The organism is Snodgrassella sp. M0110, from assembly GCF_016101465.1.
GTDB classification, from domain to species: Bacteria; Pseudomonadota; Gammaproteobacteria; order Burkholderiales; family Neisseriaceae; genus Snodgrassella; species Snodgrassella alvi.
This window is the reverse complement of sequence record NZ_JACFQM010000003.1, coordinates 288,357-346,027: the sequence shown is the minus strand read 5'-3', so window position 1 is coordinate 346,027 and position 57,671 is coordinate 288,357. Positions and strand designations below refer to the sequence as shown.

Genomic DNA, 57,671 nt, shown 5'->3' with positions numbered 1-57,671 from the left:
AGTAATGTAAGTAATTTCAATCTTTTATATCTTATTTTGTTTTATATTGTAATATTTGTGTTAATATCTATAAAATAAAATTGTATTTATATCCGAAATAAATTTATCAGGTATGAATGCAGTTATTAACGGTCTGAAATGATGTATTTTGCATAAATTAAAACTGTATAAAGCAGGCTAATACTTATGGTTATAAAAACTGCAGTTACTGATTTATGAGATTAATGGTAAACGCTATTTTGCATTTGGAGGAAAGAAAAATATGCAGAACCGAGTCGTAAATATTCGCTTACTGATTCTGACCAGTGTCGGTATATTATTAAGCGGATGCAGTCTGTCCAACAAATATATTACTTATAATGGTGCTTATTACCTTGATGAGACTTTGCAGGATTCAGCTGGCAATGTTGCTATTGATAAAAATACCGGCAGACCTATTCCAAATCCTGAGTTCGCAATCGTTGCAATGACTGTAGGTAAACCTAAGCTGAATCAAGATGGACGGTATATTAATCCGTCATTACCAAAGGCTTATGTAATTGGCGCAGATGGAAATATTAATATGGTTGATCGCGATGGAAATATGACAACAATTGATCGGAAAACGAAAAAAATAATTAAAATCACGCAGATACCGATTCACGAAATCCATGGCAGACGCTATTTTGAATTTGAAGGAAAGAAATATTATGCAGATCCGAATAACTAAAATCCATTTCCTCATTGTTGTCGGTATCGGTGTATGTTTAAGTGGTTGCAGTTTACCTGATTGGTACAATGGTGAATATGCAGAAAGAGATGCAATAAAAAAATATTTAAAAGCTGACGATGATTACTATAATGCCGAGTCGCCGCCAATGAAGGAGTTGAGAAAACAAAATCAATCATATTGCGTTGATTTAGCATCAAAGCCGGAAAACCGGATTAAATTGAGAGGTTCTGATAAACTTTTTTTTAATGAGCCTATGTTTGTTCTGTGTATGAAAAATCGCGGAACACCTACATATGCAACTTACTCTTCAATGCAACAGGAACAATTGGGGTCTGAGTTCAAAACAAAAGGTAAAAATTAATAATGTAAGTATTGATAGTCTGATATATCGCCGTGTATTTAATTTGTTTAATAACATTTAATACACGGCTGTGTATATTTATGTCTGACATTAATCTGTTTCGAATATGAGTTAAATTAGTGACAGAAAGCTGATTATATTTATCACAAAATAGTGAACTGACTAAATTAATAAATAGATAAAAAGTATATATATCCATACTTATAACTGATTTTATTTGAAGTATTTTATAACTGATTTTATTTGAAGTATTTTAATTTAACTATCTATTTAGAGAATAGTTGAAATTTTATAATTAATTGATAGTTTTACAGAATAATATTTTGATCAGTATTAAAAATAGCTGAGAATAATAGTTGAATGATTAGAATAGGTTAAAAAAAATACTATTAAAATAAAAATTTTTTTCTTAAATATAAGATTGATATTATTATAGATAGGAATATTTTTAGATCATGGACAATAGAAAATAAGCTAAATTGACACAGTTTAATCTATATAAATATTTCGGTAAATTTTAAAAATAAATAAGTTATTCGGCAATTTTTTTTAGTAATTTATTCAATCGTCCTGTGGCATTTTTATAAGGGGAGGAGGTATTAAACTGAATCATGCGTCCGCGTGTGTATTTTTCATGCCAGGGCGAGCCATACAGCTCTTCATTACTAAAGCTATCAATAAGTGAAATCAGATTCTTTTTGTTGGTCTCCAGAAGAGAGAGTAGCTGTTTGAAGTCGGTGATGTACTGATAATCACGATAGAATTTCTGTGCCAGTAATCCCAGTTGATTCCATTTATATCCTGCTTCCGGAAAGGCAATTTTCTGCCCTGACTGTTCCTGTTTATGCCATGACAGCACCAGTTCTCCCCAGCCAATTAAATAAGACACAAGCTGTGCAGCACTCATCATTGTACCTTTAGCATGGCCTTCCATCAGAGGCAGATAGGCTTTCTGTTCAGGTACAGCAGCCAGCTTTTTGATCAGTAGTGTATAGTTTTTATTAATTGCTTCAATTAGTTCCTGTTTGGATTCTGGTATTGCCATTTGGTTCTCCCTACCTTCAGACATTAACTATATGAACTATGCGTTACAGCATAACATATTTTGTGGTAGATAAATGGAAGTGTTATGGTGATTCAGAAAATAAAACAACGGCAAAAGGTAGCTTATTTAGACAATCATTCTTATGTTTAATGTTATTTTTATTAAATTTTTTATTTGATTATGTATATGTTAGTTAAATAAATATTAAATATATTTTGATTTAATTTTTGCTTGTTTATTGTCAATAAATTCGATTGTATTAAATGTTTTAATCCTGCGTTTGTGCAGGTATTGATACCTGCTGATTGATGTTTTTATTTATGGGGTTGGTGAAAACAGATGAGTAGGAAAATACCTGAATTGGTGTGCCCGGCAGGTAATTTACCGGCGCTGAAAATGGCAGTAGACCATGGAGCGGATACGGTTTATATGGGGCTGAAGGATGCAACTAATGCACGTAATTTTGCCGGTCTGAATTTTGACTATAAGTCAGCCGCTGAGGGAATTGCTTATGCACATCAGTACGGGCGTAAGGTGCTGATGGCAATTAATACGTATGCACAGGCCGGCGATGTACTGAAATGGCAGCAGGCTGTGGATACAGCGGCTGAGCTGGGCGTGGATGCGGTTATTCTGGCTGATCTGGGGATGCTGGCTTATGCGCGAAAAACACATCCTCAGCTGGCATTGCATATGTCGGTACAGGGGTCGGCTACGAATTATGAGGCGATTAATCTGGCTCAGGAGCTGTTTGGTATTAAACGGGTGGTATTGCCGCGGGTGCTGACTTTACCTCAGGTGGAACAGGTAATTAAACATACTTCTGTGGAAATTGAGGTGTTCGGGTTTGGCAGTTTGTGTGTGATGGTAGAGGGACGCTGTCTGCTTTCAAGTTATGTAACGGGAGAGTCGCCTAATACCTTCGGTGTGTGTTCACCGGCAAAATATGTTCGCTGGGAGCAGCATAACAACGGGATGGATGCGCGGCTGAATAATATTCTGATTGACCGGTATGATGTGGATGAGCCGGCCGGTTATCCGACTTTGTGCAAAGGGCGGTTTCAGGTAAATCAGGAAACGTATTATGCACTGGAAGAACCAACCAGCCTGAATGTTATAGAAATTTTGCCGCAATTGCTGGAAATCGGTGTGGCGGCGATTAAGGTGGAAGGCAGGCAGCGCAGTCCGGCCTATACAGCTCAGGTCACTAAGGTATTACGGCAGGCTCTGGATATGGCAATACAAAATCCGGAACAGTTCAGTGTTAATCCGTTGTGGCAGCAAGCACTGGCCAAAGTCTCAGAAGGCCAGCAGGTAACGCTGGGTGCTTATAACCGGCCGTGGAAATGATAAGGGAATGTGAATGATGCAACAGGGTAAACTGGCTTTATCGTTAGGGCCGATTCTGTTTTTCTGGCATAAGCAGCAGATTGTGGATTTTTACCGGCAGATGGCTGAGCAGCCACTAAAAACGGTTTATATGGGTGAGACGGTATGTTCCCGCCGGCAGGAGCTGAAAGTAGCCGACTGGATTGATTTGGCTCATGATGTGGCTACCAGCGGGCATGAGGTGATTTTATCATCACAGGTGCTGCTGGAGAGTGAATCTGATTTAAAGCGGCTGCGTAAACTGACAGAACAAGCTGATTTTCAGGTAGAGGCTAATGATCTTGCTGCGGTGAGGTTGCTGCATGCAAAGGGAATTCCTTTTGTTGCGGGGCAGGCACTGAATATTTATAACGAGCAGACGCTGGCATTGATGCAGTCGCTGGGGGCTTATCGCTGGATTGCTCCGGTTGAGCTGGGCGCAGACCGGCTGGCCAAGATGATTGCGGCAGTGCCGGATATGACCTGTGAGGTATTTGGCTGGGGAAAATTGCCATTGGCTTATTCTTCACGCTGTTTTACCGCACGGCATTACAATCTGAAAAAAGACAGTTGCGAATTCAAATGTCTGGAACATGCTGATGGTCTGCTGCTGAATACACGCGAAAAGCAGGCTTTTCTGACTATTAACGGGATTCAGACAATGTCTGCCGGCTATCATTCTTTACTTGCCAGTTATCAGCAGCTGATGGCTATTGGTGTGAAATATTTAAGAATTTCTCCGCAAAAAGAGTATATGGCGGAAGTGATTGAATTGCATCAGCAGGTTTTGGACGGAGCAAAAAAGGCAACTTCTGCTTTATCTGAGCTTAAAATGCATGCAGGTGATGTACTGGTGGATGGTTACTGGCATGGTAAAGCCGGAATTAATCAATGCGAAGGGATGATACATGCAGGTGCCTGATAAAGTAATGCCGGTATTTTTGAAAAAGATAATTTCAGTACTGCCGGCAAAACCACCGGCATGGGTATTGGTTAATACCTTAAATCAGTTACTTAGAAGAGAGATATTACTGGCAGATATGTCTTTGCTGGCCGGACGTCATTTCCGGATTGTGGTATCAGATTTGGGGCTGGATTTATGTTTTAGTGCCAGTAACGAACGGTTTATGGTTGCTGATGCTGTTGGTGTGGTGGATTTGTGTCTGAGTGCCAATACCGCCGATTTTATGAAGATGCTGTTGCGGCAGGAAGATCCGGATACGCTGTTTTTCAATCGCCGGCTGAAAATCGAGGGTGATACAGAGCTGGGATTGGTGGTAAAAAATCTGCTCGACAGTATTGACTGGTCGACTGTTCCTGTTATGAAGTCACTGGTAGGGCAGTAGCTACAGGCGGTGATTCAGGAACAGTTACAGCAGCCGGTATCTGGTTATGATACCGGCTTTTTACATAGGCAGTTATTAATCTAAAGGACGGCGGCAGGCAATCATGTAATTGACATCCAGACTGTCGGTAAGGTGATAGCGTCTGGTCAACGGGTTGTAGGTAAAGCCACTGCTACCCAGCCATTCCAGACCAGCCTGACGACACAGGCGTGCCAGTTCTGCCGGCGTGATGAATTTGCGATGATCATGGGTGCCATGCGGCATCAGTTGCAAGATGTATTCTGCAGCAATGATGGCTTGCATGTATGATTTGATATTGCGGTTGATAGTGGAAAAACAAACTACGCCGCCAGGTTGGACTAATTGTGCACAGGCATGCACTACACTGCCCGGATCAGGTACATGTTCCAGCATCTCCATACAGGTAACTGCTCCGAAGCCGGCCGGCATTTCTGCGGCTAAATCTTCTACACTGACCATACGGTAGCTTACGTTGCCGACATGTTCCTGCATAGCGTGTAACTGGGCGATTTTCAGGGATTTTTTGGCTAAATCGATACCAGTAACGCTGCTGGCACCGGCTTTTGCCATGGCTTCGCTCAGAATTCCGCCGCCGCAGCCTACATCCAGTACATCTTTACTGGCCAGCCGGGCATAACTATCAATAAAACTGAGCCGCAAGGGATTAATGTCATGTAGAGGTTTAAACTCGCTCTCTTTATCCCACCACTTATGTGCCAGCTGGCTGAATTTGTCGATTTCGCCGGCATCGACGTTGGTGGGTGTGGCCGGCAGACTGGTTTGTTGCTCTACTGGAGTATTCATAATTGTTATTCCTTTGTTGCAGTGGATTTAACCCACAAGGCGATGATGTTGTTTTTTTCACGCGGACGGGCGCCAGACCAGATTTCATGCCATTCAGGCGGCGGAGTGGTTTTGGAGTCTCTGCTGATTAGACGATAGTTACAGTGCGGATTATCCGGCAGCAGAGGAATCCAGCTATATTGCTGCCATGCAATACGCATGCTAAAGCTATTCTGGTTAACGCTGATGCAGTCATGCATATTAATAAAAGCCTGTTGTTGTTCTTCGCTCAGACTGTTTTGCATTTGCTGGACAACTGGCCGGGCGGATTTGGCTGCATCCAGCCATGGTAAGAACAGAGTAAGCAGCAGTGACCACACCAGTAATACGCCGGCAGCCCAGTTAGTGACTGCCTGTCTGCCGCGGATATGCTGGCGGGTAATGGCCCATAGCCATAATGGTGTCAGTACGCAGGCAACAATTACCGGAAAGTAGTTTACATCGTAGCGGTAGTAAGGGCTGAAATAAACTGCCCGTTCGGCCAGTTTGGCCGGCCAGCCGTAATTCATGGCAATAAAGCCCAGCCAGAGAAATACAGCCAGAAAGCCGAAAGCCATAATGCCGAACCAGTTGAGAAATGCTATGGCGTTGCGACGCAGGGCATCCAGCTGTGCTGCTCCTAATACAGCCAGCGGTGGCAGGAGAAATACTAATAAATCCTGATATTGCTGTGGCAGCAGAGCAAATACAAGCAGAGACAGGCTCAGCCAGATAATACCGAGAATACCCCAACGCAGATTGTTCAGTTTGCAGCGTGTGGCTGTCCAGATGGCTAATGGCCATGCAGGAAAAGCAAACCAGATTAGATTTTTCAGGTAATACCCAAGTGAGAAATGTGCCTCAAAATGGCGGAAACCGCCGAATGGTGCGAGGGCATGGTATTGCCACCACAAATTGAATATATTGGCAGCAGTCTGATGTAAGGCCAGTGGCCAGATCAGCATCAGCGGTAAAGCACAGAGCAGGGAGATGAGTAATACCAGATGGTAGCGCCGGCTTTGCCATTTCGAATGCAGCAGCAGACTGAATGCGATCAAAATCAGCAATAGCGGCCAGAGTAAACTGCCGGTTAAAGACAGAACGGCCAGACCGCCGCCGAGCATCATGCTGGCCATCATAATACGCCGTTCCGCCAGCGCAAAACCATACCAGCACATGGATGCACCAAGACAGAGAATCATGCTGTCGTTAATAAAGTGTGCCGGTATCAGCAGACCGGTACATCCTAATAAAATCAGTACCGCAATCCGGCCGTAGCCTCGCCCGAGAAATTCGCGCGCAGAACCGCCAATACAGGAAAACGTGAGTACTATGAGGATAACATTGGTAAGACGGGTGGTTTCATAGACATCCATCCGTTTCGGGCTGAATAAATGCTGACATAAGGCAGCCAGCCATGTATATAAGGGAGAAGCTTCCCAGTTTATGTCACCAAAAATAGTCGGAACTGCCCAGTTTGAAGTTTGCCACTGACTGACGGTAGTAAACAGATAGGGTTCACCCGGTGTCCATAAATCATGATGCAGTACACCCGGCCACAGCCACACAAATACCAGTAACAGCAGCAGCCATGAACGTTTTTTGTTCATGTGAGGTGAACTGCCGGATTTTGCGGGGGTATAGGTAAGCATGAGATTCTGACTGCAATAAATGATAAATCAACGGGCTTAATGTTAGCTGAAAATGCAGCAGGCAGCCAGTTGTGGCTGCCTGTAGTCTGTATGATTAATGTAAATACCGGTTTTAATCGATATGTTTGCTGAGATTCACCTGGTCGAGGGGTACTTTACGAGTATGGTAGCGCAACTTGTGATACAGATAGAATGCTGCGAATACCGGCAGCCCCATATAGGTGATGGCAAAGCGCTGCCATTTAAAATCACCATGCAATAGTAACTGGCTGTCCTGTCCGATTATCACCAGAATACACAGTAAAAGCGCCAAAATGGGGCCGAACGGAAACCATTTGGCACGATAAACCAGAGAATTCACATCATTACCCTGCCGCACAAAAGCACGCCGGAAACGATAGTGGCTGATGGCAATACCCAGCCAGGCAATAAAACCGGTAAGACCGGATGCCGCAACAATGTATTCGTATGCACCTTCATCGACACTTTCCAGCAGGAAAATAGCCAGTACGACAATTGCTGTTGCCAGCAGTGCCAGTACAGGTACACCGCGACGGTTTACTTCAGCAAAAGTGCGGTGAGCCATGCCGTCTTTACCCATTGCATACAACATACGGGTAGATGCATAAAGACCAGAATTGCCGGCAGAAAGAATAGAAGTCAGAATCACAGTGTTCATTATGGCTGCGGCAAAAGCCAGACCGGCACGCTCAAATACCAGTGTAAAGGGCGATTTTGCAACCTGATCCACATCTGCACCAAGCAGAGCATCGCTGTTATAAGGAATAAGCAGACCAATTACCAGCATGGCCAGAATATAAAAAATCAGAATGCGCCAGAATACCTGTTTGATTGCTTTGGGAATACTTTCCTGCGGGTTTTCTGACTCACCGGCAGTAATACCGATAAGTTCTGTTCCCTGAAATGAGAAACCGGCAATCAGAAATACACCGAGTACGGTAAAAAATCCGCCCGACCAGCCATGTCCGAGAATCGGTGCATCGCCGATAGTGAAATTACTTAAGCCTATATACTGGCCGCCAAGAATACCAAAAATAGTCAGTACACCCACGCCCAGAAACACAATTACCGTAACTACTTTAATCAGAGCAAACCAGTATTCTGATTCGCCGTAGGCTCGTACAGATAAAATATTCAGCAGAAACACGAGAGCAAAAAACAGCAGGCTCCAGCTCCATGCCGGCATAAAGCGCAATGGTTCCCAGTAGGTAATGACCAGTGAAGCTATGGAAATATCGGCTGCAACGGTAATCACCCAGTTAAACCAGTAGTTCCAGCCCAGTGCAAATCCCAGTGACGGATCCACAAAACGGGCGGCATAGGTAGAGAATGAACCGGAGGTAGGCAGATAAGTTGCCATTTCCCCGAGCGAGGTCATCAGGAAATACACCATAATCCCGATAGCCATATACGCCAGCAGTGCTCCTCCCGGCCCGGCATCGTGAATGGCACTGCCGCTGGCCATGAATAATCCCGTACCAATACTGCCGCCAATGGCAATCATTGACAGATGGCGGGTTTTCAGATGGCGTTTAACTTGATTGGAAGAGGAGTTGGCGTCTGTCATTCTGGTATTGAGTAAATAATCTCTGGTATACATGAATGCATGGCAGTATCCGGCATACATTCATTACTCTGATACCGGCATAATGATGCAACGGCATCATCTGAAACAATGTCCAGTGTGCTATACCAAAGTGGATTGCAGATTAATGTATAAACAGCATTTGCCGGAGTTATTATCCTTTTTGCATATACTGTTTTGCTGTAAAAACGTTCATTATAACAAATGTATTGTTAACTGGCAGGATTATTCAGCGATTGCGTTCAGCAGGGCAGTATTTACCACTATTTAACATGATGAGATTTTCCGGCCAGCGCAATGCGGCCAGATGCATCCGGCTGTCTGCCGGTAAGATGGCATTTTTGCGCTCACGCCAGCGGGCACCTATGGAAAAATCCACACAGAATACCTGTTGCTGCTTACCCAGCCAGTGAGTTGGTGGTTCCGGAAACAGATCTTTGCGATGTTCGGCCACGCCTGCTGTGCCATACCAGCTGCGCCAGTAATGTCCGATAATTACCGCCACTGGATCAGTATATTGCTGCCACCACGGTTTTCTTACTGTAAATCGCCAGCGGCCGTTTATATAAAATGGTTGCTGAGTTAAAGCCTGAATACCGCTGGTCAGTGCACGTATGGGATTATGGCAGCTACGTAATAAATCATAATGAGCAACACCGGGCTGAAATGGCATGGTGTAGTTTTCATCTTCCAGTTCTGTTTTTAGCTGCTGTGTTTCTTGTATATAAGATTCGTACCATTCAGTCTGGCGGAAATCATCAAAAAAACGGTTCTCCCAGTAGTGATACTGTTTAATCAGAGATTTTTCGCCACAATGAATCAGTTTATCAATGCTTTCCGGCAGCCATGCGGCATGTACAATGCGTAAATCGTCGCGTTGTAGAATCAATGGCCATTGTGCCATGGTTTCCTGTAGTTGCCTGCGCTTGTCTTTCGGATAATGCTGCCATGGTGCAAAACGTGTTTCATCCTGCGGACGGTTGTCAAAATACCAGCCCGAACCGTCTTTAGGATCATCAATCAATAAATTCAGTTCATGATTGCCAATGATAGTAAATGCATTTTCAGCTGCGACTGCTTGAATTACCCAGTCGAGTACAGCCGGACTATCCGGTCCGCGATCACATAAATCGCCGACAAATACCAGTTTTCTGCCATGTTTATGCCGTCCGTTCTCATCATAACCGAGAAAGTGCAATAATTGCTGTAAAGCTTCCCACTCGCCATGCACATCACCAATAACATCCAGTGCAGTACTGGCAGGAAGAGGACGGATAAATGAACATGAATCAGAATACATATATGTGGCCTGTTAAACAGACCTGACAGCTGTCTGTAGGGATATTTCTTTGTTATAAAACAAAATTTAATGCACCAAAGTTATTAAACATAGCACAAAAATTTTACGTATGCCAAATTTACTGCAATTAATCTCTCATTTTGTGTGATTATTACCAGTATGAATAAAAATATGAATAAAATATTTAATTTCATATGGTTGCTTTTTAGAAATAGGCGGAGGATAATTTTTATGTTATATGGATATAAATTGCTTTTGCCAAACTGTCTGATTTGGGCTAAAATCTGCCACTCTTAATATTTATCAGCATCCATAGCTCAGTTGGAAGAGTGTCGGTTTCCGAAGCCGGAGGTCACAGGTTCGATCCCTGTTGGGTGCACCAGAATTTTTTAAGGGCTTTTAGTTTTGCTAAAAGCCCTTAAATTTTATACATATTTTAAATTATATATTCATGATATCTATTTAGGTAATATATCTGACATTAAATCTATTAGTTGTTGGTTTCGTCTGTTATTGAGTTCAGCTATACAGGCAAAAAGGCGCATTTCAAGTGCATTTTCGATTGCACCTCCTCCCAGAGAATAATTAAATTTACATTGGGCATCACGGTACTTAATAAATTCTTTGTTTGCTGTAGTCAAATTTGCTTTTGCTATATTAATATTGCTGGGATCTTCATCCCATTCAGAAAGTATTTTAATCATTTTTTTTTCAGTATTTTGTAATTCTTTCTGACTTTTTAATGCTTTAGCTTTAAGGCATCTTGTCATTTCTGCTTCGGATGGAGTACTGTTACTGCATTCCATACGTAAGTCCCACTCGCTTGCTATAGAACTTGTTTGAGCTGCTAATGCCGATAATGGTAAATAAGCTAATAAACATATTCCAAAATATTTAATAATATTCACTTTTATTTATCCTTTCGTAAAAGCTGCAATACATAATTAAGTCTTGCACAGTATGTGGGATCTCCGTTGCCATTATAGTTCTTGGCTATCGACATGGTAGATATGTCTTTCCAGCCTGTAATTACACGTTTTCTGGCTCCTTTTCTATATTTGAGTTTCATATTAGGTTTTAAATTCAGAGGATTAACCACTTCGGGATTCATGTTTTTTAATATTTCAATATCGGTATTGTTGGCTTTTGCGATTTTAGCAAGAGTATCACCCTGTTTTACTGTAATAAAATAAGTGGTTGGATCAGGATCATATATTAACTTAAAGTCGAAGTTCGCTAGTTTTTTGAATAGATAAGCAACACCCTGGTGGATATTATGAGCACCTGTATCTAGATTTGTTCTATACTTTTTTGGCACAATTAACTCATACTCTATTTTTTTTATTGGATCTGGTGAAAGCAATTCAACTTTTCCTTTATCTCCTCTATTACCAAATTGCATTGGCCTGCTATCCCACGCCTTATCTTTTGCACCAGATTCAGTCCATAGCATAGCTTTGATATATCGCCAGTCAAGACTTCTGAAGTTAGGTGTAGTAGCGGATAGATAATCGTTAAAAGCATTGACAGTTGTTCTTATTTCCTCATCCCATTTATTCCATGCGTCTACCTGACATCCTCCAGATTTGTTTTTAGCACATTTTTGAGCTGTGGCTTTAACACTCTCATAGGCTTTGTTAATCCCATCTTTCCATTGTTCATTAGGAGATAGATTACAATTAATGTTGGGACTTGGCATAATTACTCCTTCATTGATAATTGATTATTAAAAATAATATTTTGAATTATTTACTAAGATATAGTATATGAAATATACTTACAAAATCAACGAATAAACATGGTATTTTTTACTATTTGTTACATCATTTTATGTAAATAAATATTTCTTTGAATATTATTAAAAATAATAATTATTTTTTCTAATTTGTGCTTTCTTTACTCTTTCAGAAAATAAAAATTTAAATTGTATTCGATTTGTGTAAGTAATGAGGTTGGTCATGCTAGTGTCAAAAAAAGCCCAGGGACATTTGATTGCGTTGTTTACGATATTTATCTGGGGAACAACCTATATTTCCACCAAGGTTTTACTAGCAGAATTCAAACCTATAGAAATTCTATTTTTCCGATTTATGCTGGGTTACTTTACTCTGTGGATTCTTGCTCCTCATTTTTTGAGCTGGCAGGGCATCAGGAAAGAGCTTTTGTTTATGGCTGCCGGTTTTTGTGGAGTCACCTGCTATTTTTTGTGTGAGAATATTGCATTAACTTATACAACAGCTTCTAATGTGGGGGTAATCGCCAGTCTGGCTCCGGTATTTACCGCCATTTTAGCGATGTTCTTTTTAAAAGCAGAAACACCTTCTCTGCGTTTTTATATTGGCTGTCTGCTGGCAGTTTTTGGTGTGGTCTTAATTAGTTTTAATGGTAAGTTTGTTCTTTCTCTGAATCCGCTCGGTGATTTTCTGGCAGTTGTAGCCTGTCTGTTCTGGGCTGGCTATTCGATTTTAACCAAAAAAAGCAGCAGTTTTGATTGCAATATTATTTTACTTACCAGACGCTTCTTTTTTTATGGTTTGATTCTGATGTTGCCTGCATTGTATTTATTTAATTTTGAATGGGGACTGGTACGTTTTTATAAGCCGGTTAATATGCTTAATATCCTGTTTCTAGGAGTAGGTGCTTCTGCAATCTGCTTTGTTTCATGGAATTATGCAGTTAAGTTAGTCGGGGCTGTTAAAATCAGTATTTATATTTATTTGGTCCCTATTATTACAATAATCAGTGCGGTAATTATTTTGAAAGAACCATTTAACTTAATTGCTGCTGTGGGTACATTGCTGACACTAAGTGGTGTGGTATTGTCACAGGGTAAGAGAAGTAAAAAGCAGTAATACTATATATTCTGATAATAATTAGAATTTTACTGTGCCAAAAAAAGCTCCATGAATTAAGGAGCTTTTCAATTTAAATTGTCAATGCTGATAATTAATAGGTTGGTACACTTGCATCTACTTCATGTGACCATGCATTGATACCGCCGTTGAGATTATAGAGATTTTCAAAGCCGGCTTCCTGCAGATATAAAGCTACCTGCATGCTGCGCATACCAAGGTGGCAATATAAGACGATGGGTTTATCATCCGGTAATTCATTCTGGCGTAACGGAATCATATTCATCGGAATATGTATAGAGCTGGATATGGCTGCATACTGAACTTCATTATCTTCCCGAACGTCGAGTAAGACAAAATCCTGATTTTGCTGTTGCCATTGCTGTAATTGAATAGCGTTCAATGTTTGGATACTCATATTATAAACTGATGTATGTAATGTCATTTATGGTTTAAATTATAGAAACTGATTTATTTCTCAGATTCTATTCGTACGTATTCAACCATAAAATTGGATAAGTTATCTACCTTAATATATTCTCTTACTATAGTAAGAGTAATTTAAGCTTTTAGATTATTACGATTATATTGCTTAATCAAAAATCTTCCGTTTGTTTTTTGTCTTAAACTGAGTCAGCATTCATAATTTAAAGCTCTTGCTAAAATGGTGATAAAAATCTTCATTTGAAAGTTTCTGACAAACCATCTTGAAACTCTATCATGGTTTTATCTCTTTTCAGTTTATTCTGTCTGACTTTTTAGTATGTCTTATTTCTAATAAGAAATTCACTGTCTCAGTATGTGGTTTTAGAGGACAGTAATGCCTATACGGCGCTAATTACGACAATGTTTTGTTAAATGGCATATATATAATCACTATACTTTGTTCTAGTGATGGTTGATAGTAATCAATCAGACGATAACTGAAAGAGGATAAAACCAAAGCAGGTTTTGGTTTGATACATAAAATGTAATATTGATTAGTGCCCCATCTAGCAGGAAAAAGTCTGGCGGGCAGGATGGTAAAAGAAATGTGCTCTCATAATTATCATTTGAAATACACACTATGCTTTGGAAAAGAGGCTTACACCTGCATCCCCACAGTGTAATTAAAATAGAGTCAATAAATTGATTGCCTTAAATACAGTTTTGCGCTGCTTTTTTGTCGTTTATTCTTGCAGATTATTGCTGGTGGTATTAAGGCAATCTCAAAGATTATTTGGGCTGCCACTTGCCATCTTTACCTTTATGGTAAGTTTTTTCTACTGCTGCCCACGCAACTTTATATGCAATGGTTTCGGCATCGCTGTTATCGCGGCGTTTTTTCGGATCCTGATATTCCTGAATTGCGTGATTAAAAGCTTCTTTGAAAATATCCTGTGCATGTTCAGGTAATGCCTGTTTTACTGCTGCCGGTAAGTCAGCTCGGGTTTGATAAGGCATGATTCTGCTCCTGAAGATAAAATTATTTTAAATATTACCAGAGCAATGAGATAAGTATTCGAAATTTCGGAATATCTTTTTTATTTTACAGTTTTTAAAACAATGTGTTGCTGTTTTTCAATATACCGGCTTATGGTTGCTAAGATTGCTATTCAAAGTAGTATCAGACAAAAAAATAAAAAATAAATTTATCTGTTAAATACTGATATTAATTAAAGTTTGCGGATGGTTATTGAAAACTTGTCAGGTGTATATTGTCTTAAAAAAAAGAATTTTACTGATAGCAGCACAATTTTCAAAATGATAAATTGTGCTGCTTATTTTGAATTAAAGTTTGTTCAGAATTTAAACTGACTTGGTGCAGGTATTTCTAAGCTATGAAGAGCCGGTGCTACAGTTTCAAATAATACAGTTTCTCTAAGTTGATTATTCTGGCGTTCAAATAAAATAGCACGCATTACCGGCGCTTCACCGATAATAGCAACCATGCGACCATCCTCTGCCAGCTGATCCAGTAATAAATCAGGTAGTTTGGGTAATGAACCGCCAACATAAATGGCACTGAATGGTGCGCCGGGGAGTTTGTCTGCCAATCCATCACAGGTTTTATAGCTGATATTGGTATAGTCCATATCGCTAAGTATTAACTGGGCGCGCTGTTGTTGTTCAGCATCAATATCAACACTGATTACTTTACCGGCCATTTTTGCCAGTATGGCTGTAGCATAGCCGGAGCCTGTACCGATTTCTACTACGGTATCGGTCAGATTAAGTTTCAGTGCCTGAATCATTCTGGCTACGACTTTGGGTTCAAGCATTTTGCCACCGTTAGCCAGCCCGAGTGCCTGATCTGTGTAGGCTACTTCCTGTTGCTGAGGCAGGACAAAACGTTCACGCGGAATGTCGGACAGGACATCCAGTAAATCAAAATCTAATACGTCCCAAGGACGGATTTGCTGCTCAACCATGTTATAGCGGGCGGTATTGAAATCCATGTCTGCTCCGAAATGCTGATACCCGCCGGGCGGGTGGGTAGTAAGTGGGTTCAGAAAAGCAATATGCTCTGTTATTAGACTATTGTATACGAATATCGTTTAAGTTGATTATAAAACTATTTACGATGCGACAATAGAGTATTGTTAATCAATTCTGTTATTCAGATAATGAGTAATCAGACAGAATCGTGGCCAGTGCTTTTTCAGGCATGATAAAAAATAACATAACTTTATTTCACACATACACCCCCACAATTGTTCTACTCTAGTGCAGTTTATTATAGATAATCTCACACAAATATTTACCGGTGCCGCCGTCAGCCAAACAGGCAGGTAAATATAAAGATAGATGGCTCCTCTTTAGTTTATGGGTATGATTTGATTAAGTAAGGTAGTGGTAATTGGTTGAAAGCGGAGTATAAATAAAAATAAACTAAATATACTGATTGTAATGCTAACCAGATTTAAACTAAGTCTAATAGTGATAACACTGACACATAATAAGCAGATAATTATTTATATATTATTTTTGATGTGCCGGGGTGGTTTTCCTGTAATAAGATACTGATTGCAGCACTTCTGTCGGAGCAATTTAATAATCCTGATTTTATTGAGAAAAGATAGAATTTTGCTCCTTTTAAATAAAATGTTAAAAATATAGATAAACAATGAAATTGCATAACAGATTAAAAACAAATCTGGCTTTCAGAATGGCTGTTTTTAAACTCTGTGAGATTTTCTGGAAGATAAGCTAACTGATATAAACAGATTCGACTAAAAGTATCTTAAGCACAACGGATACAATTAACTTAAAAATGTTGGGGAAGAGGCTTTAAATTGCCTAATTAGCTTAAATACATATATGCATTGTGTGTATTACTCAGACTCGAACTTATAGTTTTCTTTGCCAGAATGTAATCAATCAGGAGTTTGCTATGAGTATGCTGAAAAAGAAAGCTATACTGATCCGGATCATCATTCGGGATTTTTTATTCAGGAGGGGAGTATGTCATTATCAAGACATTTTAAATGGTGCAGTACTGTCGCACTAATCGTTACTCTGCTGGGCGGATGTATTCCTTATCCACGGGAAAGACAAGGTTATATCGACCTTTGTCAAAGTGATTATACATTTAATGTCGACAGCCCAAGCGGAAAGCAAAAAATTGTTTTTAAAACTTATCTCTATGACCATGCGATTCCTGTTATTAATATGTCTAGAAAACGAAGCCCTCAATCTTATGAAACAGGACCTGAGGCGATATCGGAATTTTATGTTCAATTGATTGCTTATAATCAGGGGCGGCAGCGTCCTTCACGGCCCGGGAGCAAAGGGCTGCCACCTGTATCCATTATGCTTGATACTCGTAAAGCCTATATTGACCAGGGTGACGGCAAGCTCATTAGCGCACGCCCCGAAGTTTTTCTTGGGACAAAAACACGTCCTTACGATTTCCCCGGGCGTGATGGGGAACACCCTAGAAGAGCTTCACCTTATAACATCAATAGTGATGAAGTACACCGCAATGTGCCCAGGATTACCAATAATCATGACTATGGTTCAGTATATGAGGTCTTTAAAATTTCCGACAAATATGCAAATACTCAATGGACCATCTATCTTGGTGAGTTTGATATTGAAGGGCAGAAAGTCACTGTTCCGCCATTGAAGCTTTGCTATCATCCGAAAAAAAATGGATTGGTATTGAACCTCTGATGCGATGATAAGTATCAGCATCAATACGCAACCTGTTCTGTTCATGTTTTTATTTGTATAAACTAAGCTCTGTTAATTAATAATATTGATATTAATGACAATATACAGATAGCCGAAGTGTAAAACTATTTGTTTTGTAATATGAAATTCATTTCAAAGGAGATCTGAAACAAAAGCAACTCAGATTGATAAATAAATCTATGCATAATTTAAAATGGAGAGTGTCTGCTGACATATAAAAATATTCTTTAGGTATGTATGATTAATTCTGAGTAATCGTAGGGCAAAGATGGTGATTTTCCGTTACAATGCCGCCATTTTGAAGCTGAAGCTAATTTGTGGCGTAAAATAGTAGATTCTTGTCATAACTATATGGTTCAGTTTGGCAGGTTATTTGTCATAAGGGAAAATATATGTGGCAGCAAAAGTGGGTAATAGGCAATTGGAAAATGAACGGCAGTAATGCGGCTAACCGCACGTTGCTGCAAGGATTGCTTCAACCAGTAAACGCAGCTGCGGAACGGGTATATTGTGGTGTTGCCGCCCCGAATGTTTATCTTGCCGGTATCAAAGAATTTGCTGCCAATACAGCACTGGCAGTAGGGGCGGAAGATGTCAGCCAGTTTGCAGTCAATGGTGCTTTTACCGGTGAAGTAAGTGCACAGATGCTGGCTGATGTCGGAGCACAGTTTGTGCTGGTCGGACACTCGGAGCGCAGACAGTATTTTCAGGAAGATAATACTATTCTGCTGGAAAAGATGCAGAACAGTATTGCAGCAGGATTGCTGCCTATTTTGTGTGTCGGCGAAACACTTGCCGAACGGGAAGCCGGACAGGAAGAGCAGGTAGTAGCTGCACAGTTGTCATTGCTGGCAGAGGCAGGTCTGAGTGAAGTAGCGGTGGCATATGAGCCGGTATGGGCTATAGGGACGGGGAAAGTTCCGGTTACAGAACAGATTGCCGCCATGCATGAGTTAATTTACCGGCAAATCTTGTCTTTATGTGGTAAAGATGTTAAAATCCGCGTCCTTTATGGCGGTAGTGTCAATGCGGGCAACGCGGCTGAAATTCTGGCTGTGTCACATGTTGACGGTGCTCTGGTTGGCGGTGCCTCATTGCAGGCTGACAGTTTTGCCGCTGTTATTCAGGCTGCATATGCGCCTGCTTGATAAAAGTTGATATCATGGAAGCATTTAAAACCCTTATTTTAATCGTGAATATTTTCGCGGCGCTGAGTGTCATTGTGCTGGTGCTGATGCAGCAGGGCAAAGGTGCTGATGCGGGTGCCGCATTTGGTTCCGGTAGTGCTCAGGGTGTTTTTGGTGCAGCTGGCAATGCAAATTTTCTTAGCCGCAGCACCGCGATTGCAGCCACTGTATTTTTTGCTACCTGTCTGGCATTAGGTTATATTTCCACACACCGGCATAGCGGGCTGGATTTTAGTGATGTGAAGCCTCAGCAACAGGTAGTGGTTCCGTCTGCTACACCGGCCAGTACGCCGGTAGTACCAGCAAAACCGGCACAAAAACCGCTGATACCGGAATAAGCAGTTTTTACAAGTTAATTGCCGACATGGTGAAATTGGTAGACACGCCATCTTGAGGGGGTGGTGACCTCAGGTCGTACGAGTTCGATTCTCGTTGTCGGCACCATATGAAAAATTAACAATATGGCGGATCTATGCTATTAATAAATAGAAGCATAATGAAATTATATTGTTGATATTATTTGAATAATAGGGCAGCCTGTCTTGGCTGCCCTATTTATTTATATCTGTATCGTATCCGGCGCGTCTGGTTAGAAAATGCTGTATGAGACATTGTTAAAGAAATGTATGTAACCGACTCAATAATGGATGATATCGAATATTGGAAATAATGAAAATGATGGATGCTGATCCTTTTGTGCATTTTGAAGACCTTGCCAGTGAACAGACTCAGACTTTTATTCAGCAGGCAGATGCTACTACTCAGGCTGAGTTTGCTGCGGATGATGAATATACAGAAATGCATGATGATATTGTGAAATTGTTGCAGGATGAGCAGCAAATTCCTTTTTGTCAGGAACACCGTGCACGTATGTATCATTTTTATCAGTCAGCTGAATTTCCAAAGGGCGTGTACAGAGTGTGTTCTGCGGCCAGTTATCGTGCAGGCTTACCTGACTGGGAAATTTTGTTTTCAGTAGCTGATTTTGATTCTCTGCTGAATGATGATGTGTACCTGCAGGGCGTGGCTCATTATGTGCAGGCACCGGAGCATGTACTAATCAGTCTGAGTGCAGGCGGGTCTGATGCTGCTTATACAATTGAATTTAATCTGGCTGAGTGTAAAGTTGTCGAAGGCGGCTTTCATTTTCCGCTCAGTAAAAGCATTATTAGCTGGCGTGATACTGAAAGCGTATGGGTATGTCCGGCTTGGGATGAGCGGCAGTTGACGCAAGCAGGCTATCCGAGGCAGGTGTGGCTGATGCGCCGCGGACAATCTTTTGCAGAAGCACTGCCGATAATGGAAATGGCAGCAGAAGGCATGATGGTTAATGCCTGGCGTTATCTGGATAGCCAGGGTGCACCGATTGATTTGCTTGAAGCAGCAGAAGGGTTTTATCACAAACAGTATTATCAGGTACTGGCTGATTTTAGTGTTAAACCGCTGGGATTGCCGGATGATTGTGAATTAATGGGTTATCTATACGGGCAATTGCTGGTGCAGTTACGCAGTGACTGGCAGCGGGCAAATAAATCCTATCCGGCAGGCAGTCTGGTGGCAGTGAAGTTGCATAAAGGTGAGCTTGGTGCGGCTGAGCTGATTTTTTTACCAACTGAAACTCAGGCTATTGAAAATATTGAAACGACACGACGGTTTGTGCTGATATCCATACTGGATAATGTGCATAGCCGTTTGCTGGCGTGGCATTTCGCAGATAGCCACTGGCAGGAAGTTGCTTTGCCAAATTTGCCGGAGGGTGCACTGGAAATTACCGATCAGCCGTGGGGTGGTGATGTGGTATATCTGGCTATCAGCAGTTTTCTTGAGCCTCTGACTCTATATACGCTGGATATACATCTGAGTGAGTTGTGTGTTATGCGTCGCCAGCCACGGCAATTTAATCCGCAAGGAATGCAGGTGCAGCAGTTTAGTGCAGTTGCATCTGATGGTACATTTATTCCTTATTTCCATGTTGGCAGAAACATTAGTGAGGATACGCCAACGATTGTTTATGTATATGGTGGCTTTGCTATGCCGCAACTGCCGTATTATTTGGGCAGTATAGGGCGGTACTGGCTGGCCAGAGGCTATGCTTTCGTACTGGCAAATGTCCGTGGCGGAGGTGAATTCGGACCATTATGGCATCAGGCTGCCTGCGGAATTCACAAACATATCAGTGTTGATGATTTGCTGGCAGTGCTGCATGATTTATATACTCATCATCGTGCCAGTGCTGCACATACGGCAATACAGGGCGGTAGTAATGGCGGGCTGATAGTGGCATCCGCTTTCTGCCGGCAGCCGCAGAGTATGGGGGCAATGGTGTGCGAAGTGCCGTTAACCGATATGTTGCGATATCCTTATCTTTCGGCTGGTTCTTCCTGGATTGATGAATATGGCAACCCAGATGATTCTGAGGAAAAACAGGCATTAGAGCTGCTTTCTCCTTATCATAATTTGGGTGATTTGCAACACTATCCGCCGGTATTGATTACCACTAACCGGCACGATGATCGTGTGCATCCGGCACATGCGCTGAAATTCTATGCGCGTCTGCGGCAGCTGAAACAGCAGGTATGGCTGGCAGCCCCCGATACTGGCGGGCATACCGGTGGCGGAACACAGGAAAATACCGCAGCAGAGCTGGCTCTGATTATGAATTTTTTATATAAAACTATTGTTAATAATGATTCAATATAAATCATATTGCTTGTCGCAAAAAATCAGGCTGTGCTAATATGGCTGCCGCTTGCTGTTAAATTTGCATTGGGTGATAAGTAAAAATGCAGTGAAAATCACTGAAAACCATGGAAAAGACGGCAAAAAACAATTTGAATGGAAAACTCTATTTTTATTAGGTACAATAATATCAACAACTAAAAAAGTTGATTTATTCAATTAACCCTGTCCGCACTTACTGCCGGGCAAAGAAAAGAAAGATCAGTCAATGGATAACAATATCGAACAACGTGTGAAAAAGATTGTTGCAGAACAATTAGGCGTGAGTGAAGCTGAAGTAAAAAATGAATCTTCTTTCCAGGAAGATCTGGGTGCTGACTCACTGGACACCGTTGAATTGGTAATGGCCCTGGAAGAAGCTTTTGGTTGCGAAATTCCGGACGAAGAAGCTGAAAAAATTACTACCGTACAACAAGCTATCGACTTTGTTGGCGCTCACTTGAATTAATTCTGTGTAGTGTTGATTAAATTCAAATTCAAATTCCTCTGTCGAAATAGGGTGTATCCTTTCACCATATTCGGTAGAGGTTTTTTTCTTACGAGCAAAATATGAGTAAAAAAAGAGTAGTCATTACCGGCCTGGGTCAGGTATCTCCTGTGGGTAATGATGTAACCACAGCATGGCAAAATCTACTTGCAGGTAAAAGCGGCATTGGCACTATTACCCATTTTGATGCTTCGTCTTTAGTTTGCCAGATTGCCGGTGAAGTTAAGAATTTTGATGTGACTCAGTACATCAGTGCTAAAGAAGCGCGAAGAATGGATTCATTTATCCATTTTGGAGTAGCCGCAGCGATGCAGGCAATTGCAGATGCCGGACTGGATGATATAGCGGGGCTGGATAAAACCCGGGTAGGGGTAAATATAGGTGCCGGTATCGGAGGATTGCCATCGATTGAAGCAACAGCACAGACTGTAGCGGAACACGGGGCACGGAAAATTAATCCGTTTTTCATTCCCAGCTCCCTAATTAATCTGATTTCCGGTCATGTTACTATTCTTAAAGGCTATCAGGGACCGAGCTACGGCATGGTTTCAGCCTGTACTACCGGTGCACACAGTATTGGTGATTCTGCACGTCTGATTAAGTATGGTGATGCGGATATTATGATAGCCGGCGGTGCAGAAGCGGCTATTTGTGAGCTGGGTGTAGGTGGTTTTGCTGCAATGAAAGCATTATCAACCCGCAATGATGATCCGGCTACAGCATCCAGGCCATGGGACAAACAGCGTGACGGCTTCGTTATGGGTGAAGGTGCCGGGGTAATGGTGCTGGAGGAATATGAGCATGCACGTAAACGCGGCGCCAGAATCTATGCTGAACTGGTAGGTTTTGGTATGAGTTCGGATGCTTATCATATTACTGCCCCCAATACTGAAGGGCCGGCACTGGGTGTGACCCGTGCTCTGAAAGACGGTGGTTTAAACCCTGAAGATATTGATTATGTAAATGCTCATGGTACATCGACCCCGTTGGGTGATGTAAATGAAACCAATGCATTAAAACTGGCTTTGGGTGAGCATGCTAAAAAACTGGTTGTGAATTCAACTAAATCCATGACCGGCCATCTGCTGGGCGGTGCTGGTGGTGTGGAAGCGGTATATACAGTAATGGCTATTCATACCCAAAAATCTCCGCCAACAATCAATATCTTTGAACAGGATACTGAAGCGGGATGTGATCTGGATTATTGCGCCAATGAGGCGCGTGATTTGCCGATTCGTGCAGCTATTTCCAATTCGTTTGGTTTTGGTGGTACGAATGGTTCACTGGCGTTTAAACGCTTTGAGGATTAATCATTTTTAAATGTATTTTATGAGCACAGGTTGTCTGACGACAGGCAGCCTGTGTTTTTCTATTCATGCAGCTATGATTGAATTGAGCGGATTAATGCCCGGAGCGCTCTTTGCAGACTGGTGCATGATGTGACTCAGCTGTATTCTGCTAATTTGGTATGGTATTTCAGGCAGCCTGAGTCTGAGTTTTTGGATACAATATGTTTCGTTAAAGCTGTTTGTGCCGGTAATGAATGAAATGCCGTATTTGTAAGTTATCTGGCTTCTGAAAGTATTGAGAAACAGGGCAGTTATTTGCTGATAGTTTGTTAAAGGGAATATTTGACATGAATATTGGTGTGCTGGGTGCAGGAGCGTGGGGAACGGCTCTTGCCATTCACTTTTCTCTGCATGCACACAAGGTCTGGTTATGGACACACAATATCCGGCATGTGCAGCAATTACAGCAGGAGCGGGTAAACAAACGGTATCTGCCTGATTTTGTTCTGCCAGAAAACCTTTCTGCTGTTGATGCGTTTGCGCCGGCAGATTTAATCATTATTGCCACACCGGTATCTGCTTTGCGGGAAAGTGCCCGGAAGCTGGTTGAGGCCGGTATGGGTAAAGTACCTGTTATTGCAGCCTGTAAAGGATTTGAGCAGCAAACCGGCTTGTTACCGCAACAGGTACTGGCAGAGGTTATGCCGGAGAATAATAACTGCATCGGTGTGCTGTCCGGACCAAGTTTTGCACAGGAACTGGCTCAGCAGTTACCTTGTGCTGTTACGCTGGCATCGGAAAATTTTGCCTGGATTCAGTCTCTGGCGGCTACGCTGAATAATACTGTTCTGCGCTTATATGCGAATGCTGATGTGATTGGGGCGGCAGTAGGCGGGGCAGTAAAGAATGTCATGGCTATTGCAACGGGGATTGCTGACGGTCTGCACTACGGGATTAATGCCAGAGTGGCATTAATGACACGGGGTATGGCAGAAATATCGCGCCTGAATCATGCTCTGGGTGGTCAGGTTACAACGTTAATGGGTTTGTCCGGTATGGGGGATTTGATTCTTACCTGTACGGGATCACTGTCGCGTAATCGCCGGGTAGGTTTATTGCTGGCAGAGGGTAAATCACTGCCTGAAGCATTAACTGAACTTGGACATGTCGCCGAAGGTGTATATACTGTAGAAGAGGTTTGCAGGCAGGCGGATTCACTGGGGGTTGATATGCCGATTGCCAATATCCTGAAACAGCTGTTTCATGGTCGTACTGAGGTACAGGCAATGGCAGAAATTCTGATGGAAAGAGCGCCTAAAGCGGAATAATAATTATTTGTTATAACGAAAAAAACCGGATTAGCAGTACTGAGAAATCAGGTAATTCATGCTGCATTAATTAAGGACGGAAGCGGGTAGGGAATGGAAAATCAATTAGAACAACTGGAAGATAGTGTTAAGCGGCTGGTAATACAATTCAATTCTCTTTTGGCAGAAAAACATCAGCTGACTCAGCAGCTGGCAACTGCAAAAGAACAGTTACACAAACAAAATGAAGATTTTCAGTTAGAACGTGAACGGATACGTAGTCAGCATGAGAAGGAAAAATTTCATTTACAGGAAAGCATGCAAACTACTATTGACGGGCTGATTGCTGAAAAGAACCGCACTACTTCGGTAGTGAAAGCATCCAGTGATGAGCTGCTGCGGCTGCTGCAACGGCTACCTCAAATGCAGGAGGATTTAAATGGATGAAATTCAACAGGTTCGTGTGGAAATTCTTGGTCGTCCTTTTAATATAGGCACGCCCAGAAGTGAACACGAAACGTTGATGCAGGCAGTAAAAATGCTGAATGAAAAAATTACTGCTATTCAGAGTTCCGGAAGAATTGTTGAAACAGATAAAATTGTAATTATGGCTGCGCTCAATCTGGCTCACGATCTGCTCAAACTGACCGTGCACGGAAATTTGGCAATTGGCGATTATGAGCGTAAAATGCAGGATATGATACAGTTGTGTGAAAGTACACTCACACTTGTGGTAAAATAAAGTTTTCTTCCCCTGCGGTGTTCGTAAGGACATATATTCCTTTGAACCAATAATTCGCTTTTTTGGCGGTTGGGTAATGGTGGGCGTGAGCATTCCCTGTGAATGAACCCGAAGCCATTCGATACTGCCAGCCTTGTCCTCAAGGTTCAAGCGGATGGCGTCCAAACCGGCACCTGCGGGGGAAACTTTCATAAACAGGCTGTCTGATGATTCAGGCAGCCTGTTTTCATTAGCCGATTTGCCGTATGTATCGGTTAGCTGCGTAGCACTTGCTGAATTTCCAAGTTCTGGCGGCTCAGTTAAATGACAAAGGTTTTATGGGTAGTTTGGTGGCCGGATATATTTCTTTCAACTGTAGAAGTATGAATTAATGCTTTTTGGTCTGTATATTTATATTACTACCCGCTTTACTGCTGCTGAATAATCAACTAGCCAGTTTTTAACCCAGATTATTGCTGTTCACTTGAACAAATCAGGTAAAATTAACGCTGTAATAATGTGCTTGTGCACTGGCCGACACACTGGATGCTGTTATTTGTAATTTTCAGTATATTGCTTAGAAAGCTGAAAGTTCAGCCGGCCGGTTTTCTCTCTTTTTATTTCGGATAAACCAGATAACAATTGTTCTGGTATGAAAAGTACTATGTCCAAAAATTTTTCCTATGTTCCATTGCGTCTGCATACCGAATTTTCTATTGAAGACGGTATTGTACGGATAAAAGAGGCAGTTAAACGCGCCAGTACTTTGGGAATACCTGCATTAGGTATCAGCGACCTGATGAATGTATTTGGCATGGTGAAATTTTATAAGGCATGCCGTAATGCGGGAATCAAGCCGATTATGGCGGTAGATGTGCGTCTGGAGAATCCGGAACAGCCGGACAAGCCTTTTCGCCTGATGCTTGTGGTCAAAAATCATGCAGGTTATTTACGTCTGAATGAGTTACTGACAAATGCTTATGTGGGTGAAGACCGCAATCCGCATCAGGCAATAGTACGTCAGCAGTGGCTGGCAGAAGGAGACAATACTGGCTTAATCTGTTTATCCGGAGCACAGTATGGTGAAATTGGTCAGGCTTTACTGTCACAGAAACCTGAGCAGGCTGCACAAGCTTTAATTAAATACCGGCAATGGTTTGGTGATGGTTTTTATCTCGAAGTGCAGCGTTTGCCTGAGCGGCCGGAATGGGAGGCAGTAGTAGCCGGTAGTGTGGCGCTGGCGGCTGAGCATCAGATAGCCGTGGTGGCAACCCATCCGGTACAGTTTATGGATACTGATGATTTTCAGGCACATGAAGCCCGGGTCTGCATTGCTAGCGGATATGTACTGGCTGATAAACGCCGTCCGCATGATTTTGTACCCAGTCAGTATTTTGTTACGCCTGAAGAGATGGCGGCACGTTTTGCCGACATACCAGAAGCTTTATCCAATACGGTAGCTATAGCTCAACGCTGTAATCTGACGCTGACACTGGGGAAAAACTATTTGCCGCTTTTTCCGACACCGGAAGGGATGACGCTGGACGATCTGCTGGTTCAGCTGAGTAATGAAGGATTACGTGAGCGCATGGCATTTCTGTATCCGGATGAAGCTGAACGGGCACAGAAAATGCCGGAATATCAGCAGCGACTGGATTATGAGCTGGGAATTATTATTCAGATGCAGTTTCCCGGTTATTTTCTGATTGTGCAGGACTTTATTAACTGGGCTAAGCAAAATGGCTGTCCGGTAGGTCCGGGACGTGGTTCCGGTGCCGGTTCGCTAGTGGCGTATTCATTGAAAATTACTGATTTGGATCCGTTGCGTTATAACCTGCTGTTCGAACGTTTTCTGAACCCGGAACGGGTATCAATGCCGGACTTCGATATTGACTTTTGTCAGGAAAACCGTGGTCGGGTTATTCAGTATGTACGCCATAAATATGGTGTGCCTGCGGTCAGTCAGATTGTTACTTTCGGTACGATGTCGTCGAAATCTGTGGTACGCGATGTCGGGCGTGTGCTGGATTTACCGTTTGGTTTGTGTGACCGTTTGTCTAAACTGATACCGGTTGAAGCAAATAAACCACTCAGTCTGACAAAAGCAATGGAAGCAGAACCGCAAATCCGGCAACTATTGCAGGAAGAAGAAGCTGAAGAGCTAATGACGCTGGCACTGAAACTGGAAGATCTGACGCGCGGTCTGGGTATGCACGCAGGCGGGGTGCTGATGGCTCCGGGAAAAATTGCCGATTTTTGCCCGATTTATCAGGCAAGCGGTGATGATGCGTCTCCGGTTTCGATGTTTGATAAGGATGATGTTGAGCAGATTGGTTTGGTGAAATTCGACTTTCTCGGACTGCGCAACTTAACCATCATCGAAATGACGCAAAAATTTATTCTGGAAACCACTGGTCAGAAGGTTGATGTTAATCATATTCCGCTGGACGATGCAGAGACGTATGCCAGTATTTTTGCCAGAGGTAATACAACAGCAGTATTCCAGTTTGAGTCGGTGGGTATGAAAAAGATGCTGGTGACAGCACGTCCGACCAAATTTGAAGAAATTATTGCGTTTGTGGCTCTGTATCGTCCGGGGCCGATGGATCTGATTCCGGATTTTATCCGGCGTATGCATGGTGAGGAAAAAGTAGAGTATCTGCATCCCAATCTTGAACCAGTATTAAATTCTACTTACGGGGTGATGGTTTATCAGGAACAGGTAATGCAGGCGGCACAGGTTTGCGGCGGCTATACACTGGGTGGTGCCGATTTGCTGCGTCGTGCCATGGGTAAGAAAAAAGTTGAGGAAATGGTGAAGCATCGCGCCATTTTTGAGGCTGGTGCCGCTGAAAAAGGCATAGATAAGCAAACGGCCAATGAAATTTTCAATTATATGGAAAAGTTTGCAGGCTATGGTTTCAATAAATCGCATGCTGCAGCTTATGCTCTGGTGTCTTATCAAACTGCATGGCTCAAATGTCATTATCTGGCTGAGTATCTGGCCGGTACGATGTCCAGTGAATTGACTAATACGGATCAGCTGAAAATTTTTGTTGATGATGGTATTGAAAACGGGATTACTTTCCTGCCACCGAGTATTAATGAATCCTTTTACCGGTTTACCCCGAATAATAAAAAGCAGATTCGTTATGCACTTGGAGCAATTAAGGGAACGGGCGAAGGTGCTGTAGAGGCCATTGTTCGTGCGCGCGAAACAGGTGGCGCATTTACAGATTTATTCGATTTTTGTCAGCGAGTAGATCGCCAATATCTGAATCGCCGTACGATTGAAGCTTTGGTGCGCGCCGGTGCCTTTGATGAATTGAATCCGAATCGGGCTCAGTTGCTGACCAATATCGGTCTGGCGATGGAGAATGCTGAGCAGGTGGCCGCCAATGCGAATCAGGGCGGGCTGTTCGATATGGTTGAAGATGCTATAGAGCCTTTACAAATGGAAAAGGTGGCACCATGGTCACTGGCGGTAAAGCTGGCCGAAGAGAAGCAGGCAATGGGTTTTTATTTTTCCGGCCATCCGTTCGAACCATATGCTGATAAAGTACGTGCACTGGTTAGCAGCAAACTGGCAACACTGAAACCATCTAATAATAAGCAGAAAGTAGCCGGTTTTGTTACCGGTGTCCGCTATATTATGGGAAAACGCGGTAAATTTGCTGTGGTGCAGCTTGAGGATGGTACCGCTAAACAGGAAGTTGTAGTAGCGGGGCAGGCACTGGAAGAATACGGAGCCAGCCTGAAAGCAGATCAGGTATTGATTATGGAATGTAAGGTTGCTGTTGATGAATACAATGGCGGTGACGGATTACGTATCACTGCTGATGATGCATTCACGCTGGCGCAAGCCAGCGCCCGCTATGCACGCAGTCTGCATTTACACATTACTGCGGATACTCCTGTCGGACAACTGGTCAGATTACTGGAGCCATATCGTGAACAGCAGGCCCATGTGCCGCTGAAATTTTGCTGCCGGCATCAGCAGGCATATGGTGAATTGCGTGCAGATAAAAGCTGGCTCGTCAAACCTGAAGCAGCTCTATTCGATGATTTGTATACATTACTGGGTGATGAAGCGGTACAAGTGAGTTTTTGATTCTAATTTCATGCAGCAGTAAACACCTATCTATAAAGGTGGTTACTGCACTACACTAGTAATTGCCAGACAAATAAACTAATAATGATATTATTTCTGGGCAGAGTTATTTTTCATGGCATTATCCAGCTCCTGTTGCCGGGTTTTAACTGTGTCCTCCAGCCCTTTGATACGTTCCAGATAGCGGGCATAATTGCGCTCATTACCCATACGTACTTTTTTCCCGTCTTCCAGCGCTTTCTGAGCTTCGGCAAGATTCTGACGGGCAGTTGCAATAGCAGCCTGATTAGATTTGGTGTTGCTGGCAGCTGTGTCTGCTTTATTTGAAGCTGATTCAATGTTATCAGTTAAAGCAGGTTTATAAGAGGAGGAAGTAGAGAAGTTAACCCCAAGATTACTGGGTGTACGGCAATTTTTACCATTGGGAACTTCACTATAGCTGTGATTACCACGGCTGTCGACACACTCATAAACCTTAGCTAGCGCAGAAGTGCTGATCAGTGTAATCAGTGCTGTAAACAGTAATGTTTTTTTCATGACTTATCCTTTATCCGGATTTACATACGACTAAGTTCCCTTTGTATAGCCTGAATGTTCTGCTGCCGGTCAAGTACTGCACTTTGCAGTTCTGTAATATTACCGCCTTTGCCGGTACGGCTGCGGTTCAGTGCCTGCTGTGCCTGTGCAAGAGCATTACGTTCATTGGTCAGCTCCTGCTGCAAAATGGCACGACGAGTATTGTCGCTGCCTTTAGGAATGATATTAACTGTAGGTTGCAGGCCGCTATAGGCTGTTGCTACCTTGGTTGGAGGCCGCGGGCGGCTGCGTATTGCGGCCGAAGCACTACTGTTTCGGTAGCTGGGGCGGCTGTCGCTGTAGCTACCGATAGCCGGTAAGTTGGCTACGGCACAATTTCCCTTTGGTTTTGAGGTATAGACAACTTCGCCGTTTTCAAGACAGGTATATACTTTTGCAACGGCACTCTGTCCTATAAACAGGCCACTGGTAAATATTAGTATGGAAATAATTTTTTTGTATGTCATTATTGAGCCTTATACTGCAATAATTCAAGTAGTCTGATTAATGTTTTCGACTTCTTGCTGCCATTCAAGCCATTTTTCTTCAGTCTGAGTTAATTTTACTTTGAGTTCGGCCAATTGGGTAAGGGTTTGTTGTAATTTTGTCTGATTTTCGTCAAGATATGCTTCTTCACTGGCAAGAAATGCTTCATGTTGTTTGCGTTGCTGCTGCCAGTTTCCCATATCCCGTTCGGCTTTTTCGATATTTTTCAATAACGGTTTAATCAGACGGGCACGCTGCTGACGTTGTTGTGCTTCAATGCGTTTCTGCTCTTTGCGATTGTGGTTATCACGCGAATCCTGCGGCTGTTCACCGTTATGCTGATCCTGAGTTAAACGCCACTGGCGGTAATTGCTGAGGTCACCATCAAAGTGTTTCAGTTCGCCATCACTGAGATAAATTAAGGCATCAGTAGTGGATTCAAGCAGACTGCGGTCGTGAGAGACTACGATCAGTGCGCCTTTAAACGTCTGTAATGCTACAGTTAATGCATGGCGCATGTCCAGATCAAGATGGTTTGTCGGTTCATCCAGTAGCAGCAGGTTTGGTTTTTGCCAGACTATCATTGCCAGTGCCAGACGGGCTTTTTCACCGCCGGAAAAGGGGGCGATTGGTTGTAAAGCCATATCTCCGATGAAGGCAAAGCTACCGAGGAAGTTGCGGATTTCCTGTTCGCGTACGGCCGGTGACAGCTGCTGGATATGCCAGACCGGACTTTGGTCTGCACGCAGTGTTTCGAGCTGATGCTGGGCGAAATAACCGATTTTGAGTTTTTCCGCACGGATAATCTGACCGCTTAGTGGTTTCAGGCTGCCGGAAATGGCTTTGATAAGAGTGGATTTACCGCTGCCGTTTACCCCGAGCAGACCGTAACGTGCTCCGGATTCAACTGAGAGGTCGATATCGTGCAGAACGGTTTTGTCGCCATAGCCGAGATTAATGTGTTCCAGTTTCAGCAACGGATTGGGCAGATGGTCAGGCTGCGCAAACTGAAACGAAAACTCACTGTCCAGATGTGCCGGGGCAATGCGTTCAAGCCGTGCCAATGCTTTGATTCGGCTTTGTGCCTGTACTGCTTTGGTGGCTTTGGCTTTAAAGCGGTCGATAAAGGATTGCAAGTGCTGAATATGAGCCTGCTGTTTAAGATAGGCAGCCTGCTGCTGAGTCAGCCGCTGTGCACGTTCCTGCTGATAAAAATCATAGTTCCCGCCATAGAGAATAAGCTGCTGTTGTGTCAGTTCAACTGTCTGAGTGGTGGTGGCATTCAGAAAATCACGGTCATGCGAAATGATTATCTGGGTAGTATCCAGACCGGCTAGATGCTGTTCCAGCCACAATACTGTTTCCAGATCCAGATGGTTGGTAGGTTCATCCAGCAGGAGTAAATCCGTACGGCACATCAGTGCCTGAGCCAGATTCAGGCGCATACGCCAGCCGCCGCTGAATGATTTTACCGGTTGCTGTTGTTCCTGCTGTGAGAAACCAAGACCGTTGAGCAGTTTGGCTGCACGTGCCGGTGCACTGTATGCGCCGATTTCATCCAGCCTTGCATGATATTCTGCCTGTTTGAAGCCGTCGTCTTCATCTTCGGCCTGTTGCAGTAGCTGTTGCAGTTGCTGCAATTCGCTGTCGCCCTGCAAAACATAGTCCAGGGCGGGAATATCCAGTGCCGGTGTTTCCTGTTTGACAGTGGCCAGTTGCCAGTGTTTGGGTAAACGGATATCACCGCTGTCATGGCTGATTTTATCTTCAATCAGAGCGAACAGGCTGGATTTGCCGGTGCCGTTTTTACCAATCAGGCCGATACGCTGACCCGGATAGATTGTCAGGCTGGCATTATTCAAAAGTTGTTTATTACCACGTTGTAAACTAAGGTTTTTAATTTCAATCATATTAATCTGTGCGGTTAACCGTGCGAGGGTGCACGGTATTACTGAACAATCTGGCTGAGTGGCCAGCGCGGCTTTACATTAAAACTGGCAGCAGGCTGTGCGTTGCTCAGGTGCATGGCACCGGCAAAAGCAATCATGGCGCCATTATCTGTGCAGTAGGCCATTGGCGGAAAGAATGTTTGTATTCCCGGCAAGTTGCTGAGGCTCTGGCGTAACTGCCAGTTTGCGCCGACACCGCCGGCAACAACCAGCTGCTGATAACCGGTTTGTTTTAATGCCTGTCTGGCTTTGCTGGTGAGTACATCTACTACGGCGTTCTGAAATTCGCGGCAAATATCATTGCGAATTTGCTCAGGAAGCTGTTCTTTACAGCCTGTTTCTGTGCGGATTTTGTTTACTGCGGTCAATACTGCGGTTTTTAAACCGGAAAAACTCATGTTTAAGTCGTGTGAATGCAGCATGGGGCGGGGAAAATGCAGGCTGCCCGGTTGTCCCAGTCTGGCCAGTTCTGACAGTTTGGCACCGCCAGGATAAGGCAGGCCAAGCAGTTTGGCGGTTTTATCGAAAGCTTCTCCGGCAGCGTCATCGATGCTTTCACCCAGAAGGGTATAGTCGCCAATCCCTTTTACGGCCATAAACTGGGTATGGCCGCCGGAAACCAGTAAGGCGACGAAGGGAAAGGCAGGTTTGTCTTCGCTCAGTAATGGCGAGAGCATGTGTCCTTCAAGGTGATGTACCGGAATAACCGGTTTGTTCAGGGCAAATGCCAGAGCATTGGCAAAGCTTGCACCGGCCAAAAGTGCACCGCCTAGACCCGGTCCCTGAGTATAGGCAATAGCGTCGATATCACTGTATGTTTTATCTGCCTCTTGCAGACAGGCCTGAGTAAGCGGTGTCAGCCGGCGGATATGATCGCGGCTGGCCAGTTCGGGCACAACACCGCCATATTCTGCATGCATGGCAATTTGTGTATGCAGTTGATGAGCCAGCAGACCGAGCGTGCTGTCGTACAGGGCGACGCCGGTTTCATCACAAGAAGATTCTATTCCCAGTACCAACATGTTTGTGTATTTGAAATATCAGCAATAAAGCCGGTTATTTTACCTGTTTTACACGCTTTCGTGACCAAACTGTCAGTATAAGAGGGCAAATGTTTTATAATTTGTAATAAATGACTGCGTGGTTCGCAAACCTCCCACGTCAGACGGCCGGAAAGAGGGCTTTCCGGCTGGTTCTGAAATCAAAACTAAGGAATCTGGATAATGAAACAATATTCTAAGGCTCTGGTAATTTTTTCCGGCGGTCAGGACTCAACTACCTGTCTGTTGCAGGCTATTGCTGCTTACGGGCGTGAGAATGTGCAGACGATTACGTTTCAGTATGGTCAGCGTCATGCGATTGAGCTAGAAAAAGCACGCTGGATTGCACAGGATCAGGGTGTAGCACAGACAGTAATGGATTTGTCGCTGTTGCAAAGCATTACCCATAATGCGCTGATGGATAAACAGCAGACGATTGAGGCACCGGCTGAAGGGTTGCCCAATACTTTTGTCGACGGACGGAATGCGCTGTTTTTACTGTATGCAGCTATTTTCGCTAAGGGTCAGGGTATTCATGATGTTATTGCCGGTGTCTGTGAAACAGATTTTTCCGGCTATCCTGATTGCCGTAATGTGTTTGTCCAGTCTATGAATGTGACGCTGAATCTGGCTATGGATTATGAATTCAGGCTGATAACGCCGCTGATGTATCTGGATAAGGCGCAAACATGGGCATTGGCGGATGAGCTGGGCTATCTGGAATATGTACGGAAACACACACATACCTGTTATGATGGTATAGAGGGCGGTTGTGGTAAATGCCCGAGCTGTGTGTTGCGTGAACGGGGATTACAGGCCTATCTGGCACAAAAAACAGGTGTTTAGTCTGGCTGTGCAGCTGTTCTTAGCTTTGGATTAAAAAAATTTACGTGAATAAGCCTGTTTTGCATGGGATTTACATGGTACAAACGTGAGCAGACAGGAAAGGTACAGAAATGAGTGATAATCTGAAAACCAGTATTATTGAATTTCCGCTGGATTTCCCGATTAAGGTAATGGGTGCACAGCATCCGGAATTTGAGGCTAAAGTGCTGGAGGTGGTGCAGCAGCATGCACCGGATACAGCGGCAGAAAATATTAATACCCGTCCGAGCAGTAAGGGCAATTATATTAGTGCAACGGTGGTGGTTCGTGCTGAAAATCAGGAACAGCTGGATAATATTTATCGTGCTTTAAGCAGCCATCCGATGGTGAAAGTTGTACTATGAAAGTGGTGCAGCTGGGTTTGCGCACCTATCAGCCGGTTTTTGCGGCTATGCAGGAATTTACTGCACAGCGTACGGCTGATACTGAAGATGAATTATGGGTGGTTGAACATCCGCCGGTGTTTACTCTGGGTATGGCTGGTAAGCCCGAACATATACTGGTGCATGATGATATCGAGGTTGTGCAGATTGACCGTGGCGGACAGGTTACCTATCACGGTCCTGGGCAACTGGTGGTATATACGCTGATTGATTTCAAGCGCCGGCATATTACTGTGCGCGAGCTGGTCAGCCGGCTGGAAAACAGTATTATTGCTACGCTGGCTGATTATGGAATTACAGCGGTAAATGATCCGAAACGTCCCGGTGTTTATGTGAACGGGCAGAAAATTGCTTCGCTTGGTCTGCGTATTAAACAAGGCGCGGTGTATCACGGGCTGGCACTGAATGTGAATATGGATCTGACTCCGTTTACACATATTAATCCGTGCGGTTATGCCGGTTTGCATATGACCCAGATAGCGGATTTTGTTAAGCCCTGTCCTGAGCTGGCCGATGTGGCTGAGCGTTTAACCGGCTACCTGACTTTAGAATTGAATGCACCGCCGCCTGAGCGGAAATCTACACAGAAAGTTGTACTATGAATCAAGATAACAGCCAAGGGGTAAAACATAAAGGTGCGGAAAAAACTGCGCGCATTCCGATTAAGGTTGTGCCGCTGGAAGAAAAACTGAAAAAGCCGGAATGGATACGGGCACGGCTGCCAAGCAGCCAGAAGTTTTTTGAAATTAAAAGCATTGTGCGTGAGCAGAAGCTGCATACTGTATGCGAAGAAGCCAGCTGTCCGAATATTGGTGAATGTTTCAGCAAAGGTACGGCAACATTTATGATTATGGGTGATATCTGCACCCGCCGCTGTCCGTTCTGTGATGTGGGGCATGGCCGTCCTAATCCGCTTGATCCGCAGGAACCAAAGCATCTGGCTGCTTCAGTGAAAGCAATGAATTTACGTTATGTGGTGATTACTTCGGTTGACCGTGATGACTTACGCGATGGCGGGGCACAGCATTTTGCCGACTGCATTACTGCCATCCGCGAGTCCAGCCCGCATACACAGATTGAGGTGCTGGTGCCTGATTTTCGCGGCCGTCTGGATACTGCGCTGGATATTCTGGCACAGACACCGCCGGATGTACTGAATCACAATCTGGAAACCGCACCGCGCCTGTATAAGCAGGCTCGCCCCGGAGCCGATTATCAGCATTCACTGAAACTGCTGAAACAGTACAAGGCATTAAGGCCGGAAGTGGCGACCAAATCCGGTCTGATGGTAGGGCTGGGAGAGAGTGATGAGGAAATTCTGGAAGTTATGCAGGATTTACGTGCTCATGATGTGGAAATGATTACCATCGGCCAGTATTTACAGCCAAGTAACAGCCATTTGCCGGTATTGCGTTATGTTACGCCGCAGCAGTTTAAGGAATTTGAAAAGCGTGCTTACGAGATGGGCTTTAAGCATGGTGCCATTGGTGCCATGGTACGCTCCAGTTATCATGCTGATGTTCAGGCTGAACATGCGGGTGTCGTTAATGAGTAATATTTATCAGGGAGATGCCGGCATCTCCCTTTTTTATTCATTACAGCGGAAAAGTATAAAAACAGGATGCGCCTGTTTTTTTATATTTAAAGCCGGAAATAATTAAATCAGATAATTTTATATTGTTGAATTAGAATAATAATTGATTATTATTCTCAATTAAAATAATTTGCCAATAGCATAATTTGTGCTTTTGGCAATTTTTTTAGCCTTTTAGACAGTTATTATTAATTATCTCTAAATTGGTGAAAAATAGCAGATATTGTACTCAATTCCATTTTTATACGCAGTAAAACGGATTATCGTAGTGATTTAATCTAAATTTAAATGAAATCACAGAGTTTTTTTTGCGGTGCCGGAGAAAAAAGGTTTTGACGCTTATAGGTAAATTTTTGTATGTTTGTTACCTTGTCTAATTAATTTGTGCTTTGCAGTTAGTGCAGCAAATGAGGTTTCCCGATGTCCAGCTTATATGACCACTCTCTGGTAAAAGAAAACTGCGGTTTTGGATTAATTGCCAATATTGAAGGCGAAGCCAGCCACAAGGTGGTGCGTACCGCAATTCTTGGGCTGTCACGCATGCAGCATCGCGGTGCGATTTTATCGGATGGCAAAACAGGTGATGGTTGTGGCCTGTTACTGCAAATGCCGAAAAAATTCTTTCAGGCTGTTGCCGAAGAAGAAGGAATTACGCTGGCCAAAAACTTTGCCGTAGGGATGATTTTCTTTCCCCGTGATGAGGCTTTGCTAGAAGAATATAAAGCAATAATTGAGGAAGAACTGACGCGTGAAACGCTGAATATTTCATTCTGGCGGCCTGTTCCCACCAATCCGAAAATGCTTGGTTCCATTGCTCTGGCGGATATGCCTTATATTCAGCAGGTGTTTGTTAATGCGCCTGCCGGCTGGCTGCCGCGTGATTTGGAACGGCGGCTGTTTATGACTCGCCGGCGTGTTGAAAAACGGATTAATCATCGTGATTTTTATATTTGCAGCTTATCCAATCAGACGATGATTTATAAAGGGCTGTGTATGCCCAAGGATTTACCACGGTTTTATCCTGATCTGGCTGATTTGCGCATGCAAAGTGCTATTTGTCTGTTTCACCAGCGCTTTTCAACCAATACATTGCCACGCTGGCAGCTGGCTCAGCCATTCCGTTATCTGGCACACAATGGTGAAATTAATACTATTTCAGGGAATCGTGCCTGGGCGCGCGCACGCTCGTATAAATACCATACTCCGCTGATTCCCGATTTGCAGACTGCTGCGCCGTTTGTAAATGAAACCGGTTCGGATTCCAGCTCTCTGGATAATATGCTGGAGCTGTTTGTGAATGGCGGTATGGATTTGTTTCGGGCTATGCGTCTGCTGGTACCGCCGGCATGGCAGCACAATCCGGATATGGATGAGGATTTGCGTGCATTTTACGATTTTAATTCCATGCATATGGAACCGTGGGACGGACCGGCCGGTATTGTACTGAGTGACGGCCGCTATGCGGCCTGTACGCTGGACAGAAATGGTTTACGGCCGGCGCGCTATGTTATTACTCAGGATAAACTGATTACGATTGCTTCTGAAGTGGGGATCTGGGATTACGCACCGGATGAAGTACTGGAAAAAGGCCGTGTCGGACCGGGTGAGTTGCTGGTGATTGATACGCGTGAAGGCCGGCTGATGCATTCAGCGGATATCAATACTGAGCTGAAAACCCGGCATCCGTATAAAGAATGGCTGGATAAAAATGTATTATCGCTGATTCCGTTTGAAAAACTGCCGGATGAAGAGGCCGGTACCTCCAGTTTGTCAGCAGACCAGTTGCTGGTTTACCAGAAACTGTTCGGTTATGACATGGAAGAGCTGGAAAATGTGGTGCGGATACTGGGAGAAAACGGACAGGAACCGGTAGGATCAATGGGTGACGATACGCCATTTGCGGTGTTGTCACAACGGCCGCGGGTACTGTACGACTATTTCCGTCAGTATTTTGCTCAGGTAACCAATCCACCGATTGACCCCTTGCGCGAAAAACATGTGATGAGCCTGAATACTTGTATCGGGCGCGAAATGAGTGTGTTTTTTGAAGCTGAGGGAATGTCACACCGGGTGAATTTTAAATCGCCGGTATTACTGTACTCTGATATGCAGCAGTTATTGCAGTTATCAGCTGAGCATTATCAGCATCATCATCTGGATGCTGTCTATAACCCGAATGAAACCAGTTTGCAGGAAGCGCTGGTACATTTATGCGATGAAGCTGTGGCTGCTGTGAGAAACGGTGCTGTTCTGCTGGTGATATCAGACCGCAATGTCAGCCGGAATGCTATTGCTATTCCTGCTGTTTTCAGTGTCGGTGCCATTCAGCAGCGTCTGGTCGAAACCAATTTGCGCTGTGATGCCAATATTATTGTTGAAACTGCCTCGGCACGTAATCCGCACCATTTTGCGGTACTGATTGGTCTGGGTGCCACGGCAGTATATCCGTATCTGGCGTATGAAAGTCTGGCCAGAATGGTTAGCATTGGTGCAATTACCAAACCATTACGGCAGGTAATGCTGAATTTCCGCAACGGTATTAACAAGGGGCTGTATAAAATCATCTCCAAAATGGGTATTTCAACGATTTCTTCCTATCGTTGTGCCTGTTTGTTCGAAGCTGTGGGCTTTCATCACGAAGTGATGCAGTTATGCTTTAAGAATATGATTAACCGGATTGAAGGTGCAACATTTGCCCAGCTGGATGATGAGCTCAGATGGCTTCACAAGCGGGCATGGCAGAAAAGCCGCGGACTGGAAATCGGCGGTTATCTGAAATACAAGCCGCAGGGTGAATATCATGCCTATAATCCTGAGGTGGTGAATACATTGCAGGCGGCCATAAATACCGGAGACTATAGCCGTTACCGTCGCTATGCAGATGCAGTTAACCACCGTCCGCCTGCTATGCTGCGAGATTTGCTGCGTCTGAAAACTGATAATGCAACGCCGGTTAAACTGGAACAGGTAGAAGCAGCAGAAAATCTGTATAAGCGCTTTGACAGTGCGGCAATGTCTATCGGTGCACTGAGTCCGGAAGCGCATGAAGCGCTGGCTACTGCGATGAACCGTCTGGGCGGTTTCTCTAATTCAGGAGAGGGTGGCGAAGATCCGAACCGCTACGGCACTGAACGGGTATCACGGATTAAACAGGTGGCTTCCGGCCGTTTTGGTGTAACACCGGCTTATCTGATGAGTGCTGATGTTATTCAGATTAAAGTGGCACAGGGTGCCAAGCCGGGCGAAGGTGGTCAGTTACCCGGCGATAAGGTGACTCCGTATATTGCTCAGCTGCGCTTTGCCGTACCCGGGTCTACGCTGATTTCGCCGCCACCGCATCATGATATTTATTCAATTGAAGATTTGGCACAGCTGATTTTTGACTTGAAACAGATTAATCCGCGTGCGCTGATTTCAGTTAAGCTGGTGTCTTTACCGGGTGTGGGGACGATTGCTACCGGTGTGGCTAAGGCATATGCCGATCTGATTACTATTTCCGGCTATGACGGCGGTACCGGTGCCAGTCCGATAACCAGTGTGAAATATGCCGGCAGCCCGTGGGAACTGGGTCTGGCTGAAACTCAGCAGGCTCTGGTAGAAAATAATCTGCGCCATAAAGTGCGCTTACAGGTTGACGGTGGTCTGAAAACCGGGCTGGATATTGTGAAGGCAGCTATTCTGGGGGCTGAAAGTTTTGGTTTTGGTACCGGACCGATGATTGCACTGGGCTGCCGCTATCTGCGCATTTGCCATCTGAATAACTGTGCTACCGGTGTAGCGACACAGGATGATACTCTGCGCCATGAACATTTCCACGGCCTGCCTGAAAAAGCAATGAATTATTTCAAATTCATCGCACAGGATGTCCGCGAAATTATGGCGCAGCTCGGCGTAACTCAGTTAACTGATTTAATCGGCCGTACTGAGTTACTGGAAATTGTTTCCGGAATTACGCCCAAACAAGGTACGCTGGATTTGAGCAAGCTGCTGTATTCCCCGAAAGTACCGGATGGCAGCTCACGCTACTGTACGCAGACCAATCCTCCGTTTGATCCGGGACGCCTTAACCGTACCATCATGGAGGATATTGGCGATGCGATACAAAGCGGTGAGGATGTTGAATTAAATTATGATATTAATAATACCGACCGTTCAGTAGGTGCCTCATTGTCCGGCCGGATTGCGGAAACTTACGGTAATCGCGGTCACGTGCCTCAGCGTTTTGATATCTATCTGACCGGAACAGCCGGACAAAGTTTTGGCGTATGGCTGGCCGGAACAGTGAATTTATATCTCACCGGGGATGCCAACGATTATGTGGGTAAAGGTATGGCCGGCGGCAAAATTGTGATTCATCCGCACGGCGGCACAGCTTTCCGTCCTGAAGACACGACAATTATCGGCAATACCTGTCTGTATGGTGCTACCGGTGGCAAGCTTTTTGCTTCCGGTAAGGCCGGAGAGCGTTTTGCCGTGCGCAATTCCGGCGCTACGGTGGTCGTAGAAGGCATTGGTGACAATGGCTGTGAATATATGACTGGTGGTGTGGTATGCGTACTCGGTAAAACCGGAATTAATTTTGGTGCCGGTATGACCGGTGGCTTTGCCTATGTACTGGATGTAGACGGCTGCTTTAAACAGCGGATCAATCCGGAGCTGGTGGAAGGGCTGGATATCAGTGAATTAACTATGCATCAGGAAAATCTGCGCGGGTTAATTGCCGAGCATGTAGAGAATACCCACAGTCCGTTAGGGGAGCGCATTCTGGCAGAATGGGATAATTATGTCAGCCGTTTTGTGCTGGTTAAACCGAAAGCCAATGATGTTGATGCGTTACTGGGACATAAGCCGCGTACAGTTACAGAACTGCGTGCAGTGACCCAGTAAGCCCGCCGGATAATGCAGAAATAATTAGAAATATTGCAAGGAACACCAGATGAGTCAACGCGAAAATGTTTATCAGTTTATTGATGTGCCGCGTGTGGATCCCCCGAAAGAACCGCTGACTGTACGTCGGCATGAGTTTGCGGAAATTTATCAGCCGTTTACTACTGCACAGGCTATTGCCCAGGCAGACCGCTGTCTGGCCTGTGGTAATCCGTACTGTCAGAATAAATGTCCTTTACACAATAATATTCCCAACTGGTTGCGACTGGCCAATGAAGGAAGAATTATCGAAGCAGTTGAACTGGCACACTCTACCAACAGTCTGCCGGAAGTCTGCGGACGGGTTTGCCCGCAAGACCGCTTGTGTGAAGGTGATTGCACGCTGAATGCTGAATTCGGAGCTGTTACGATTGGAGCCATTGAAAAATACATTACTGAACAGGCTTTTGCACAGGGATGGCATCCTGATATCAGTAAGGTGGAAAAAGTAGGCAAAAAAGTGGCGGTAGTCGGTGCCGGTCCGGCCGGGCTGGGCTGTGCCGATGTACTGATTCGCAATGGTGTGGATGTTACAGTTTACGAACGGGCGACAGAAATCGGCGGTTTACTGACTTTCGGTATTCCGGCTTTTAAACTGGAAAAAGAAGTGATGATGCGCCGCCGTCATGTACTGACTGATATGGGTATTGAGTTCAGACTGGGGGTAACAGTAGGTGAAGATGTTACCCTGCAGGAATTGGAACAGCAGTATGATGCGGTATTTCTGGGTGTAGGTACTTATCAGGGGCTGCGTGCAGGTATTGAAAATGAAGATGCCGCTGGTGTTTATCTGGCATTACCTTATTTAATCGGCAATACCGAACATTTGCTGAATATTCCCAGTAAAGATTATGTTTCTATGGCCGATAAACGCGTAGTGGTTCTTGGCGGTGGTGATACTGCCATGGATTGTGTGCGTACAGCTTTACGTCAGCAGGCAAAAGAGGTTATCTGTGCCTATCGCCGCGATGCGGCCAATATGCCCGGATCAAAAAAAGAATTCAATAATGCGCGTGAAGAAGGTGTTCAGTTCAAATTCAATGTGCAGCCACAGGCAGTAGTGACTGATGCTGATGGTACAGTAAGCGGTATTCAGGTAGTAAAAACCATAATGGGCGCGCCGGATGAACGCGGGCGCCGGCGTGCTGAAATTGTTGCCGGCAGTGAAGAAGTGATTGCCTGCGATGCGGTGATTGTGGCGTTTGGTTTTGCTCCGCACAGTATGCCTTGGTTAAACAGTGTTGGTGTTACTGTGGATGAACGCGGCCGGATTCAGACCTGTGGTGAATATAAACAGCAGACAGCCAACCCCAGAATTTTTGCCGGTGGTGATATTACCCGTGGTTCTGATCTGGTGGTTACTGCTATTGCCGAGGGTCGTGATGCGGCACAAAGTATTATGGATTATCTTGAAGTTTAGAAACTTTGTTATCTGAATCAAACAGCCTGCTGCCATATTTCTGGCAGCAGGCTGTTTGTTTGTTCTGATACCGCATATTAGTGTTGTGCCAGTATCTGAACTGCCGCACGTTTACCCCAGTAGCAGGCTTCTTCAAAAATCGAATAACCGGATAAATCACTGTGTGCAAACTGTAAGCGACCGGTATAAGTACGCAGTGACTGTAAACCCTGATTGGACAGATAGCCCGGTTGCGGTACAGCCATGGCATGGCCACGTAAACTTAAACGCGCCTGCAACATACGCCGGCGTAGTTTAACTCCATAGATTTGCTCGAGTTCTGCGGCCGCACATTGATAAATTTCATCGGTTGAGGCAGACAGCATCCAGCGGCGCACATTAGCAGGGGTATCATGATTCAGCGCAGTATAGGCGGTAAATGAGGTATAGGCCGGTGGACCCTGCCGGATTTGCTGGTGGGTTGCCACCACATAACCCAGTCCTTTCCCCTGATAGAGGATATTATCCCAGGCAAGTTTGCTGCCCTTGCGTTCTGCCGGAAAACCACGCAGCAGAAAGTTTGCCACTATCCATGGTGCATATTGCGGCATATGGATATCCGGTTTGAATCCGTACTGCTGAATATCTTTAACCACATGGGCTGCAATATAAAGTGGCATGGCACATACAGCATGCTGAGCCTCGAGCCAGTAATATTGTTGCCGCTCTGTACAGATAAGCAGGCGAACACCCTGATCATGCTCTTCAATTGAAACAGCAAAGGCATTGATGCTATATGGCTGAGTGCGCGGCAAACTAATATTCGCCAGACCGGTTGCCGGATGCAGGCGGCAGAATGTGCGTATCCGTTGTGACAGTTCATTCAAACCATCAGGCCATGTCATTATTGTGCCATGCTCATTTTGCTGATTACCGCGCGCGCAAAAATAGTGCAAACCTGCCCAGGCACTGATTTGTCTGATACTTTGTCCGTAATCATCACGGCAGCAATAGTCCAGATACCATAAAAATGTCGGCGAACGATAGTTTTGCTGCTCAAGCCAGTCAGCAAATGTTATTTTTTCCAGACGGCGCCATTGGCTATCCATGCTGGCTAAATCAAGCGGAATAGTGAATAAACGCTTACCATCCGTACCACGCTGACTACTGAGCCTGTGTACAAACTGAAAAAAGCGTTTACTGTCGGCATCTGTATGCGGCAGTAAATCGTTCTGCCATTGCTGCTGATAAAACAGACGCTCATTGGGTACTTGAAGTAAAGCCCGCTCATCATAGACACCATGCTGATAGAGCTGTAAATCACTAAGTAGTTCGTGAATATGTTCTGATTCAGGCGAAGGCAGGGGCAGATAATGGGCTCCGGTCGGATAGTTTACGCCAAACTGCTGTTCGCCGCGGTTATTGCCATTGCGTTCAGCCCCGTCAAGTAAAATATAATCCTGCATGCCTTGTCTGGATAATTGCCACGCCGCAGCCAGAGCTGCCGCCCCGCTGCCGACAATCGCAGTATTCACACTGAATCTGGGTATCTCTGCCGGGACATTTATACGGGCATCACGAATAGCATGGCCGGTTGCCTTACCGGGAAAATCTATACTGACTGGCGGTTGCCCTGGTCTGAAATAGCGCCATGCCTCATAGCCGGTTAGACCTACCATACTGGCACCGAGCACATGGTTGAGAAAACGGCGGCGACTGATTTTCATTTCTGCTATTCCTTTAGCGCATGACAGCGCGCCAGTCAGCTTCAAAATACTCTACCAGCTTTTGTGTATTCAGATGATTAGGCTCAACAGAGCGGCGTTGCATATCTTTCGGAAAAATAAACATTTCTCTTGTACTATCGGCATCCAGATAGCGTGTTGGTACCTGATAATGATCAGGAATCAGAAATTCACCGCTCTGATTTGCCATTACATAACCCCATTCACCGAATGACGGAACATAAACATGATAAGGCAGAGTCTTTAAGCCGGCCGTTTCCAGCGTGTTTACAATACACCAGAACGCATTCGGGGCAAAATAAGGTGAAGTGGACTGCACTACGATATTGCCCTGCGGATTTAAATGCTGTGCAACCATCCGGTACATTGGAACTGAATACAGCTTGCCCAGAGAAAAATTAGACGGGTCGGGAAAATCGATAATGATTGCATCGAATTTCTGCTGATTGTGTTCCAGCCATTGTGCCGCATCCGCATTGATAATATGCATTTTCGGATTATTCAATGAATTCTGGTTAAGCTGGCGCAAATGAGTAGAGTTACGGAATACTTTAGTCATGCTGGCATCCAGATCGACCAGAGTAACCTGCTTAACCTGAGGGTATTTCAGTACTTCACGTGCGGCCAGTCCGTCACCGCCGCCCAGTATTAGAACGCTGGCAGTTTGAGGATTCTGTTCCATTACCGGCAAGACCAGTGCTTCGTGATAACGGGCTTCATCCATTGAAGAAAATTGTAAATTGCCGTTAATAAATAAACGGGTATCATTATGCCATTTTGTAATGACCAGACGCTGATAAGGAGAGGCTGTGCTGTATACGACCGGATCGCCGAAATAATGCTGTTCTGCCTTATCGGTAATTTTATTGGCATAGCAGAAAAGAAGAATCAGAATAAGCAGAACCACATTACCGCGCAGATACAGGCTGCGGTAGCGGCGTAAGTTTTTTTTAAACAACCGTGCAGTTAATAATGCAACAACCGTATTCAGAATACCGAACAGCAGAGCGCTTCTGGCCATACCGAGTTTGGGTGCCAGAATCAAAGGAAAGAGCAGAGAAACAGCCAGTGCACCCAGATAATCAAAAGTCAGCACCCGGCTAACGACTTCTTTAAATTCAACTTCCCGTAAATTGAGTACCCGCATGACCAGCGGCAGTTCCATTCCGGTAACAATACCAATGGTCAGTACCATTCCGTACAGTATCGAACGAAAAGGTGTCTCAGAGAAGCCAAACAGAACAAACAGCAGCAGCGCAGAAATACCGCCAACGATACCCACCAGAATTTCGATATCAATAAAACGGTTTAATGCATCTTTGTCCTTAATATAGCGTGTCATATGTGCACCGATACCCATCGCAAACATGTACACGCCGATAATTGAAGAAAACTGAAGTATCGAATCACCAAGCAGATAACTGGCCAGAGCAGCAATAATCAGTTCATATGCCAGACCGCAGCTGGCTACCACAAATACCGATACAATTAAAGCAGGATTCACCGTTTATCCTTTTATTCATTTTGTCTGCTTCAGGCACAGGCAGCTGTGAGGCATCCTGTCTGACTAAACTGTATATACTGATAAGGCAATAATTATATTCATATGTTAAATTTTTGCATATTAAAGTAAATTCAATACTATACAAAATAATTATTATACGGTATGTTTAACATCAGAAATAATCGGGATAATAAATAATGACAATTCCTCTATTGCAATATCTCCAATATTTAAAATACTTTGCGGTGGCACTATCCATGCTAATCGCGTTTGTTTTATTATATATGCGTATTACTCCTGTAGCTGAGCTGAAATTAATTAAACAGGGGAATATCGCCTGTGCTGTTTCTCTGAGCGGTTCAATGATTGGTTTTTGCATCACTCTGACTTCCAGTATGCTGCAATCAGTTAATCTGGTCAGTTTTATTATCTGGGGCATAGCAGCTATGATTATTCAGATTCTGGTGTATTTGATTGCTACACTGCTGATACCTAAAGCTAATCAGGAATTGGAAAATAATAATATTGCAGTCGGAATTCTGCTTTTTGGTCTGTCTGTGGCTATCGGTATTCTCAATGCTGCAGCATTAAGTTAATTATTAACTTTATTTAAACTGGATACGAACAATGGTAATGAATTCAATTTTTGGCAGTAATGGTCTGGGTGGCTTCATTAAGAAACAATTTATTGACGTTATCCAGTGGGAAAATCCAGACCCCGAAGTGTTAATGTGGCGGTTTCCCTTACAGGATCAGGAAATTCAGAATGGTGCTGCTCTGGTGGTGCGTGAAGCACAGTCTGCTCTTTTTGTGGATGAAGGTCAGATTGCAGATCAGTTTGGTACAGGCACATTTACCCTTAATACCCAGAATCTGCCTTTACTCACTAGTCTGAAAAACTGGGGTAAATTATTTCAGTCTCCATTTAAATCGGATGTGTATTTTTTCAATCTGCGTCAGCAATTATCCAGACGCTGGGGGACTGCACAGCCGGTTACTATTCGCGACAGTGATTTTGGTGCCATCGCTGTACGCTCGTTTGGTATGTACTCTTTTCGCATTGCCCAGCCGGCAGTTTTCTTTCGTGAAGTAAGCGGTGTCTGTGAAGAATACCGAACTGAAACACTGGAAGAGCAGCTGCGTAATCTAGTCATTACCCAGATGGCCACTGCTTTTGGCAATTCTTCTATTCCTTTTCTGGATATGGCTGCTAACCAGCTAATGCTGTCACAGCAAATGATAACATTACTGAAACCGGCTTTTGCAGAGCTCGGACTGGAGCTGGAAAAGTTTACTGTGGAAAGCATTACTCTGCCGGAAAATCTGCAAAAGCGTCTGGATGAGCGTATCGGCATGGGTATTGTCGGTGATATAACACGTTATACCCAGTATCAGACTGCACAGGCCATTCCGCTGGCTGCGGAAAATGAAGGCGGTATTGCCGGAATTGGTGCCGGACTGGCTGCGGGTATGAATATAGCCACTGTGATGACTTCAGGTCTGACCGGAACGGTGGCTGCACAGACTGCACCGGCCGTTAGTACTGAAAACGGATCTTCAGATTTAACTGCGCGGCTCGCGCAACTGAAAACATTGCTGGAGCAAAATCTGATTAGTCAGAATGATTATGATACTGCCAAAGCTGAGATTATCAAAAAAATCACCGGTTAATTCGCAGTATGAATAGTTCGTCCTCTTATCTGCTGCACACAAGCTGTCCCAGCTGCGGGGCTGAAATCGGAATCCGTTCAGCGACCGCTGTCACTGCGGTTTGCGGCTATTGTCATTCTGTTTTATTAGTTAATCAGAATAAACTGCTTCAGTCAGGGCGCCATTCTGCAGTACTGAATGATTTATCTCCGCTGCAAATCGGTACTACCGGGGAGTGGCAGGGTAAGTCATTTATTCTGATCGGGCGTATACAAGTACATTATGAAGCAGGTTTATGGAATGAGTGGCATGCACTGTTAGCCGATGGCAGCAGTGCATGGCTGTCTGAAACTAATGACCGGTTTGCTTTTACCCGTTTGCAGCCGGCATCTGCCTGTCAGGAAAAATTACCCGAATTCAGTAGTCTGGAAATCGGCAAAACATTTTTTAAGTATCAGTCACGTCGGTATGCTGTAGCTGATATTCACAAAACCAGCCGCGGTCAGTATGTGGCTGAGGGTGAGTTACCTGTATCGCTGCCAAATTCTGAAACAGCACTGGTAGCTGATTGCCGTAATGGTTTGTCATTTATTACGCTGGATTATTCATCCGGTCAGCAACAGCCTGAAGTATTCGCAGGTCGGGGAGTAACCCTGAAATCACTGAAACTGCAAAACACTCGCAGAAAAGAGCAGATACGCAGCCAGGCCGGTTATGTAAAAGGCAGTACTAAAAGAGGTAAATGCCCGAGTTGCGGAGGTGAAATTCTCTGGGTAAGCGGGGTAACCGATTACGTACTATGCCAGTATTGCCGCAGTCAGATGGATATGAGTGAAGACGCGGCATTACAGAAAAACATCAGTGAAAATCGTGAATGGTATGAGCGTCAGTTAACCATTAAAATTGGCAGTAAAGCACGTATCAACAATGAAGACTGGTGGGTACTGGGTGCAATGATACTTGTGGAATTACCAGTACAGATAGCTTTTCCGGATGTACCTTTGTATGTGCAGGTTATGCGTGAAGAGACAGAGGAAGAAGACAGTCTTGGCTGGACTGAATATCTGCTTTACTCACCCCAAAAAGGCTTTTTATGGCTGCTGGAGCTGGAAAATAATCAATGGGCAATGGCTTCAACACTGGACGATTGGCCTATTTTAAACGGACCATTACAACCTGTTGATTTGAAAAGAAAAGATATTCCGTTTTTATATGATTATGCTGCCCATGTAATGTATGCTGCCGGTGCATTTTACTGGCAGGTTGCTCCAGGCGATAGAATGTACTATATCGATTATGGTTGCAAGGCGCATAAACTATCTACAACGCTCACAGACAACGAACAATCATGGTCTGTGGTCAGCACTATCCCTGCATCTCTGGTGGCTACATGGTTTCAAAATGATAAAAATATCAGTATTAAAGCAAAACCCCTTGAGCGGGATAAAGCTGTTGAAATTGTGCGTGAACATCAAGGCATTAAAGCAAAAGATTTTAATGCCGACAATATCAGAAAATGGTCCCGGCAAACCTTTATAAATTCTCTGTTTGATATTTATAACCCTAATTTCTGGTTAGCTTTATTTGTTGTTTTAAATTTACCGGTAATTTTTATAATATTGATCGGCGGACCGGCTAATTATGACTATGGATTTGATGCACTAGGAATGTTTTTGTTAGCTTTTGGTTGTCTGATAAATCTGCCCAAACCAGAAAATCGTCAATTAAATAAAACCAAGAAATACAATATCTATTATGCTGCAATGATATTAATTGCACTCACATGGACAAATTATGGCATACATGAAACAGATACAAACTCTTCGGGCGGGCATTATTATAGTAGCAGCGGGCGATGGCACAAATAAAACAGCTTAATCGTAGCATAGGACAGCACTGCTTACTGGATGTTTATCAAATAAATGGTTACTGGTTGCAGGATGCTGTTGCCATCGAAGAATTATTGCGTCAGGCTGCGCAGGCAGCACAGGCACATATCCTTACCAGTCATTTTCATACTTTCGGCGGCAGCGGTGGTGTTACGGGTGTATTGTTATTGGCGGAATCACATATCAGTATACATACATGGCCTGAGCATCACTATGCTGCTATTGATATATTCATGTGCGGACAGTTACTGACAGAAGCGGCTGTGGCAAAATTACAAAAATCATTACCGGATGCACAGATGCAGATTCAATGGTTAGTACGCGAATATTTACCAAAAATATAAAAAATTTTTCTGATATGAAATCAGGATAATAATAATCAGAACATACTTTTCAATTTCAGAAACGATACCTGCAGAAATTCCGAACATAAATTATTTAAAAGGAAAGCATGGAGAAATAGTTTATGCAGGTAGTCAATAAAGTAATATGAAAAATAAAATCGGTATAAATAATTCAGTAAAATCATCAAAATAAGTTTACAAAAATCCTTCAATAAATTGCTGACTCCTATTTGAAAAATCGACATCAATTTTATCTGTTGCTTGTTGAATGAGTATTTGCTGTATGAAATGAATACAGATTACTTGATGTGTAAAGCCCTGCATCATAGATAAAGATTTTATAAAACAGAATAATTATTAGTCTTAGTAATTTAGGATACAAGCATCAATAGCAGAACAATGAAGCCATTTTTTAATTTTCCTATTTTTTTCTGTTGTATATTCAATTTCATAAAAATCATTTTTATAATTTAATAATTCTACCTTATCCTCTCTAATTAAATATATTTTTGTTTTATTTTTTAAATTTGGAGAATCATATAGATAACTCTTATCCACTGTAAGCTTAAATCCATATTCTTCGGGCTGATATTGAGTTAAAAGGAAACGATTTATACAATCATTAATATCTGTTGAAGTATAAAATGTGTTGCAAAATTTTGAAGCATATTTCTCTGTTAATAGATTGAAATAAATATTATATTGTTTTTGCTCTGGAATTTTAGTGATGTATTTTTGTAATTTAATATTTACTGGTATCTTATTATGATATATCAATAAAATTAATTCATTAATAAAAGAATTTTGTTCTCTACGTAAACATAATGGATAACTAAATTTATCCTCCTGACCAAAGCGGTAAACATCAATATTATTACTTACCCACTCGCATTTTTTATTCACCTCACCTTCCCATTCCTTCTGAAAAATATCAATATTTTTTTTTAAAAGAATTTTAGATAATTTATCTATTATAGTTGAATTATGTTTTATAGTATTATCCATATCAATGAACATCCTCTCTATTGGACTAACATAACTAAAAACATTGTTACTCATAAAAATTAATATAAATAGTAAAATCTTCTTCATTATCATCATTCGCTTTGGAAGATTTAGCAGCATCATCTCTTCTTTTCAATCATTGATTTGAATTCTATCCATCTCTAATTATTCCGTAATTTTATTTGAATGTCTTGCATTTTCTTCACTAATACCATTGCCTGCCACATAAACTTGATTATGAATTCCTTTTCGTCTCATTATTACTTTGATCTATATTCCTACTTTTTCCTTGCCTGCTGATTGAATTAAATCAGAAAGTTATCAGGTTTTTGACACATCTTACTAAAATAATTCTGCAAACCTGCTAAGCCCTCCCCAAACAGGCAACATATCTTGCTGCATTCATTTACATAAAAATAGGCAATAGACTATCATTAACAATAAAATAATTTTTAACTAATAAACAGCCATTACAACTCTTTTATCTCTTAGCAGGTCTAGTTAATTTCATGATATTTTCCAAACAAATTCATTGTATAAATATGAAAAAATCAGACCAATACAAAGAATTGGCCTGATTAAGAAGTGTAGCTTGTCTGAGACAGATTGTCATATTAATGTGGCGGTTATTTCCAGTAACGCCACCATGGAATGGCATTATGATCCTGCCATGGTTTTTGTAAATACGGGCTATTCGGAAAATTTTGCGCCAGTACACGTTTGGTATCGTCGCTAAGCTTCTGTTCTCCCAGATTGGTATATGCAGAAATCATTATTGCCAGAGCTTCTTCTACATTTGGCGTATTCTGGTATTGAGAAATTACAGTCTGTGCCCGTCCGGCAGCGGCAAGCCATGCACCGCGCTTCATATAGTAACGTGCAACCGCTAGTTCGTTCCCGCTCAGAGCATCCAGCAGTTTCTGCATTTTATCACGGGCGTCGGCAGCATATTTGCTCTGTGGAAAATATTGTACGAGCTGAGCAAAAGTGGCATAAGCTTCACGGTTCGCTTTAGGATCACGGTCAGACCAGTCCTGTTTTGCCAGTTTGCTGACAAAGGATTTATCTTCATTGAGCTGAATCAGTGCTTTTAAATATAGTGCATAATCCATATTGGGATGTTGCGGGTACAGACGCTGGAACTGCTCAATTGCAACCAGTGCTTTGTCGTTCTCATCATCCTTATAATAAGCATAAGCCGTATCCAGCTGTGCCTGTTCAGCATAAGAACCATATGGGAAACGCGCCTGCAGAATTTCGTATAATTTCTCTGCATGAGTATAATTACGGTGCATCAGCTCATCATGTGCTTCATTGTACAGACGCTGAACTGACCAGTCCTGGGTAATCTGGGAATCTTTATCTACAGTACTTTTGCTGGCACAGGCACTCAGTAACAGGCCTAAGCCCACCGCCAAAAACAAATTTTTCATGAAAGACACTTCTTTGTTAGAGAATGATGACGATTATAACGATGATTTGCCCTTTACGGCAGATGATAGTACACAAAGTTATAAAAATTGGACAGTACCTAATGAGCTGGCCGGCCTGCGTCTGGATGCCGCACTGGCAAAACTGGCACCGGAATTTTCCCGCAGCCGGCTGACTGCGTGGATAAAAGACGGCCATGTCACAGTCAATGGCAGCGTAGTCCCGCCCAAGTATAAACTGATAGGCGGCGAAGCCATACAGGCAGCCATCCAGCAGGATGAAAGCCAGCTGGCTTTCATACCACAGGCTATGTCACTGGATATTATATATGAAGATGATAGTGTGCTGGTACTGAATAAAACGGCTGGACTGGTTGTACATCCGGCAGCAGGAAACTGGCAGGGCACATTACTCAATGGTTTGCTCGCGTATTGCCCGGCACTGACACAGGTACCACGAGCCGGTATCGTGCACCGTCTGGATAAAGATACCAGCGGATTAATGGTTGTCGCCAAAACCATAGTCGCACAAACTCATCTGGTTCGTCAGTTACAGGCACGGACAGTCAAACGTACTTATCGTGCAGTTGCTGACGGGGTAGTGCCGTTTGACGGTAAAATTGAAACACTGATCGGACGTGATCCGCATAATCGTACCCGTATGGCTGTTGTCCCTTTTGGCGGCAAAGAGGCCATTACGCATGTAAAAGTACTCGAATGTTATGCTGATTTCAGCTATATCGAATGTCAGCTGGAAACCGGACGTACTCATCAGATTCGCGTGCATATGAAAGCTGCCGGACATCCGCTTGCCGGAGATGCTGTTTATGGTAATCCGCGCCATCACGCCACAACAGAAGTCAGAGACGCTATTAAAATGCTGGCACGCCAGGCACTGCATGCCTATCGGCTGAGTTTTATTCATCCGCAAACTCAGGAGAATATGCAATTTGAAGCTCCGTTACCGGCTGATATTTATCATTTACTGTCTGTACTGCGTTTACAGGCAGGCAGGGACTCTTCCATTAAAACCGAAGACCAATGGCAGCAGCGACTGAGTGCGGAAGCAGCAGAAGATGATGACTGGGACGACGATGATTATGATGTGGATGTTATTTATGTACGCGAATAGGACAGAGGAATGAATCAATGGGACATGAATCAGGCACTCGGTCTGAATCAGAATAAAAATGTCTTTTTTAATGCACAATGGCCGGCACCAGCCAGTGTGCATACCCTGTTTACAACGCGTCAGGGCGGTGTGAGCCAGCCACCGTTCAATTCATTGAATGTCGGAGCACATGTCGGTGATAACGCAGATGCCGTGCAGCATAATCGTGCATTAGTACAACAACAGGTAGCAAAACCTCTGGCTTATCTGAATCAGGTGCACAGCGCAGATGTTATTAATGCTGTGTCTGCGTTAACTGCATTGCAGTCAGGTACACCGGCCAATGCTGATGCAAGCTTTTGTCACCGCGGTGAATCGGCAGCCTGTGCGATTATGACAGCCGATTGTTTGCCAGTATTATTGTGTGACCGTGCTGGAACTGTAGTTGCCGCTGCACATGCGGGCTGGCGCGGCCTGGCAAACGGAGTATTGCAGAATACGGTAGAGGCTATGCAGGTTAACCCTCTAGAAATATTAGCTTACCTTGGTCCTGCAATCGGGCCGGAGGCTTTTGAAGTCGGTGCTGAGGTATGGGAGGTGTTTTGTCTGAAACAGCCAAAGGCGCAGACTGCATTTACGGATATTGGTAATGAGCACTATCTGGCTGATATTTATGCTCTGGCACGGCTGGCTCTTGCAGATGCCGGTGTGCATCAGGTATATGGTGGAACGGAATGTACTGTATTGCAGCGGGAGCGTTATTTTTCTTATCGTCGTGACGGGAAAACCGGACGTATGCTCAGTGCAGTCTGGCTCGAATAAAACCAGCAATGGATTAAATTGTTTACAAATCAAATTCATTTTTCAGCCAGAGCATCAATGTTTTTAGGAAATAATCAATTTAAAAATTAAATCATTGATGCTTATGCTGAAATTTAATCTGATTTGCATACTGATAGAGTGGTAAGTACTTGAAGATAAATGATAAATAAATATAATAATATTGTGAATAAATATATGTTATATTTATTTAATTATATAAAATGGTTTAGAGATTAATAATTATTATGATCTAGTTCAATTATTTGTATTAATCAATATATTAAATAATTTTTTCTTAACCAGTGTTATAAACAGGGGATAGAACATGGGTAATTTCTTAAAAAAACTTTTTGGCGGAAAAGAAAAAAATACTGATCAGCATACAACAGAACTTTCCGAGCCAGAGCTTACCATTGCACGCGCAAATAACGAAATACAATTACGCACACAGATAGCGGTAGATACTTGGGGTCTTGATACTGCCGAATGGAGTTCAGACCTTAATACCGGTACGATTACTTTTGTCAATGATGAAAAAAAACTGATGGTAACTGCCCCAGTACAAATAGTTGGTACATACAATACTGAAGACAATACCTGGTTATGGGGGTGGGATCACCCGTCAGTCAGTGAATCGCTCCGTGTAGCTGCACAAAAAGTACGAGATTTTGGTACAGAATATAATCTGGAAAAACTCACCACTCGCAAACTTGAGATTTCTATGGATGATGCCTGGGAATTTGCCGCACTTGCGTGTTATCTCAGCGACGGTGAAGGCTGTTATACCGGTTCGGCAGACTCAACGAAAATATTCATGGTATATGGTACAGTGACAGTAAGTAATAAAGATTAAGCCACTGTTTGGTAGTACTATAGAATATTAAGTATCCGCAGATTAAGAGATTTTAGTATTGTCATAAAAGCATATCTGGCAAATCATAATCATATCCGGTTACCAGATAACCGCCGTTTATCGAAAGATAAACCGGCGGTTTTTATCAAAAGTATAAGCTCAAAAATAATTATCTCTTTTTTATCCAAAATGTCTAAATAAAATTATTCTATTAAGAAAAATATAAATTTAACTTGCTTTAATGTCTAATTTTACGTATATTAGCTTAACGGAATATATTGTAGCACAATAAAATGAGTAAATTGGACAAAAGGTCAGTTATGCAATTGAATATAGACCGCTTAATTGCCTATTTTGGTGGCGTCAATGCTTTGGCAGAAGCACTCAAACAACATTATCCGGATAATGCTGCTTCTACAGCTGCTATTTATAAATGGCGTAAGCGTGGTTCATTACCATTAAATCAGTTACAAAAAATTATTCTAATGGCTGAGAAACAAAATAAGCCGCTGGATATCAATGCATTTATGCAACACAATAACACTACCTTGGAGAGACCAAGAATGACCAGTACCAATAATCGAGTCATTATATTTGACACCACTCTGCGCGATGGAGAACAGTCGCCGGGTGCAGCCATGACCAAAGAAGAAAAAATCCGCATCGCACGCCAGTTGGAGAAGTTAGGTGTAGATGTCATTGAGGCAGGATTTGCTGCTGCCAGTCCGGGTGATTTCGATGCTATTCACAGTATTGCCGAAATTATTCAGAATGCCACGGTATGTTCACTGTCACGGGCTAATGAACGAGATGTACGTAAGGCCGGCGAAGCCATTGCACCGGCAAAGCGCAAACGCATTCATACTTTTATTGCTACCAGCCCGTTGCATATGGAACATAAACTGCGCATGAAACCGCAACAGGTTAAAGAAACCGCAGTTAAAGCAGTAAAAATTGCACGTGAATATACTGATGATGTGGAATTTTCCTGCGAAGATGCATTGCGCAGTGATATCAATTTTCTTGCCGAGATTTGTCAGGCAGTTATTGAAGCAGGTGCTACTACCATCAATATTCCGGATACAGTCGGTTATGCCATTCCTTTTCAGACTGAAGCATTTTTCCGTGAATTGATTCAGAAAACACCCGGCAGTGATAAGGTTATCTGGTCGGCACACTGTCATAATGATCTCGGGCTGGCCGTAGGAAACTCACTGGCCGCAGTAAGTGGTGGTGCACGACAGGTAGAGTGTACTATTAATGGTCTGGGTGAACGGGCAGGTAATGCCAGTCTGGAAGAAGTAGTAATGGCACTGAAGACCCGTCACGACATTTTTGGTCTGGAAACCAATATTGATACCACACAAATTGTTCCTACCTCAAAAATGGTTTCTACAGTTACCGGTTATCCTGTCCAGCCAAATAAAGCCATTGTAGGTGCAAATGCTTTCGCCCATGAGTCCGGTATTCATCAAGATGGAGTGCTGAAATGCCGCGAAACTTATGAAATTATGTCTGCTGAATCAGTTGGCTGGAGTACAAACCGGCTTACACTGGGTAAACTTTCCGGTCGTAATGCTTTCCGGACTAAATTACAGGAGCTGGGTATCGAGCTGGATAGTGAAGAAGCACTGAATGCAGCCTTTGCCCGCTTTAAAGAGCTTGCAGATAAAAAACGTGAAATTTTCGATGAAGACCTGCATGCGCTGGTTTCAGATGAGCTGGTTAGCCGCGCACCGGATCGTTACAAATATGTATCTCTGAGTATTCACAGTGAAACCGGAGAAGAGCCGGTGGCAGAAATTGTTTTTAATCTGGACGGAAACGAAAAACGGGCCAGCGGTCATGGTTCAGGACCGATAGATGCGGTATTCAAAGCCATTGAGTCTAAAGTTAACAGTTCTGCCGATTTACAGCTTTATTCGGTAAATGCGATTACTGCTGGCCCTGAAAGTCAAGGTGAAGTAACCGTACGTTTATCACGCGAAGGCTATATAGTTAATGGCCAGGGAGCTGATACTGATATTCTCGTCGCCAGTGCCAAAGCTTATTTGTCTGCTTTGAATAAGCTGGATAGTCAGCCGCGGATTAAAGCTCAGGGGGTGATTTAATCAGTGTAAAGCAAGTTAAAAGACTTAAAAATTAAATATTTTAAAATGCCTGCTTCTGTTACGGTATAAGTAATCAGAGCAGGCATTTTTATATAAGGATTTTCGATTTAACTGTACAAACTGTTTTGTTTAAGTTTATTATGTTTTTATAACATTTGTTTAATAAATTTGAGTTTAAATAAGGATTTTGAAAGCTAATTTTTTTATTCAAATTTAATCCGATTATGAAATATATAAAACATTTTCTATGGTCGAGTGCCATATTTACTATTCCTGTAACAAATGCTTTTGCAAATGTGGATAAAAATAGTACCGCCTATAAAACCGGGTTTATCTTAGGCAGAATATCTTTAATTATTTTTCTAAGTCTGATCATTTATAAAATTTATCAATATTACAAAGATAGATAAATCTATCTAAGATATATAATAAAGTCATATTAAAATTAATTCATCAATCCAATAATTTACAGAGAGAAACTATGCACTTAACCAGTCGTGAACAGGAAAAACTGATGCTGTTTCTGGCAGGAGAACTTGCGGCCAGACGCCGGGCGCGGGGAGTAAAACTGAACTATCCGGAAGCGATAGCTTATATCAGCAGCCAGCTGCAGGAAGCTGCGCGGGACGGTATGAGTGTGGCCGAACTCATGCAGTACGGAGCAACACTGCTCACCACTGCTGATGTTATGGAAGGTGTTGCTGATATGGTAGATGAAGTCCAGATTGAAGCTACTTTTCCGGACGGGACAAAGCTGGTTACCGTACATCAGCCTATCCGCTGAAATAAACGTCAGTTATTCTGAGATTAGCTGCAGGCGAATTATTATTAAACAGCAAATAATATCTGCTCAAAACAAATTCAGGA

Annotated in this window: 50 protein-coding genes, 2 tRNA genes and 1 other RNA gene (1 of these 53 only partly in view); 35 read left to right on the top strand and 18 right to left on the bottom strand. The window is 43.4% G+C overall.

Annotated features, from left to right (window positions below; translation table 11 throughout):
* The 3 genes from H3T84_RS06535 to H3T84_RS06525 all read left to right on the top strand — a co-directional run.
* Positions 1-10, top strand: partial view of a hypothetical protein gene (locus H3T84_RS06535; RefSeq protein ID WP_198218590.1) — the 3' end only. Its footprint begins 380 nt before the window's first position; the window shows 10 of its 390 coding nt (coding positions 381-390); its start codon lies beyond the left edge, outside the window; the stop codon is at positions 8-10.
* Between the two features lie 252 nt (positions 11-262).
* Positions 263-709: a hypothetical protein gene (locus H3T84_RS06530; RefSeq protein ID WP_198218589.1), complete on the top strand. Its 447-nt coding sequence runs from the start codon at positions 263-265 to the stop codon at positions 707-709.
* Complete coding sequence (locus H3T84_RS06525) at positions 690-1,073, top strand: hypothetical protein (RefSeq protein WP_198218588.1); 384 nt, start codon at positions 690-692, stop codon at positions 1,071-1,073. Before H3T84_RS06530 ends, H3T84_RS06525 begins: the two co-directional genes overlap by 20 nt.
* A 532-nt stretch (positions 1,074-1,605) precedes the next feature.
* On the opposite strand, the gene H3T84_RS06520 is transcribed toward H3T84_RS06525, so the two are convergent.
* On the bottom strand, positions 1,606-2,118 hold the full coding sequence (locus tag H3T84_RS06520) for a ClbS/DfsB family four-helix bundle protein (RefSeq protein WP_198218587.1): 513 nt from the start codon (positions 2,116-2,118) through the stop codon (positions 1,606-1,608).
* A gap of 339 nt (positions 2,119-2,457) precedes the next feature.
* Between H3T84_RS06520 and H3T84_RS06515 the strand changes: the two genes are divergently transcribed.
* The 3 genes from H3T84_RS06515 to H3T84_RS06505 are packed head-to-tail and all read left to right on the top strand — an operon-like array spanning position 2,458 to position 4,832.
* Positions 2,458-3,468 (top strand): peptidase U32 family protein, encoded by a 1,011-nt coding sequence (locus tag H3T84_RS06515; protein ID WP_198218586.1) that lies wholly within the window; start codon positions 2,458-2,460, stop codon positions 3,466-3,468.
* Between the two features lie 16 nt (positions 3,469-3,484).
* Complete coding sequence (locus H3T84_RS06510) at positions 3,485-4,408, top strand: U32 family peptidase (RefSeq protein ID WP_084563501.1); 924 nt, start codon at positions 3,485-3,487, stop codon at positions 4,406-4,408.
* Positions 4,395-4,832 (top strand): SCP2 domain-containing protein, encoded by a 438-nt coding sequence (locus tag H3T84_RS06505; RefSeq protein ID WP_198218585.1) that lies wholly within the window; start codon positions 4,395-4,397, stop codon positions 4,830-4,832. Before H3T84_RS06510 ends, H3T84_RS06505 begins: the two co-directional genes overlap by 14 nt.
* Before the next feature lie 75 nt (positions 4,833-4,907).
* Here the strand turns inward: H3T84_RS06505 and ubiG are convergent, their stop codons facing one another.
* The 4 genes from ubiG to H3T84_RS06485 form a co-directional block, all read right to left on the bottom strand.
* Positions 4,908-5,657: a bifunctional 2-polyprenyl-6-hydroxyphenol methylase/3-demethylubiquinol 3-O-methyltransferase UbiG gene (gene ubiG / locus H3T84_RS06500; RefSeq protein ID WP_198218584.1), complete on the bottom strand. Its 750-nt coding sequence runs from the start codon at positions 5,655-5,657 to the stop codon at positions 4,908-4,910.
* Between the two features lie 5 nt (positions 5,658-5,662).
* Entirely contained in the window at positions 5,663-7,285 is a 1,623-nt protein-coding gene (locus H3T84_RS06495; protein WP_232346128.1) for a glycosyltransferase family 39 protein, read from the bottom strand.
* Positions 7,286-7,439: 154 nt separating this feature from the next.
* A complete protein-coding gene (locus H3T84_RS06490; protein WP_370524053.1) occupies positions 7,440-8,852 on the bottom strand; it encodes an amino acid permease in 1,413 nt (470 codons plus the stop codon).
* 310 nt (positions 8,853-9,162) lie between these two features.
* On the bottom strand, positions 9,163-10,233 hold the full coding sequence (locus H3T84_RS06485; RefSeq protein ID WP_198218582.1) for a metallophosphoesterase: 1,071 nt from the start codon (positions 10,231-10,233) through the stop codon (positions 9,163-9,165).
* Between the two features lie 306 nt (positions 10,234-10,539).
* On the opposite strand from H3T84_RS06485, the gene H3T84_RS06480 reads away from it, so the two are divergent.
* Positions 10,540-10,615: transfer RNA gene (locus H3T84_RS06480), tRNA-Arg, on the top strand.
* 76 nt (positions 10,616-10,691) lie between these two features.
* On the opposite strand, the gene H3T84_RS06475 is transcribed toward H3T84_RS06480, so the two are convergent.
* Positions 10,692-11,141, bottom strand: a complete 450-nt coding sequence (locus H3T84_RS06475; RefSeq protein WP_198218581.1) for a lysozyme inhibitor LprI family protein — start codon at positions 11,139-11,141, stop codon at positions 10,692-10,694.
* Positions 11,142-11,143: 2 nt separating this feature from the next.
* Positions 11,144-11,932: a LysM domain-containing protein gene (locus H3T84_RS06470; RefSeq protein ID WP_198218580.1), complete on the bottom strand. Its 789-nt coding sequence runs from the start codon at positions 11,930-11,932 to the stop codon at positions 11,144-11,146.
* A 259-nt stretch (positions 11,933-12,191) separates the two neighbouring features.
* Here H3T84_RS06470 and H3T84_RS06465 point away from each other — a divergent pair, with 259 nt between their 5' ends.
* Positions 12,192-13,085 carry a DMT family transporter gene (locus H3T84_RS06465; RefSeq protein WP_100117000.1) on the top strand — a complete coding sequence of 298 codons (894 nt, stop codon included), beginning with the start codon at positions 12,192-12,194 and terminating at the stop codon, positions 13,083-13,085.
* A gap of 94 nt (positions 13,086-13,179) precedes the next feature.
* Here H3T84_RS06465 and H3T84_RS06460 read toward each other — a convergent pair whose 3' ends face one another.
* The 3 genes from H3T84_RS06460 to H3T84_RS06450 all read right to left on the bottom strand — a co-directional run bounded on the left by H3T84_RS06460 (position 13,180) and on the right by H3T84_RS06450 (position 15,523).
* A complete protein-coding gene (locus H3T84_RS06460) occupies positions 13,180-13,503 on the bottom strand; it encodes a rhodanese-like domain-containing protein (protein ID WP_198218579.1) in 324 nt (107 codons plus the stop codon).
* Positions 13,504-14,300: 797 nt separating this feature from the next.
* Positions 14,301-14,528 (bottom strand): ChaB family protein, encoded by a 228-nt coding sequence (locus H3T84_RS06455; protein WP_025331461.1) that lies wholly within the window; start codon positions 14,526-14,528, stop codon positions 14,301-14,303.
* Positions 14,529-14,866: 338 nt separating this feature from the next.
* The gene (locus tag H3T84_RS06450) at positions 14,867-15,523 is read right to left on the bottom strand and encodes a protein-L-isoaspartate O-methyltransferase (protein WP_037393349.1); all 657 of its coding nucleotides are present in this window, start codon (positions 15,521-15,523) and stop codon (positions 14,867-14,869) included.
* A gap of 1,213 nt (positions 15,524-16,736) precedes the next feature.
* On the opposite strand from H3T84_RS06450, the gene H3T84_RS06445 reads away from it, so the two are divergent.
* The 12 genes from H3T84_RS06445 (at position 16,737) to dnaE (ending at position 29,102) form a co-directional block, all read left to right on the top strand.
* Complete coding sequence (locus H3T84_RS06445; protein WP_198218578.1) at positions 16,737-17,240, top strand: hypothetical protein; 504 nt, start codon at positions 16,737-16,739, stop codon at positions 17,238-17,240.
* Between the two features lie 413 nt (positions 17,241-17,653).
* Positions 17,654-18,409, top strand: a complete 756-nt coding sequence (gene tpiA, locus H3T84_RS06440; protein WP_198218577.1) for a triose-phosphate isomerase — start codon at positions 17,654-17,656, stop codon at positions 18,407-18,409.
* Between the two features lie 14 nt (positions 18,410-18,423).
* Positions 18,424-18,786, top strand: a complete 363-nt coding sequence (gene secG / locus H3T84_RS06435; RefSeq protein ID WP_174834088.1) for a preprotein translocase subunit SecG — start codon at positions 18,424-18,426, stop codon at positions 18,784-18,786.
* A 20-nt stretch (positions 18,787-18,806) separates the two neighbouring features.
* Positions 18,807-18,892 (top strand) — tRNA-Leu (locus tag H3T84_RS06430).
* A gap of 234 nt (positions 18,893-19,126) precedes the next feature.
* Entirely contained in the window at positions 19,127-21,148 is a 2,022-nt protein-coding gene (locus tag H3T84_RS06425) for a prolyl oligopeptidase family serine peptidase (RefSeq protein ID WP_370524052.1), read from the top strand.
* Positions 21,149-21,395: 247 nt separating this feature from the next.
* On the top strand, positions 21,396-21,635 hold the full coding sequence (acpP, locus tag H3T84_RS06420; RefSeq protein WP_025331393.1) for an acyl carrier protein: 240 nt from the start codon (positions 21,396-21,398) through the stop codon (positions 21,633-21,635).
* A gap of 101 nt (positions 21,636-21,736) precedes the next feature.
* On the top strand, positions 21,737-22,984 hold the full coding sequence (gene fabF / locus H3T84_RS06415) for a beta-ketoacyl-ACP synthase II (RefSeq protein ID WP_037475361.1): 1,248 nt from the start codon (positions 21,737-21,739) through the stop codon (positions 22,982-22,984).
* 326 nt (positions 22,985-23,310) lie between these two features.
* Positions 23,311-24,291 carry an NAD(P)H-dependent glycerol-3-phosphate dehydrogenase gene (locus tag H3T84_RS06410; protein WP_198218575.1) on the top strand — a complete coding sequence of 327 codons (981 nt, stop codon included), beginning with the start codon at positions 23,311-23,313 and terminating at the stop codon, positions 24,289-24,291.
* A 93-nt stretch (positions 24,292-24,384) separates the two neighbouring features.
* Positions 24,385-24,717, top strand: coding sequence for a hypothetical protein (locus H3T84_RS06405; RefSeq protein ID WP_037393362.1), 333 nt, complete (start codon positions 24,385-24,387; stop codon positions 24,715-24,717).
* Positions 24,710-25,012 carry a cell division protein ZapA gene (locus H3T84_RS06400; RefSeq protein ID WP_025331389.1) on the top strand — a complete coding sequence of 101 codons (303 nt, stop codon included), beginning with the start codon at positions 24,710-24,712 and terminating at the stop codon, positions 25,010-25,012. Before H3T84_RS06405 ends, H3T84_RS06400 begins: the two co-directional genes overlap by 8 nt.
* 6 nt (positions 25,013-25,018) lie before the next feature.
* Positions 25,019-25,198: non-coding RNA, 6S RNA (ssrS, locus tag H3T84_RS06395), on the top strand.
* Between the two features lie 457 nt (positions 25,199-25,655).
* The gene (dnaE, locus tag H3T84_RS06390; protein WP_198218574.1) at positions 25,656-29,102 is read left to right on the top strand and encodes a DNA polymerase III subunit alpha; all 3,447 of its coding nucleotides are present in this window, start codon (positions 25,656-25,658) and stop codon (positions 29,100-29,102) included.
* A 90-nt stretch (positions 29,103-29,192) separates the two neighbouring features.
* Here the strand turns inward: dnaE and H3T84_RS06385 are convergent, their stop codons facing one another.
* Genes H3T84_RS06385 through tsaD form a run of 4 tightly spaced genes read right to left on the bottom strand, consistent with a single transcriptional unit; the run spans position 29,193 to position 33,135 of the window.
* Complete coding sequence (locus H3T84_RS06385; protein ID WP_037475349.1) at positions 29,193-29,639, bottom strand: DUF4124 domain-containing protein; 447 nt, start codon at positions 29,637-29,639, stop codon at positions 29,193-29,195.
* Positions 29,640-29,659: 20 nt separating this feature from the next.
* Positions 29,660-30,145 carry a hypothetical protein gene (locus H3T84_RS06380; protein ID WP_037475346.1) on the bottom strand — a complete coding sequence of 162 codons (486 nt, stop codon included), beginning with the start codon at positions 30,143-30,145 and terminating at the stop codon, positions 29,660-29,662.
* Between the two features lie 24 nt (positions 30,146-30,169).
* Entirely contained in the window at positions 30,170-32,074 is a 1,905-nt protein-coding gene (locus H3T84_RS06375; protein ID WP_198218573.1) for an ATP-binding cassette domain-containing protein, read from the bottom strand.
* 38 nt (positions 32,075-32,112) lie between these two features.
* Entirely contained in the window at positions 32,113-33,135 is a 1,023-nt protein-coding gene (gene tsaD, locus H3T84_RS06370) for a tRNA (adenosine(37)-N6)-threonylcarbamoyltransferase complex transferase subunit TsaD (RefSeq protein WP_198218572.1), read from the bottom strand.
* A 201-nt stretch (positions 33,136-33,336) separates the two neighbouring features.
* On the opposite strand from tsaD, the gene queC reads away from it, so the two are divergent.
* The 6 genes from queC (at position 33,337) to H3T84_RS06340 (ending at position 42,361) form a co-directional block, all read left to right on the top strand.
* Positions 33,337-33,999: a 7-cyano-7-deazaguanine synthase QueC gene (gene queC, locus H3T84_RS06365; RefSeq protein ID WP_198218571.1), complete on the top strand. Its 663-nt coding sequence runs from the start codon at positions 33,337-33,339 to the stop codon at positions 33,997-33,999.
* Between the two features lie 110 nt (positions 34,000-34,109).
* Positions 34,110-34,382 (top strand): YbeD family protein, encoded by a 273-nt coding sequence (locus H3T84_RS06360; RefSeq protein WP_025330038.1) that lies wholly within the window; start codon positions 34,110-34,112, stop codon positions 34,380-34,382.
* Entirely contained in the window at positions 34,379-35,023 is a 645-nt protein-coding gene (gene lipB / locus H3T84_RS06355; RefSeq protein WP_198218570.1) for a lipoyl(octanoyl) transferase LipB, read from the top strand. The genes H3T84_RS06360 and lipB overlap by 4 nt, the downstream gene beginning before the upstream one ends.
* A complete protein-coding gene (gene lipA, locus H3T84_RS06350; protein ID WP_025330040.1) occupies positions 35,020-35,976 on the top strand; it encodes a lipoyl synthase in 957 nt (318 codons plus the stop codon). Before lipB ends, lipA begins: the two co-directional genes overlap by 4 nt.
* A 459-nt stretch (positions 35,977-36,435) precedes the next feature.
* Complete coding sequence (gene gltB / locus H3T84_RS06345; RefSeq protein ID WP_084563262.1) at positions 36,436-40,902, top strand: glutamate synthase large subunit; 4,467 nt, start codon at positions 36,436-36,438, stop codon at positions 40,900-40,902.
* Between the two features lie 49 nt (positions 40,903-40,951).
* Positions 40,952-42,361, top strand: a complete 1,410-nt coding sequence (locus tag H3T84_RS06340; RefSeq protein ID WP_025330042.1) for an FAD-dependent oxidoreductase — start codon at positions 40,952-40,954, stop codon at positions 42,359-42,361.
* 77 nt (positions 42,362-42,438) lie between these two features.
* Here the strand turns inward: H3T84_RS06340 and H3T84_RS06335 are convergent, their stop codons facing one another.
* Both H3T84_RS06335 and H3T84_RS06330 read right to left on the bottom strand, forming a co-directional pair.
* Positions 42,439-44,067 carry an FAD-dependent oxidoreductase gene (locus H3T84_RS06335; protein WP_198218569.1) on the bottom strand — a complete coding sequence of 543 codons (1,629 nt, stop codon included), beginning with the start codon at positions 44,065-44,067 and terminating at the stop codon, positions 42,439-42,441.
* 13 nt (positions 44,068-44,080) lie between these two features.
* Entirely contained in the window at positions 44,081-45,589 is a 1,509-nt protein-coding gene (locus H3T84_RS06330; protein WP_198218568.1) for a polyamine aminopropyltransferase, read from the bottom strand.
* A 197-nt stretch (positions 45,590-45,786) separates the two neighbouring features.
* Between H3T84_RS06330 and H3T84_RS06325 the strand changes: the two genes are divergently transcribed.
* Genes H3T84_RS06325 through speD form a run of 4 tightly spaced genes read left to right on the top strand, consistent with a single transcriptional unit; the run spans position 45,787 to position 49,472 of the window.
* A complete protein-coding gene (locus H3T84_RS06325) occupies positions 45,787-46,185 on the top strand; it encodes a DUF350 domain-containing protein (protein ID WP_037473157.1) in 399 nt (132 codons plus the stop codon).
* Positions 46,186-46,216: 31 nt separating this feature from the next.
* On the top strand, positions 46,217-47,260 hold the full coding sequence (locus H3T84_RS06320) for an SPFH domain-containing protein (protein WP_370524041.1): 1,044 nt from the start codon (positions 46,217-46,219) through the stop codon (positions 47,258-47,260).
* 8 nt (positions 47,261-47,268) lie between these two features.
* Positions 47,269-49,107: a DUF4178 domain-containing protein gene (locus H3T84_RS06315; RefSeq protein WP_198218567.1), complete on the top strand. Its 1,839-nt coding sequence runs from the start codon at positions 47,269-47,271 to the stop codon at positions 49,105-49,107.
* Positions 49,095-49,472, top strand: coding sequence for an adenosylmethionine decarboxylase (gene speD / locus H3T84_RS06310; RefSeq protein ID WP_198218566.1), 378 nt, complete (start codon positions 49,095-49,097; stop codon positions 49,470-49,472). Before H3T84_RS06315 ends, speD begins: the two co-directional genes overlap by 13 nt.
* Positions 49,473-49,835: 363 nt before the next feature.
* On the opposite strand, the gene H3T84_RS06305 is transcribed toward speD, so the two are convergent.
* Both H3T84_RS06305 and H3T84_RS06300 read right to left on the bottom strand, forming a co-directional pair.
* Positions 49,836-50,477, bottom strand: coding sequence for a hypothetical protein (locus H3T84_RS06305; RefSeq protein WP_174832939.1), 642 nt, complete (start codon positions 50,475-50,477; stop codon positions 49,836-49,838).
* Positions 50,478-51,103: 626 nt separating this feature from the next.
* Positions 51,104-51,910 (bottom strand): outer membrane protein assembly factor BamD, encoded by an 807-nt coding sequence (locus H3T84_RS06300; RefSeq protein ID WP_174832940.1) that lies wholly within the window; start codon positions 51,908-51,910, stop codon positions 51,104-51,106.
* On the opposite strand from H3T84_RS06300, the gene rluD reads away from it, so the two are divergent.
* The 5 genes from rluD (at position 51,909) to ureA (ending at position 57,588) form a co-directional block, all read left to right on the top strand.
* Positions 51,909-53,039: a 23S rRNA pseudouridine(1911/1915/1917) synthase RluD gene (gene rluD / locus H3T84_RS06295; protein WP_198218565.1), complete on the top strand. Its 1,131-nt coding sequence runs from the start codon at positions 51,909-51,911 to the stop codon at positions 53,037-53,039. The genes H3T84_RS06300 and rluD overlap by 2 nt on opposite strands.
* A gap of 9 nt (positions 53,040-53,048) precedes the next feature.
* Positions 53,049-53,840, top strand: coding sequence for a peptidoglycan editing factor PgeF (pgeF, locus tag H3T84_RS06290; protein ID WP_174832942.1), 792 nt, complete (start codon positions 53,049-53,051; stop codon positions 53,838-53,840).
* 325 nt (positions 53,841-54,165) lie between these two features.
* Positions 54,166-54,693, top strand: coding sequence for a DUF6882 domain-containing protein (locus H3T84_RS06285; RefSeq protein ID WP_198218564.1), 528 nt, complete (start codon positions 54,166-54,168; stop codon positions 54,691-54,693).
* A 320-nt stretch (positions 54,694-55,013) separates the two neighbouring features.
* Positions 55,014-56,804, top strand: coding sequence for a 2-isopropylmalate synthase (locus H3T84_RS06280; RefSeq protein ID WP_025330072.1), 1,791 nt, complete (start codon positions 55,014-55,016; stop codon positions 56,802-56,804).
* A 481-nt stretch (positions 56,805-57,285) separates the two neighbouring features.
* The gene (gene ureA / locus H3T84_RS06275) at positions 57,286-57,588 is read left to right on the top strand and encodes an urease subunit gamma (protein WP_037392615.1); all 303 of its coding nucleotides are present in this window, start codon (positions 57,286-57,288) and stop codon (positions 57,586-57,588) included.
* The last annotated feature ends 83 nt before the right edge of the window (positions 57,589-57,671 follow it).

Coding starts and splice junctions, on each gene's coding strand:
- H3T84_RS06530 (WP_198218589.1), top strand. CDS start 263: ATGCAGAACCGAGTCGTAAATATTCGCTTACTGATTCTGACCAGTGTC.
- H3T84_RS06525 (WP_198218588.1), top strand. CDS start 690: ATGCAGATCCGAATAACTAAAATCCATTTCCTCATTGTTGTCGGTATC.
- H3T84_RS06520 (WP_198218587.1), bottom strand. CDS start 2,118: ATGGCAATACCAGAATCCAAACAGGAACTAATTGAAGCAATTAATAAA.
- H3T84_RS06515 (WP_198218586.1), top strand. CDS start 2,458: ATGAGTAGGAAAATACCTGAATTGGTGTGCCCGGCAGGTAATTTACCG.
- H3T84_RS06510 (WP_084563501.1), top strand. CDS start 3,485: ATGCAACAGGGTAAACTGGCTTTATCGTTAGGGCCGATTCTGTTTTTC.
- H3T84_RS06505 (WP_198218585.1), top strand. CDS start 4,395: ATGCAGGTGCCTGATAAAGTAATGCCGGTATTTTTGAAAAAGATAATT.
- ubiG (WP_198218584.1), bottom strand. CDS start 5,657: ATGAATACTCCAGTAGAGCAACAAACCAGTCTGCCGGCCACACCCACC.
- H3T84_RS06495 (WP_232346128.1), bottom strand. CDS start 7,285: ATGAACAAAAAACGTTCATGGCTGCTGCTGTTACTGGTATTTGTGTGG.
- H3T84_RS06490 (WP_370524053.1), bottom strand. CDS start 8,852: ATGATTGCCATTGGCGGCAGTATTGGTACGGGATTATTCATGGCCAGC.
- H3T84_RS06485 (WP_198218582.1), bottom strand. CDS start 10,233: ATGTATTCTGATTCATGTTCATTTATCCGTCCTCTTCCTGCCAGTACT.
- H3T84_RS06470 (WP_198218580.1), bottom strand. CDS start 11,932: ATGCCAAGTCCCAACATTAATTGTAATCTATCTCCTAATGAACAATGG.
- H3T84_RS06465 (WP_100117000.1), top strand. CDS start 12,192: ATGCTAGTGTCAAAAAAAGCCCAGGGACATTTGATTGCGTTGTTTACG.
- H3T84_RS06460 (WP_198218579.1), bottom strand. CDS start 13,503: ATGAGTATCCAAACATTGAACGCTATTCAATTACAGCAATGGCAACAG.
- H3T84_RS06455 (WP_025331461.1), bottom strand. CDS start 14,528: ATGCCTTATCAAACCCGAGCTGACTTACCGGCAGCAGTAAAACAGGCA.
- H3T84_RS06450 (WP_037393349.1), bottom strand. CDS start 15,523: ATGGATTTCAATACCGCCCGCTATAACATGGTTGAGCAGCAAATCCGT.
- H3T84_RS06445 (WP_198218578.1), top strand. CDS start 16,737: ATGTCTAGAAAACGAAGCCCTCAATCTTATGAAACAGGACCTGAGGCG.
- tpiA (WP_198218577.1), top strand. CDS start 17,654: ATGTGGCAGCAAAAGTGGGTAATAGGCAATTGGAAAATGAACGGCAGT.
- secG (WP_174834088.1), top strand. CDS start 18,424: ATGGAAGCATTTAAAACCCTTATTTTAATCGTGAATATTTTCGCGGCG.
- H3T84_RS06425 (WP_370524052.1), top strand. CDS start 19,127: ATGGATGCTGATCCTTTTGTGCATTTTGAAGACCTTGCCAGTGAACAG.
- acpP (WP_025331393.1), top strand. CDS start 21,396: ATGGATAACAATATCGAACAACGTGTGAAAAAGATTGTTGCAGAACAA.
- fabF (WP_037475361.1), top strand. CDS start 21,737: ATGAGTAAAAAAAGAGTAGTCATTACCGGCCTGGGTCAGGTATCTCCT.
- H3T84_RS06410 (WP_198218575.1), top strand. CDS start 23,311: ATGAATATTGGTGTGCTGGGTGCAGGAGCGTGGGGAACGGCTCTTGCC.
- H3T84_RS06405 (WP_037393362.1), top strand. CDS start 24,385: ATGGAAAATCAATTAGAACAACTGGAAGATAGTGTTAAGCGGCTGGTA.
- H3T84_RS06400 (WP_025331389.1), top strand. CDS start 24,710: ATGGATGAAATTCAACAGGTTCGTGTGGAAATTCTTGGTCGTCCTTTT.
- dnaE (WP_198218574.1), top strand. CDS start 25,656: ATGTCCAAAAATTTTTCCTATGTTCCATTGCGTCTGCATACCGAATTT.
- H3T84_RS06385 (WP_037475349.1), bottom strand. CDS start 29,639: ATGAAAAAAACATTACTGTTTACAGCACTGATTACACTGATCAGCACT.
- H3T84_RS06380 (WP_037475346.1), bottom strand. CDS start 30,145: ATGACATACAAAAAAATTATTTCCATACTAATATTTACCAGTGGCCTG.
- H3T84_RS06375 (WP_198218573.1), bottom strand. CDS start 32,074: ATGATTGAAATTAAAAACCTTAGTTTACAACGTGGTAATAAACAACTT.
- tsaD (WP_198218572.1), bottom strand. CDS start 33,135: ATGTTGGTACTGGGAATAGAATCTTCTTGTGATGAAACCGGCGTCGCC.
- queC (WP_198218571.1), top strand. CDS start 33,337: ATGAAACAATATTCTAAGGCTCTGGTAATTTTTTCCGGCGGTCAGGAC.
- H3T84_RS06360 (WP_025330038.1), top strand. CDS start 34,110: ATGAGTGATAATCTGAAAACCAGTATTATTGAATTTCCGCTGGATTTC.
- lipB (WP_198218570.1), top strand. CDS start 34,379: ATGAAAGTGGTGCAGCTGGGTTTGCGCACCTATCAGCCGGTTTTTGCG.
- lipA (WP_025330040.1), top strand. CDS start 35,020: ATGAATCAAGATAACAGCCAAGGGGTAAAACATAAAGGTGCGGAAAAA.
- gltB (WP_084563262.1), top strand. CDS start 36,436: ATGTCCAGCTTATATGACCACTCTCTGGTAAAAGAAAACTGCGGTTTT.
- H3T84_RS06340 (WP_025330042.1), top strand. CDS start 40,952: ATGAGTCAACGCGAAAATGTTTATCAGTTTATTGATGTGCCGCGTGTG.
- H3T84_RS06335 (WP_198218569.1), bottom strand. CDS start 44,067: ATGAAAATCAGTCGCCGCCGTTTTCTCAACCATGTGCTCGGTGCCAGT.
- H3T84_RS06325 (WP_037473157.1), top strand. CDS start 45,787: ATGACAATTCCTCTATTGCAATATCTCCAATATTTAAAATACTTTGCG.
- H3T84_RS06320 (WP_370524041.1), top strand. CDS start 46,217: ATGGTAATGAATTCAATTTTTGGCAGTAATGGTCTGGGTGGCTTCATT.
- H3T84_RS06315 (WP_198218567.1), top strand. CDS start 47,269: ATGAATAGTTCGTCCTCTTATCTGCTGCACACAAGCTGTCCCAGCTGC.
- speD (WP_198218566.1), top strand. CDS start 49,095: ATGGCACAAATAAAACAGCTTAATCGTAGCATAGGACAGCACTGCTTA.
- H3T84_RS06305 (WP_174832939.1), bottom strand. CDS start 50,477: ATGGATAATACTATAAAACATAATTCAACTATAATAGATAAATTATCT.
- rluD (WP_198218565.1), top strand. CDS start 51,909: ATGAAAGACACTTCTTTGTTAGAGAATGATGACGATTATAACGATGAT.
- H3T84_RS06300 (WP_174832940.1), bottom strand. CDS start 51,910: ATGAAAAATTTGTTTTTGGCGGTGGGCTTAGGCCTGTTACTGAGTGCC.
- pgeF (WP_174832942.1), top strand. CDS start 53,049: ATGAATCAATGGGACATGAATCAGGCACTCGGTCTGAATCAGAATAAA.
- H3T84_RS06285 (WP_198218564.1), top strand. CDS start 54,166: ATGGGTAATTTCTTAAAAAAACTTTTTGGCGGAAAAGAAAAAAATACT.
- H3T84_RS06280 (WP_025330072.1), top strand. CDS start 55,014: ATGCAATTGAATATAGACCGCTTAATTGCCTATTTTGGTGGCGTCAAT.
- ureA (WP_037392615.1), top strand. CDS start 57,286: ATGCACTTAACCAGTCGTGAACAGGAAAAACTGATGCTGTTTCTGGCA.